This is a genomic window from Gammaproteobacteria bacterium (genome assembly GCA_013151035.1).
Lineage (GTDB): Bacteria > Pseudomonadota > Gammaproteobacteria > JAADJB01 > JAADJB01 > JAADJB01.
The window spans coordinates 852-58,522 of sequence record JAADJB010000030.1 but is presented as its reverse complement, the minus strand read 5'-3'; the positions used below and the strand labels follow the sequence as shown (position 1 = coordinate 58,522).

Below are 57,671 nucleotides of genomic sequence, written 5' to 3'. Positions count from 1 at the left end.
TGGCATCCGCTGCATGTGGCCCCGAGGCCAGGATGCCGGCACCGGCAATATGTTGTAGCCGACTATTAAAACGAACCTCTACACCAAGTTCTTGAGCCTGTTGGAGCAGGGCGCTATCCAACGTGTCAGGACCGGGACCCCGTTCTACCAGATAGAACAGCGGTTCATTGGTCTTGATCTCATAGCGCTTGCCGCTGGCATCAAAGGCGCTGCCCTGGCAGTAAGGTTTGGCGGTAAATGCAGTGGTTAATCCTGCTGTACTCAATGTTGCTAAGGCATCTTCCTCGGTCGTCCAGTTTTCAATGCCCTGGAAGTCTCCATCAAAACGTTGACCGACTTCTTGGTGTGCTTCATGCACAATAACCCGACGACCCGCAGTCGCCAATGTAATGGCGGCGGCTAATCCGGCAGGGCCGGCACCAGCGATCTCAATTGGTGCAGAGGGATCTATTGTATCTTCGTTATGATCCATAAGCTTCCATGTAGGGTGAGCACTGTACATCAGAAACCAGCGCCGATTTTTTAATGGTGCGTGGTACGCACCTTACCTATAATCTCCGGTAGGGTGCGCACTGCGCACCAGAAACGATCTACAATTTAACATTCCTCAATCGCAGTGCATTAGTAATAACAGACACCGAACTGAAGCTCATGGCTGCTGCAGCAATAATAGGTGATAGCAGGATGCCAAATACAGGGTAGAGTATCCCGGCAGCTATCGGCACTCCAGCGGCGTTATAGATGAAGGCGAAGAACAGGTTCTGACGGATGTTGCGCATGGTGGCCTGTGATAAACGCCGCGCCCGCACGATACCCCGTAGATCACCCTTGATTAACGTGACTCCGGCACTTTCCATAGCAACATCAGTACCAGTACCCATAGCAACACCGACATGAGCTTGTGCCAGAGCGGGAGCATCATTGATACCGTCACCGGCCATGGCGACAATGTGACCCTCGTCCTGAAGTTGCTTGACCACGGCAGCCTTTTGATCGGGCAAGACTTCGGCCTGAACCTGATCGATATTTAATTTGGCGGCTACCGCTTCGGCTGTTTTGCGACTGTCACCGGTGAGCATGACAACCTTGATACCCGCTGCATGCAAGTCGCGAATGGCCTCGGGGGTGGTCTCTTTGACCGGATCGGCGACACCGATCAGACCAGCGGCCTTGCCATCAATAGTGAAAAACATCACCGTCTGACCATCAGCGCGTTGTGTGTCGGCCTGTTGTGGCAGATTACCGGCATCGATACCCAGGTCTTCCAGTAACTTGATATTACCCATGGCGACGCTACGCCCATCGACATCACCGGTAACACCTTTGCCGGTGATAGACTGAAAGTTTTCGGCCTTCACCAGTTTCAGTTGACGTTCCTCGGCACCTTGTACAATGGCCTCTGCCAGGGGGTGTTCGCTGGCACGTTCCAGACTGGCAATAAGTTGTAGCGATTCATCTTCGGTGAAACCGTCGACAGGGTTTACGGCGACCAGTTTTGGTTTTCCTTCGGTTAGCGTACCGGTTTTATCTACCACCAGGGTGTCGACTTTTCTCAGTACCTCCAGGGCCTCGGCATTCTTGAACAACACACCCATCATGGCACCCTTGCCGGTACCCACCATGATGGACATGGGGGTTGCCAGCCCTAACGCACAAGGGCAAGCGATGATTAATACCGCAACAGCATTAATGACCGCATAGGCGATAGCGGGTTCGGGCCCCCATAAAGCCCAGACAAAGAAGGTGATGATGGCAACCACGACTACGACAGGTACAAAGTAACCGGCTACAGTATCGACTAATCGCTGAATGGGTGCGCGTGAACGCTGGGCATCAGCTACCATTTTAACGATCTGTGATAACAAAGTATCTGCGCCCACTTTTTCGGCGCGCATTAACAGACCACCGGTACCATTAACGGTTGCCCCAATCAGGCGTTCGCCCGTTGTCTTTGCTACGGGTATGGGCTCGCCAGTGACCATGGACTCATCGACATTACTTTCACCTTCGATGACCGAGCCATCCACTGGAACCTTTTCACCCGGACGAATTCGTAGCGTATCACCGACCTGTACATGTTCCATGGGGATATCTTCTTCGCTACCATCTTCACGTACGATCCGTGCCGTTTTAGGCGCTAGCCCCAATAATAATTTGATGGCGGCATTGGTCTGGCTACGTGCGCGTAGTTCCAGCACCTGTCCCAGTAATATCAATGCAGTGATGACGGCTGCTGCTTCGAAATAAACCGGCACAACGCCAACATCATTAAATACCGCTGGCGGGAATACCTCGGGAAAGATAGTAGCGATAATACTATAGGTGTAGGCCACCGAGACACCAAGCCCGATGAGGGTAAACATATTCAGGTTGCGTGTGATAACCGATTGTACGGCGCGTACATAGAATACCCAGCCACCCCAGATAATTACTGGTGTTGATACAATCATCTCTAGCCATTGGCGCAGGCTGGGGTCGATTATTTCCGCCATGCTCTGCGGCCAGAACTCAGCGGCCATGGCACTGAATAATACCGGGATAGCCAGTGCGGCGCTGATCCAAAAACGTTTACTCATGTAATCCAGTTCGCTGGTGTCTTCTTCAGCTTCGACAGTCATTGCCTCCAGTGCCATGCCGCACTTGGGGCAACTGCCGGGATGATCCTGAATCACTTCGGGATGCATGGGGCAGGTGTATTTTGTTTCTGTATTGGAAAGTGGGATATCCTTTAGCTCCAGTGCCATGCCACACTTGGGACATGCGCCGGGACCTTGTTGTTCAACCTCAGGGTGCATGGGACAGGTATAAGTTGCGCCAGTATCGGCTGGGGTGTCGGTAGATGCGGGGGGAGCATCATGCGAATGCCCATGACAGCAGCTATGTTCGTCATCGCTGGCTGTTTCGGTTGGCGTGTATTGCTGTGGTGCTGCCTTGAACTTGCCTAGGCAACCCTCACTACAAAAATACCAGGTCTTTCCCTCGTATTCGGTGTGGTTTTCCGCGTCTTCGGTAATATCCATGCCGCATACCGGGTCTTTTAGTGAGGCGGTTTTTACATATTCGTCGGGGGCAGCTTCAAATTTATGCTGACAGTGTTCACTACAAAAGTGATAGGTTTTATTCGCATAATCGGTATGGTACTGCTTCTCATCCGTTACCTGCATACCGCACACTGGATCAGTTGACATGTCCTGCCTCCTTAAATTATGGAACCTCTGGGATAATTATAAATTTAATATAGCATACCGAATCAGCTTGCCTGTATGTTTTTGGGAATAAATTTTTATATTGAACTTTTTTGATTTAGCTGTATCCTACATTTTATCATTCACGACAGGTTTTTTAATTAATGTCATTGGGTAGAAGCAGATTTTTAATTGTAATGCTGATGTTGCTGGGCTTTATTAGTCAGGCAATAGCGGCTGCGGTTATTCCTGCCCCGATGATGGAGGCTCCGGCCACTGTTCAGAATGATTCGACCTACGTGGGTATGAGTATGATGAATCATACCTCTCATGGCATGGTTGATATGACAACGGCGACTGCCGATTGTTGTAAACAAGAATGTCATTGTCCAATGAATGGTTGCGTATCAGCGATGTTGCCCAATGTGATTCATTCCAATGATGTTGTTACGGTCTCCTTTCAGATAGTTTCTCCGGCTCGATCATTAACGATTAGCCAATTCCCCATCTCTCTCTACCGTCCTCCGATTACTGCTTGATACAAGATAGTTCTGTCTGCTGTTTGCGCTTATCGCTCAATCCAGGCTGATATTAATCACGTAGTATACTTGTTTTTTTAAACAGGTTAATGAGAGATAATTATGTTCAAGCAATACCTTACCAAGAATCTATTGATAGCTGTTATGGCTTTGTCTACGCTTGCCTGCGCGAGTGAAAATGATGATGGCCGTCAGCAACAACAAGTGATTGCCCCGCAAGCTGATAAGTCACCCGTGCTGGAGGTCTATAAAAGGGCTTCTTGTGGCTGTTGTGGTAAATGGATTACACATATGGAAACGAATGGTTATCAGGTGATTGCACATAATCTGGAGGACCTGTCGGCGTTAAAACGAGAGAAGGGTGTGCCGGCTTACTATCAGTCTTGTCATACCGCTGTTTCAGAGACAGGGTATGTGTTTGAAGGTCATATCCCGGCGCGTATCGTGCAACAATTTCTGGCTGAAAAGCCTGCGGGTGCGATTGGCTTGACGGTACCGGCGATGCCTGTGGGTAGCCCGGGCATGGAAGTCGGGAAAAAGTTTATGCCGTATGATGTGCTGATGTTAAAGGCAGATGGCACGGTTGCCAGATATGCCCATATTGATACTCAAGAGGAGCAATACTAATGATACGAGCAGTGTTACTGTCAGGTGTTCTGGCAATCAGTGTCTCTTCGCTATATGCGGATGAATCGACACAGGGTAATCGTTGGGTGTTAAATCTTGATGCGGCAGTCAACGCTGCACAGTTAAATGACCCTTGGTTGGTCGGCAATCAGCATTCACAGGATGCAGTGGATGCATTGAGTATTTCTGCTGGCACCTTGCCTGATCCAAAGATGTCGATTGGCATGGCTAACCTGCCAATGGATACCTTCAATTTTGATCAGGAGGGAATGACCCAGTTCAAGGTGGGCATTTCCCAGATGTTCCCGCGTGGTGATAGTCTGTCGATCCGTCAGCAACAACTACAGTTAATGGGTACACAATATCCGTATCAACGTGAGAATCGTAAGGCCAGGATAGTGGTTACTGTCAGTCAGCTTTGGCTGGATGCTTACAAGGCACAGGAAAGCATCGCACTGATCGATAAGAACAGGGACTTATTTGAGCAGTTGGCGGATGTTGCCCAGGCCAGTTATTCTTCGGCTCTGGGTCGCACTCGACAGCAGGATATAGTGCGGGCACAACTGGAATTGACGCGTCTGGATGATCGCTTGACCGTGCTGCATCAGCACCAGGAAATGTCATTGCAGCGGCTCTCCGAGTGGCTGAGTGATTCCTTTGTTGATCAATATTCAAAAAACACAGGGATAGGACAATTCTTGTTGTCATCCGGTTTTTCCCTCAGTCGGCAGTTGCCGGATACCGGTTTATTGAACCCTCAGTTGTATACCACCACAACAACGGTTGATCCGTCTGTGTTATTAGGTTATTTCTCCCGCCACCCGGCGGTAATGACCTTGAAGCAGAAGATCAAGGCAAGTCGCGCCGGGATTGAACTGGCTCGACAAAAGTATAAGCCAGCGTGGGGACTTAATGCTGGATATGGTTATCGCTCGGATACCCCGGTCGGGAATAATCGTGCCGATCTTTTCTCGTTAGGCGTGAGTTTTGATCTGCCTGTCTTTACTGCTAAACGTCAGGATAAGCAACTTCAGTCTGCGGTGTCCCGCACCGAGGCAGTGAAGACCGAGGAATGGTTGTTGTTAAGAAAATTAATGGCATCATTTGAAACCAGCAGGGCTAAGTTGCAGCGTTTGAATGAGCGTAAAACTCTTTATCAGGGACGGTTGTTACCACAAATGCATGAGCAAGCCGATGCTTCTCTGACGGCTTATACCAATGATGATGGTGATTTTTCCGAGGTCGTGCGTGCGCGTATTGCCGAGTTGAATGCCGAGATTGATGAGTTGATTATCAATGTGGAAAGGCAAAGGGCGATTATTCAGTTAAATTATTTTTTTGAGACAAGTGTCGATGCGGTTACTGCCGATGATCATCGTATGGGAGATAAATGATGAGTGATAATAAAGGTTCAACAGGTGTGTTGATCACCGGAGTGATTTTGGGTGCGGTTGTTACTGTGGGTATTTTTTCTGTCTGGTTTCAACCTGCTGGAGACTCATCGAGCCAGGGCGCTGCAACGGCTGAGAAAAAACCACTGTATTGGGTTGCCCCGATGGATCCCAACTACAAACGGGATAAACCAGGGAAGTCGCCTATGGGAATGGATCTAATTCCCTTTTATGAAGAGGCGAATACTGGAGTGGATGAAGGGCCGGGCACGATCAGAATCTCTCCTGATGTGGTTAATAATCTGGGTGTGCGCACAGCAGTGGCAAAATACGGTACCTTGCATTCTGAGATCAAAACAGTGGGTTATGTGCAGTATGACGAGGATCAACTGGTTCATATTCATCCCAGGGTGAAGGGCTGGATTGAAAAGCTGTATATTAAGGCATCAGGTGATCCAGTGGAGAAAGGGGAGCCACTTTATGAGATCTATTCACCTGAGTTGGTGAATGCACAGGAAGAATTGGTGTTTGCCATGGATCGAAAAAACCAGCGTCTGATACAGGCGGCGGTTGATCGACTCAAGGCATTACAGATCCCACAGGTGGCCATTAATCAACTCAAGAGGACAAAAAAGGTTAAACAAACGATTACCTTTTTTGCGCCACAAAGTGGGGTGGTGGACAACTTGAATATTCGTGAAGGATTCTTCGTGCAGCCGGGGACGACTATTATGTCGATTGGTGCATTGGATCAGGTCTGGGTAGAGGCTGAGGTGTTTGAACGTCAGGCATTTCTGGTTGCTGAGGGTTCACTGGTTACCATGTCGCTGGGTTTTCTACCGGGAAGAAAGTGGGAAGGCAAGGTGGATTATATCTATCCAACCCTGGATGCCAAAACACGCACACTCAAGGTTCGTTTGCGGTTTGATAATAAAGCCGAAGAGCTGAAACCTAATATGTTTGCACAGGTGGTGATTCACGCGCGTAGTGCGGATGATACCCTGCTAATCCCGCGTGAGGCTGTGATTCGTACGGGTAGTAATGATCGTGTTGTGCTGGCACTTGGTAAAGGACATTTCAAGTCGATCAAGGTTGAAGTGGGTCGGTTTGATGAGGACTCAGCCGAGATTATATCGGGTATCGACGAAGGTGAGAAAGTGGTGTCATCGGCACAATTCCTGCTTGATTCTGAATCCAGCAAGACCTCTGACTTTAAGCGTATGAATAATGATGATGAAGATGCCGGAATGGCAACTTCCGTTTGGGTCGAGGCAACGATTAATAGTCTGATGGCGGGTCATAGAATGTTGAATGTTTCACACCAGGCTATTACGGCATGGGATTGGCCTTCAATGACGATGGATTTTATTGTCTCTGAGGCGGTTGATTTTACGCGCTTGAAAAAAGGCATGACGCTGGATATCAAGATCAGTAAAACAGATGAAGGTAACTTCGAGGTCATCGATGTGCGTAGTGCGGGTGATAACAATACGGCAACAACCAACGGTGTTATCAATAGCATTATGGTGGGACATCGTATGTTGAATATCAGTCGTGGTCCGATTGAAAAATGGAACAAGGGAGCGGCAACGATGAACTTTATCGTTAGTGATGAGGTGGATATGTCAACGCTGAGTGAGGGGATGAAGATCCAGTTTACCTTCCAGATTACAGATGGTGAATTTGTTGTGACTGATATCCAGTCGAATAATCAATAGGGGTTGGCAATATGATTACTTCTATTATTCATTGGTCGGTAAATAATCGCTTCTTTGTCTTGTTGGCAACGGCGATCCTGGTTGGTCTGGGACTGTTTTCATTAAAAAACACCCCGGTTGATGCACTGCCGGATTTATCCGATGTGCAGGTGATTATTAAGACAACCTATCCGGGGCAGGCCCCTCAGGTGGTCGAGGATCAGGTGACCTATCCGTTGACCACAGCAATGTTATCGGTGCCTGGTGCAGTCACAGTGCGTGGTTATTCCTTCTTTGGTGATTCCTATGTCTATATCATCTTCGATGAACAGACTGATCTTTATTGGGCACGAAGTCGTGTGCTGGAATATCTCAGTCAGGTCGCACCGGATTTGCCCGCTAATGCCAGACCGCAACTAGGCCCGGATGCAACGGGTGTCGGTTGGGTGTATCTGTATGCATTGGTTGATAAGACGGGTCAGAATGATATTAGCCAATTGCGTAGTTTGCAGGATTGGTTCCTGAAATATGAGCTACAAACGGTTCCAGGTGTATCCGAGGTATCGGCTCTGGGCGGTATGGTCAAGCAATATCAGGTCAAGATAAACCCGGACAAGCTAAGAGCCTTTGGTATCCCTTTGTCGCATATACAGACGGCAATCAAGCGCGGTAATCAGGAGATTGGTGCCTCAGTGGTTGAAATGGCGGAAGCCGAATATATGGTGCGTGCCAGTGGCTATCTGCAAAATAAGGAGGATTTGGGAAATATCCCTCTGGGTGTGAATCAAAATGGTACCCCTTTATTGTTAAAGGATGTGGCGGATATTGGTATCGGTCCACAGATGCGTCGCGGTGTTGCCGAGCTTAATGGTGAAGGTGAAGTTGTTGGTGGCATTGTGGTGATGCGTTTTGGTGAGAATGCACAAAAAACCATTGATGGTGTCAAGGCCAAGCTGGAACAACTCAAGAAGGGTCTGCCTGATGGGGTTGAAGTGGTGACGGTCTATGATCGTAGTGGTCTGATTGAACGCGCAGTTGAAAACCTGTGGCATAAATTGCTGGAGGAATTTGCTGTTGTTGCCTTAGTCTGTATGGTGTTTTTATTCCATGTGCGTTCATCACTAGTGGCGATTGTCAGTTTGCCGGTGGGTATCCTGACTGCTTTTATGGTCATGCATATGCAGGGTCTGAATGCGAATATCATGTCGTTGGGTGGTATTGCGATTGCTATTGGCGCGATGATCGATGGTGCTATTGTGATGATCGAGAATATGCACAAGCACATGGAACGAACGCCGATCACAAAAGAGAACCGTTGGCAGATTGTGGCTGAATCGGCAAGTGAGGTGGGGCCGGCACTATTCTTTAGTCTGCTTATTATCACTGTTAGTTTTGTGCCCGTGTTTACGCTGGAGGCACAGGAAGGGCGTATGTTTGCACCACTCGCCTTCACCAAGACCTATGCTATGGCGGCTTCGGCTGCATTGGCAATTACCCTGGTGCCGGTATTGATGGGGTATTTTATTCGCGGCAAGGTGTTACCCGAACATAAGAACCCGGTTAACCGCATGCTGACCGCTGTTTATATGCCGGTATTAAAAAAGGTATTGAATTTCCCCAAAGTTACCTTGTTGATAGCCGTGCTGATTCTGGGTGTCGGGATCTGGCCATTGGATAAAATCGGTAGTGAATTTATTCCACCACTGGATGAGGGTGATTTGATGTATATGCCAACGACTTATCCGGGCATCTCGGTGGGTAAGGCGAGGGAGTTACTTCAGCAGACGGATAAATTAATTTATACGGTGCCCGAGGTAAAGACTGTCTTTGGTAAAGTTGGACGGGCAGAAACAGCGACTGACCCTGCCCCTCTAACCATGATCGAGACCTTTATTCAGTTAAAACCGAAGGATCAGTGGCGTGAGGGTGTTACCACCGAGAGCTTGAAGAAAGAGTTTGATCAACTGGTGAAACTGCCGGGTGTCACCAATGCCTGGGTGATGCCGATCAAGACCCGTATTGATATGTTGGCAACGGGTATCAAAACGCCTGTTGGTATCAAGATTTCCGGGCCGGAGTTAATTGAGATCCAGAAGATTGGTGAGCAACTGGAGGTTATTCTCAAGGATGTACCTGGTACTGCCTCGGTTTATTCTGAGCGTGTTGCCGGTGGGCGTTATATTAAGGTGGATATCAAGCGCGAGAAGGCGGCACGTTATGGGCTGAATATTGCCGATGTGCAACAGGTGGTGGCGACCGCGATTGGTGGTGTGAACGTGACGCAAACGGTTGAGGGGCTGGAGCGTTATCCTGTGAATATTCGTTATCCACAGGACTATCGAAGTTCACCTGAGCAGCTGTCTCTGTTACCAGTGGTAACACCGAACGGTCAACGTATCTCGCTGGGCGATGTGGCGAATATCTTTATTGAGGATGGCCCCCCTGGTATTAAGAGTGAGAATGCACGTTTGAATGGCTGGTCATTTATTGATATCGAAGATGTGGATGTCGGTAGCTATGTGGTTAATGCGCAACGGATTGTTGATGAACAGCTTGAGCTGCCTGCCGGTTATTCCATTGGTTGGTCAGGGCAATATGAATATATGTTGCGTGCCAAGGAAAAACTAACCTATGTGGTGCCATTGACCCTGGCGATTATTATCGTGTTGTTGTTTATAAACTTTCGTAATGTTGTTGAGGTCGGAATTATTATGGGTACCTTGCCACTGGCGATGGTGGGTAGTATCTGGTTGATGTATCTACAGGGCTTCAATTTCTCGGTGGCTGTGGGCGTTGGTTTTATTGCGCTGGCCGGGGTGGCAGTGGAGATTGGGGTCATTATGCTGGTCTATCTAAACCAGGCTTATAGTCACATGTTGTATGAGTGTGAGAGCAAGGGTGTGGCTCCACGGGAAGAAACCCTGCGCCATGCCGTGTTACATGGTGCGGGTATGCGTGTGCGTCCGGTGATGATGACGGCAGCGGCCATTATCGTTGGTCTGTTACCTATTTTGTATGGTACCGGAACAGGTTCGGAAGTGATGAGTCGTATTGCTGCACCGATGGTGGGCGGTATGGTAAGTGCTGTGATATTGACCCTGCTGGTGGTGCCGGCAATCTATTTTATCTGGCGCAGACACAGTATTAAACAGGTATGTGAATTGCCGAAGGATTGAGAGTGAAGGTCGCTGCTGCGCTGTTAAGTTCGAGGCATGAATGGCGGTGTGAAAGGTGTAGATGTTAATGCGTTATTTTTTAAATCAGGAGATTGAAGTATGTTAATTAAGAAAATTTTTATAGCAATAGTATTAAGTGGTGCCGTTTCAGGTGTGGTACTGGCAGGTGGTTCGCATGGTCATGATGATCATGGCATGACATCGGGTGGTGGGCATTCAGGGCATGATATGGGCTCAATGGGGCATGGTGATGAAGAGGGTTCGCATGGTCATGAAATTAGTCCTGTTGGTCAGCCTGCGATGGCATCACAGGCAACAAAGACAATTCGGGTTAGCGCAATGGACACCATGCGTTATCATTTTTCGTCAAAGCCGGATCTGCAAGCGGGTGATATTGTGAAGTTTGTGATTACCAATGAAGGTAAAATTAATCATGAGTTTTCTATCGGTGATGAGGAAGAACAAGAGGAACATCGTGCCATGATGCGTAAGATGCCCGGTATGGTTCATGCGGATGGTAATACCGTGACCATCAAGCCCGGTGAGACCAAGGAGTTGACATGGCAGTTCAAGGGTGACGATGAGGTGATATTCGCCTGTAATATCCCCGGTCACTTTGAGGCAGGCATGTTTGCTAAATCGAAGATTGGTGCCCCTGAGGAAGCTGAATCACATCATGGCGGTGAATCGCACGGCCATCATTAAAATGGTTAATTTTTTCGTTCTCACGTAAGCGGAAACACATAAAAAACAAGGGGCTAATTAGCCCCTTGTTTTTTATGCGCCTATAAAAATAATTGACAATAGGCAGTTTTTTTGTTTTAGGGTTACCTTCTACTTTACGGTAAGTTATTGTAATAACTATAAGCAGGAGCTGATTTTTATGCATAAAAGACTCACAACAACCCTCACCATAGCCGTTCTGGCAACAACAAGTATTCAAACTCAAGCCGCTAATTGGACAGATCGTATTGCCTTTAGTGGCTTTGCCAGTGCTAATTATCATCAGACCAATGACTCGGCTCCATTTAATGGAGTGTCAGGGCAAGGTCATGACGATGATGGTAGTTTCTCTGGTACGCGTATGGGGCTTAATGTACGTGCCAAGATCAATGAGCGGTTCCGTTTTGCCGGTCAGTTGTTTGCATCCCAAGAGGAGGATGACTATACCGTTCGTGTTGAGTGGGCTTTTGGTACCATGAATCTGATCGAGGGTTTGGATCTGCGTGTGGGGGCAATGGTCCACAGATAACCCGAGAGGCCTATACCGGTGCTGATCTGTTTAAGGGAGAGATTAGTATGGTCGATGGCAATGTCCGTCAATTAGGTGGTGTTACCCTGAAGGCAGATTGGGATGAACTGGTGTTGTTACAGTTCTCGACCTATCGGGGTACTATGAGAGATGTTGTTGCTATGCCTGTGATGAATGGTCAGAATCATGAGGCTACGACATTTGGTCTCAAGGTAGATATCGATAATTACCTGTTTATGTATGAGATTGCTGATATGAAAATGGGTAATCTGGCTATGATGAAGACGGATAGCTGGTATGTTACATTCGGTTATCGTATTGGTAATTTTATGCCAAATATTACCTTTGAAAATTTTCAACGGGGTACCCCGTTGGTTGATGATCAGGATATTACCACCCTGGGTCTACGTTGGGATGTGCTCAGGGATGTGGCAGTAAAGTTTGAAGTCTCCCGCATAAAATTGAATGCCGGTCGGGGTTTGTTTGACCCTGCGCCTACTCCCGGGCCGAGTAGCAATAGCGTTAATATGTTTGGCATTGGCATTGGCATTGGCATTGGCATTGGCATTGACACTGTATTTTAGGGGATTAATAATGGTTTATCGTAAATTTTTATCATTGGCTTGTCTCCTTTTTGCTGGCCTGTACAGTATTTCTGCACTGGCGGGTGTGGCTGTTATTGTTCATCCATCCAATGCGGATAGTAGTTTGAGTAGTGGTGTTGTGAAGCGAATCTTTCTGGGTAAAAAAAGCAAATTTCCCGGTGGTGGTAAGGTGGTGGCTATCGATCAATCGTATGATAGTGCTGATCGTGGCCAGTTTTATCAGAAAGTGGTGGGTAAGAATAGCGCGCAGATGAAATCTTACTGGTCGAAAATGATCTTTTCCGGTAAGGGTGTGCCGCCAGAATCGGTTGATGATGGTGCTGCCGTCAAGGACTGGGTGGCGGGTCATGCTGAAGGTATTGGTTACATCGATAGTAGTTTGGTTGATGACTCTGTAAAGGTCGTACTGGATATCCAGTAATGATTGTATCTATGACCGTTAACTCAGGTGATTCCTGGAATTATTGCAATGCCGAGGTTGGCTTATGAACTGGCTCCGATCCCTTTCGATACGTTACAAAATATTGTTGATCGTTCTTATCGCTGTACTCGGGTTTAGCGTTAATTTGGTTTTTAATTATAGTGTGACGAGCAGTAATGCGGTCAGGTTGCATCATATTAAGGATGTTTATTTCCCGACCCTTGAGCGTATTGATGCCAATCTGGTGCGTCTGGATCAGATTAAAGAGACCATGAATACAGCGGCGAGTACCGCTGAGCTGGATATGTTGGAGGATACCGACGAGCTTGCGGAGGCTATGCACAATGCCTTTGCTGAAGTCAGTCAGCTTGATGCGGGGTAGTTTGAACAGTTTTAGTAGCACCTTGAATTCTTTCCGTGATGCCAGTTATGAGCGATTCATTAACAGTATACAGACTGTTGATGCATCCTCTCGTGAGGCCTTTGATGTGAGCTTGATCGTCAGTCTATTGGCTGCTCTCGTTGTGGTTGTATCGGGGCTGATTATTAGTAGTCTGGTAACGAAAAATATCCTTAATGTGGTCGATTCACTGGAAGAGATGGCGCGGGGTGAGGGGGATCTGACCAAGCGCTTGATTGCCTCGGGTAATGATGAGATTGGTCGTTTGGTTGATGCCTTTAATACCTTTGTTGCCAAGTTACAAGGTATTGTTCAGAGTATTTCATGCTCTGCCGGTCAGTTGACCTCAGCCGATCGCTTCTATTAATCTATTGGCGAATGATGTTGAAAAGGCCTCCGGGGTAATTAACAAGCTGGAAGCGGATACTGAAAATATTAGTGTGGTACTGGATGTTATTCGTGGTATATCCGAGCAAACCAACCTGCTTGCCTTGAATGCAGCGATTGAGGCAGCACGCGCTGGTGAGCAGGGGCGTGGTACGCACCGGTTATTTAATCGGCGTCCTTGATCCATCCTTGCAGTGCTTCAATAATCTTTTCCGCTTGATCCTTGCTGGAAATATTGAATTTTGACTTTTGGTTGTACTCACCATTGCGTTTCTGATAACGACGTATGGTGTATTTATCCTTGCCATATTCCTCTGTTTTTCGATCCAGATCTTGATAACGAAAGATGATCGTCGACCATGCGCCCTTGGTTAGAACGATCTTGTCCAGTTCTTTAACGGTTAATTGACCGCTATCGGTGTAGTTGACAGTTAGTTCATCGATGGTTTCAGCCATTTTATTGCTTCCTTATTGAGATGTTTCCGCTAGTATATCATTATCAGTGCTATCCCGTTAACTCAAGAGACAGGCAACCCTTAATGATCCATTATTTTCCCTGTTCACCTGACCTTGATGATCTACCTGTATGTTTTCCTGACCCCTTTTCTAATTCCCCCCATCCCTTGGCAAAACAAGCGGCTTTGTTGTTACAACAATCCTTGCGCTCTCCTTCTGACTGGCAGCATGATTTTGATGCCGATGACGGTGGCAAAATGTTGGGTGTTCTGGTGGTGTGTGATGAGGCAAGAAAAATAGGCTTTATCGCGGGGTTTTCAGGTATGTTAGCAGGGCAGTGGCAGTTACCGGGCTTTGTACCCCCGGTGTTTGATATATCCGAACAAGCTGTTTTTTTATCTTCAGGGGAGCAGGGGTTGCAGCAATTGGCATTGGAAATACAATGCCTGGAAGAGTCACAGGAACGGTGTGAACTATTGAATACATTGCTTTGTTTGCAGGGGCAGCGTGATCAGGCACTGGATGATCTGTGTAAGCGAAAACGTCAGGCGAAGGTGGAACGAAAACAACAACGTGTCTTGTTACAGGATATAGCCGATGATGTGGCAAGAGAAAGACGATTAAGTTTATTGTCCTTGGCAAGCTGTCGGGATAAACGTGAGATAAAAGAGACGCGAAAGATGTGGGCTGACAGGGTTCAGTTATTACAGGTCAAACTGGATGTTATTGAACAACAGATCCTGGTTTTAAAGAAACAGCGCACCGATCAATCCCGTATTTTGCATAAAAAGATTCGTGCCACGTACCGTTTGACGAATCGTTTGCTAGAACAGCGTGCCATGACTGATTTTTTTGTGCAGGGTTTGCCACCCGCGGGGGCGGGCGATTGTGCGGGTCCCAAACTGTTGTATTATGCCCATCAACATAAGCTACGACCGATAGCTTTGGCAGAGTTCTGGTGGGGAACTTCACCATCGGGCGGTGTGCGCCATCATGCACATTTTTATCCGGCTTGTCGTGGAAAATGCAGGCCAATATTACCTTTTATGTTGCGTGGTCTGGAGGTTCAAGCAGAGGCGCAGTTCGGGCTGAATGTTGATCTGAATGAGCCGCGTGTAGTCTATGAAGATGACGTTTTACTGGTGTTGAACAAGCCTTCTGGTCTATTGTCGGTGCCGGGTAAAGTGGTGTCTGATTCTGTCTACACGCGTCTGCAACAGCGTTATGCTGATTGTCCTGAACTGACCCTGGTGCATCGATTGGATATGGCAACATCCGGTTTGTTGCTGGTGGCAAAGAATAGACGTACGCATAAGGCCTTGCAAAAGCAGTTTTTACAACGGAGTATAGAGAAACGGTATGTCGCATTACTGGACAGGGTGCTGGCAATAGATCAGCTTGAGGGAGTGATTGATCTACCCTTGCGTGTTGATCTGGATGATCGGCCACGACAACAGGTTTGCTATGAACATGGGAAGCTTGCTAGAACGCGTTGGCGGGTGATTGCTCAGGAAGATGCATTAACCCGTGTCTGGTTTTACCCGGAAACAGGGCGTACTCATCAATTGCGGGTGCATGCCTCACATCGGGATGGATTGAATGCTGCAATTGTGGGTGATGGCCTGTATGGTAAAGATGCGGAGCGTTTGATGTTACATGCTGAGAGATTATGTTTTACTCATCCTTTGAGTTTTGAGCGTTTGGAGATTGAGGTGGAGGCGCCATTTTAGTTAATATACTTGGTAAATTTGAGGTCTGGGTTACTTCTCTTTATCATCGACACGCCGTAAATACATCCATGTAGGCTCGATGGCCGCGTCCATGCGGCCAACGGTCTCTGCTAAAGAGAAGCAACCCAGGCCTCTTGAGTTACGGTAAGGGGGGAGGTATATGAATAAAATGATTCGTATGTTGGTAGTGTTAGTTGTTATTGTGGGTATTTTTCCTTTTATATTACCGTTAAAGGATGGTAAGCCATTATTAAAATGGTCGGATATATCAATGCCGAAACAGCTTAAGGTGCCTGCTTTATCTGATCTTCCTGACATGCCTGATCTACCCGATGTGTCGGATCTTTATAGTGGGTCATCGGATGTCTCTGTTACGGTTTATAAGTGGAGGGATGCCAATGGTAACTGGCATTTTGGTGATGCCCCTCCTGCGGATGTGAGTTATGAACGTATCACGGTTAAATAGGTAGGGTGCGTACCACGCACCAATATCATCTTAGGAATCGTTTGATAACAAAAACAATAAAGGACAGGATGCCGAGTAATAATATCGTTAAGCCGATACGGTGATTCTCTGCGGATACCAGTTCACTACCAAAGTGTGCTAGTAAAAAACTGGCGGGGATAATACCGGCAAGGGTGGCAATAACAAAACGCCAGAAGCTTAATGAAGTCACCCCTGCAGCATAGCTGATCATATCAAAGGATATAAAGGGTAGTAGGCGTGATATGAAAACAATAAACATCAACATATTCTGCGACCCTTTTAATTTATTTCCATAGGTAGAATCCAGCCATTTTTTTGTAATATCAATACCGCTGAGTCGTGCAAGAAGGAAGGCGGTAATGGCACCAAGCACTGAGCCAATGACAATATAGAGGGTGCCAAGAGTATGACCATAAAGTGCGCCGGCAGCCAGGGCGATAGGTGCGCTTGGGATAGGGCTCATAATGATAGCTGCCATCATTAACCCAATAATAAGCAAAGGTCCGTTGGCACCTTGTTGTTTGATCCACGTCTTTAACTGGTCACTATTTTCAAAAAATGCCAGTGCGCCTGTTTGCTCAATGAGCAAGTAACCCGCAATGAGCACAATGATAATGATGCTAAAATAGATTATGGGTCTGAGTGGAATATTATTTTTCACTACGGTCTTCCTCAACAAGACCATATTTTTTTAATTTTCGCCACAGTGAAACACGGTCAATACCGAGGATCTTTGCTGCTTGCGTGCGATTTTGCCTACTTCGATTGAGCACATAACGGATATAATCCGCTTCACGTTCAATCAGAGTCGGTAGCCGTCCAGCCTCTTCACGCACGACATGTACCGCATGCTCTATCAGCGTGACAGGTAAATTGGCTAGGGTGAGTTTGCCTTCTTGAGCCAGTGTTACTGCACGTTCTATAATGTTTTCAAGCTCGCGGATATTTCCCGGATAGTCATAGTCAATCAATATATCTATTACGGCAGGTTCAATATCCTCGACGGCACGCCCCATGCGTGTGGCATGTTTACGCAAAAAGTGGAAGGCAAGAAGAGGGATGTCATCACGGCGTTCTGCTAATGGTGGAAGATGTAATCCTAATACATCAAGACGATAATAAAGATCCTGCCGAAAACGGCCAGCGGTGACCTCGGCAAGTAAATTACGATGTGTTGCAGTAATCAAACGAATGTTGACCGGGATCGAACGGGTTGAACCCAGTCGTTGGACGCTTCTTTCCTGAATGACGCGCAATAATTTCACCTGCATTCCAATCGACATCTCGGCAATCTCATCGAGAAAAAGAGTGCCATTATCAGCGGCCTCGATAATGCCTGCTCGTGCTTCGGTTGCCCCGGTATAAGCCCCTTTTTCGTGACCAAATAATTCATTGGCAAGGAGATCTTCCTGTAGTGCCCCACAGTTGACTGCCTGGAACACCTCTTTCCCCCGAGTGCTGTGATCATGGATGAATTGAGCTAGTAGTTCTTTGCCGGTTCCACTCTCTCCGGTTATCAGTATATTGGTATCGGTAGGCGCGATCTGTCGTGTCATCTCTAACAGCCGTTGCATGAAGGCATCTTGAGTGATGATGGAGACATCATTGTTATTAACGAGTTGTTTTTTTAATCGCCGATTTTCCTGTTTCAACCGAACCAGTTCTATGGCATTGCGAATAACCTCACGTACCTCATTCAGGCGAAAAGGTTTGGCGATATAGTGAAAGGCACCGGCCTTCATAGCCTCTACTGCGGAGTCCAGTGTGGCATAACCTGTGATTAGAATGACTGCGCTTTCCAGTTCCAGTTCTCTGACGCGTTGAAGTATTGCCATACCATCTATTTTTTCCATGCGTAGGTCAGTCAGGATGACATCGAATGGTTGTTTCTCCAATACCTCGATGGCACCCATGCCTGTGGTACGGGTGATAACCTCATAACCTTCCTTGCGACAGACATGGGCAAGATTTTCCACTGCCGTTGCCTCATCATCAACGATCAGGATCTTTCTGCTAGTATCCACTGTTTGAGTCATCTGTTATCTCCAACTGGAAAAAGTAGTGCCACTTGGGTGCCTTTTCCGGGGCGGGAGGTGATGGCAAGACAGCCATCATGTTCATTGACAATCTCTTGCACAATAAATAGCCCCAGTCCGACACCCTGTCCAGGTTCGCTGGTAGTAAAAAATGGATCAAAGACCTTTGATAATGTTTCTTTGCTCATGCCTGGCCCATCATCGGTGACTAATATCTCGATGAATTGCTCCTCGTTGTCGGTGAGGCATTTTAGATTGCCAGCAACCTCAGCACCATCAGGGACAATGTTAACTCCGGGGTCATACATGAGGGCGCTGATGTGCAAGTGCATTTTTTCCCCTCCGGCATTTAATGCATTTTGGATCAGGTTGATAAAGAGTTGTTGAATACGTTGTTTATCGACCTGCAATACTAGTTCATCCGGTATGTTGATGGTGAGTATTGTGGAATGTTCCACTAATGTCTTGCGAATGATGGTTTGGATCTCATTAATCAGATCCAGCAATTTTAGGGGGGTTCTTTGAAAGACCCGTTGACTGCCGAAATCGAGCAGGCTTCTGACTATATTTCGTCCGCGTTCGGTCTCATTATTAATCTGTTTCAGCCAGATGTTCAGTTGTTTTTGATCAGCGCTATTGAGTTCTTCCATAAGTAACTGGCAGGATGATGAAATGTTGGAAAGTGGGTTATTTAGCTCATGGGCAACACCTGCGGAGAGTATGCCCAGGGCTGCCAGTTTTTCAGATTGCAAGGTGCGTTTCTGATGGATCTCCAGTTCCTTTAACATCTGATTGAAGACATTGGTGAAGGTGATGAACTCACGATCATCTGATGGTGATTCGATATGATTGAGTTCTCCTCGGGCAATGGCTGTTAAGCGTGATTCCAACAGTTTGAGAGGGGTTAATGCTACACGTCTGAGTTGATGGCCAACGATGTAAATAGCCAATCCAATTATAAACAAGGATATGAATAAGAACCATTGGGATTCCTGTACGGCCACTTTAAGCCGTTGGCGTTCCTGCCTTGATATTGATTCTACGGATAGATTAATCTGATGACCAATATCTCTTATCTCCTCATTGAGGCGTTGTTGCTCTATGCCGGATGACTGCTGCCAGTTGTCTAATTGGCTACGATAATGTTGTAGATTTGCTACCATTGTTGCCAAGTTCGATTCTTGCATAATTGAACTCAAGGTTGCCTTGTTTTGTTTCAAGATACTTAGTGATATGGCTGCATTTTCATTGATGCTGGACAAGGTCTTTCTATTTGAGTAGAGAAATAGATTTTTTTCTTCGCGCCGCATTTCCAGGATGGCGTCCCGCAGATTAGAAACCACTTCTCCTTCAATGACCTGTCGTTCAAGAAATAACAGATCCAGTAAGGCGATGATGCCCAGTATGACAATACCGCTAACGAGTACGATATACGCACGGGTGATTTTCCCACGTAAACTGCCTGTATTAACAATATTGACCATAACAAAACGCAACATACTGTTTCAATTTGAAACAATACTAGCAGTTTTTGCTATTCGGTGCATTTTCTAGTGTTCCAGCGGTTTTCCCTGTAAATGATGATTCATATTGCAACGCCTGTTGTGAGTTATATTATATTATTTGTATTTAAATCAATTGCTTGTGATTTATTGGTTCTGGCATATACTTTGCAATAACATAGTGGAGTAAGGCGAATGTATGAGTTAAAGGCACCTCTATTATGGAGTTAACATGATGAAAAAATCAGCGGGTTATTGGAAAAATTTGTTGTCTGGTTTAGGTTCTCAATATGCCGGTGAGTTTCTCTCTATGGATGAGAAAATGAAGACGTTGGGGGCTGTCATAGAAAAGCAGGATCAACCTTCTTCTCCATCTTTGCATCTGGTAAAAAAACCGGGGGCTCAACGTATTGCTTTAATCAGCGATGGCAGGGGGCTAGGAGCACCGCTTAATTATGTCATTGAGACCTGCTTACGGCAAAATGCCAGGATTGAGCTGCTTATTCACGGACCGGTTGACATGATCAATATCTCAGTATTGGAAAATCATATTTATGAGGCTGGTATTGATTGTCAACGGACTCAATTCGGGGTAAATGCTGTTGAGGATATTACCGACTATATCAGTAATCAGTCAGCACTGATCTTTGTGGTCGCAATGCCTGACGATTCTGTTGCGAAGGCACTTATAGAAGATGTGATTCCAAAACGGTATAATCGTCTGCTTGTGCCTATGGTGCTGATTGAGGATAGCACTTCGGCGTTGTCAGTGAAAAGGCCTACTCGTCATTTAAGGTGATGTGATCAGGTCAGGTAGCCAGCTGTACCGGTCCAATATAAATAACCAAATTCTAAAATAGTTAAGAAGAGTGAAATAATGAATAAACTTGCTGATGAAGAGCAAACAATTGTAACGCCAGGGGTTTTTAGTCCAAAACAGATTATTGCAGCCATAATATTTACAGCATTTGCATTCTTTCTTGCTACCGTGGTGCCCACGATTGAAATAGCCTGGGTGAGTGCTGTGCTGGTTCTTACTATTTATCTTTTTGCTTTTGAAATTGTTAGTGTGGATGTTGCGGCAGCAACTGTTATGGTGCTGTTGGGACTGACCTCGCTATTGGCACCTTTTATGGGGTTGGAACAGGGTTTAGTAGACAATAAACACTTGTTTGATGGCTTTTCATCCAATGCGGTGATGTCAATTATTGCTGTTATGATTATCGGTGCAGGTCTTGATAAGACGGGCATTATGAGTAAGGTGGCGGCCTTTATCCTGAAGGCAGGTGGTACCACCGAAAAACGAATAATCCCGATCATCTCCGCAACCGTTGGTTTCATATCTTCATTTATGCAGAATGTGGGTGCTGCGGCACTCTTTTTGCCCGTGGTTTCTCGTATATCAGCGCGTTCCGGTATTCCATTATCCCGCCTGTTGATGCCTATGGGTTTCACTGCCATTCTGGGTGGCACCATGACTATGGTGGGATCAAGTCCACTAATTTTGTTGAATGACCTGATTTTAACCTCGAATAAGGCTCTGCCTGCGGATCAGCAGATGGATACCTGGGGTTTGTTCTCTGTGACTCCGGTGGGTGCTGCCCTGATTGTTACCGGTATTATTTATTTTGTTCTGGCGGGTCGTTTTGTGTTGCCAAAGACTAAAAGTGAGAGCAGTACCAGTGGTAGTGATCCGATGCGCTATTTTCACGATGTTTATGGTGTGGACTACGCATTATCTGAATTGGTGGTGACTGATGGCAGTGCAATCATTGGTATGCATCTTGATGATGTTGAAACGGTTTATCGTGTGCGTATAATTGCTAGTAAGCATGCGGGTGGGGCATCTCGCCTGGGGCCGGGAACCATCGCCAGGGATACAGAGATTGAGTCTGGTATGGTGCTGGGCGTTATCGCTGATCCCCAGGTGCTTTCTCATTTTGTTGAAAAGTATGCACTTAAAAAGCGCAGTGAGCTACGTTCATTTTCTGATGCACTTTCGAGCATAAAGGCCGGTATTGCCGAGGTGGTTATACCGCCAGGTTCAAGATTGATTGGAAAAACAGCGCGTGATGTCTGGATGCGTAAGGCCTATGGTCTCGCTATGATTGGTCTGCATCGTAATGGCAAAACCATGCGTGAGGGTGATGATATACGCAATAATCCCTTTCAGGCAGGTGATACGCTGGTGGTTCATACGGCATGGACAGCGTTGGAGCGTATCGAAAAGGATAATGATTTTGTTGTCGTGACGACCGAATACCCGCATGAGGAGGAAGTCCGACCCAACAAGATTCTACCGGCAATGATCTTCTTTGGTATTGCGTTATTTATGGTGTTGTTTACTGATATTCGTTTGTCGGTAGCGCTATTGACGGGTGCTATGGGTATGGTGCTTTCAGGTGTGTTGAAGATAGAAGAGGCCTACGAAGCGGTTTCATGGAAAACGGTATTCCTGTTGGCCTCCCTGATTCCTCTTGGGCTGGCAGTGGAGACCACGGGTACCGCTAAATGGATTGCTGACCAGGTTTTGTATGTTGTGGGTGATCAGGAAATATGGGTGATTCAGACAGCGATTGCTGTATTGGCAACCTTCTTTACATTAGTGATGTCGAATGTGGGTGCCACTGTATTGTTGGTGCCGCTCGCGGTTAATATTGCAATTGGTGCGGGGGCGAATCCTGCGGTGTTTGCCTTGACTGTTGCTATTGCTACTTCTAACTCTTTCTTAATTCCCACCCATCAGGTCAATGCCTTGATTATGGGGCCAGCGGGCTATCGTGTGGCCGATTTCTTGAAGGCTGGCGGAATCATGACTGTGCTGTTTTTAGTTGTGATGATGGTTATGATGAATATCGTTTTCTAGGAAATAAAAATGAATAATAAATCAAGCTCGTTGGTGGCTCTGTGTGTTACAACCATCCTCTCTTTACTTGTGCCCATTAATGCAATGGCTAATGAGGCCGGGGGACAACTCCTGAATCTGACGGATAGCTGGGTCGGTTATACCTCAATCATGATTTTTGCCATCGCCTATATTCTTGTTGTGGCAGAGGAATTTACCCATCTGCGTAAATCCAAGCCGGTTATTCTTGCGGCAGGTATTATCTGGGGTTTGATAGGTTGGGTTTATACCAGCCATGGTATGTCCCATGCTGCTGAGGCAGCGGTGCGCCATAACCTGCTGGAGTATTCGGAATTAATGCTCTTCTTGCTGGTGGCGATGACCTATATTAACTCGATGGAAGAACGTCAGGTCTTTGATGCCCTGCGGTCATGGTTAATCAAGAAAGGCTTTGGTTTTCGTCAGCTCTTTTGGCTCACGGGTTTCCTTGCCTTCTTTATCTCCCCGGTAGCGGATAACCTTACCACGGCATTATTAATGTGTGCCGTCGTATTGGCAGTGGGTGCATCAAGCCCTAAATTTGTTACCTTGTCCTGTATTAATATTGTGGTGGCATCCAATGCCGGTGGGGCATTCAGTCCCTTTGGTGATATCACCACATTGATGGTCTGGCAAAAAGGCATGGTCGACTTCTGGGGTTTCTTTGCTTTGTTTGTTCCATCAATGGTTAATTTTATTGTTCCTGCGGCAATCATGCATTTTTCTATCCCTGATGAAAGACCCGCGACGACAGAAGATACTGTGATGATGAAGCGCGGTGCCAAACGTATTGTTATATTTTTTCTGTTGACTATTGTTACCGCAGTCAGTTTCCATAATTTCCTTGGTCTACCACCCGTAATAGGTATGCTCACCGGTTTAGGTTATCTACAATTACTTGGTTTTTACCTAAAAAAGACCAATTACAAGTGTGTAAATGCCATGAGTCAGGTGGTGGATGCTGAGGGACACAAGGCCAGTGCCGTCCCATTTGATATTTTCAATAAGATCGCGCGTGCGGAGTGGGATACTCTATTCTTTTTCTATGGTGTTGTTCTTTGTGTGGGTGGGCTGGGTTTCCTTGGCTACCTGGCACTGATCTCGGATGTGATGTATAACCAATGGGGTGCCACCAGTGCGAATATTGCCGTCGGTGTGATCTCGGCAATTGTTGATAATATTCCAGTGATGTTTGCCGTGCTGACGATGAATCCGGATATGTCGACAGGTCAGTGGTTACTGGTTACCCTGACCGCCGGTGTTGGCGGTTCATTGTTATCCATTGGTTCAGCCGCAGGCGTGGCATTGATGGGGCAGGCACGTGGTAAATATACCTTCTTTGGTCATCTGAAGTGGTCACCCGTTATTGCACTGGGCTATGCCGCCAGTATCGTAACCCACATGTGGTTGAACAGTAGCCTGTTTTAAAGTGGCCATTGTTTCCAACGTATCTGCCATTTCTTTTTGAAAGGTAAATACTTGCCATATTCATAAATCGCTAGTCCGCTTAAAATCAGGGCGGTACCAAACCATACTTGAGAACCAATTTCCTCATTATTGATCGCAGCCCCCAGTAATAATGCCATGACAGGTGTAATCAGGGTGATCAACGCGACTCGCTCCACATTAATGTTTTTTAGCAGATAATAGTAGAGAGGAAAGCCGAGTGCAGTACCCAAAATGGCCAGGTAAACAATGGCCATGACAGATTGCTGTGGCCAGGTTTGTGGCCAGTTAGAATTATAAAAGGCATTAGCAAAAAATAATGGCGTAGCAACAATCAGACTCCCAATAGTAATAGAAATAGCGGGTATATCGGGCTTCAACTTACGGATAATAACCGCACCAAGAGATTGTGCCGATGCAGCAAACGTTACTGCGGCAACGCCTGCCAGGGCGGCGGTTGAAATGCTCAGGCCTTCTATAAACACGACTATCAGCCCACTTAATCCGAGTAACATACCAAAGATACGTCCAGGGGTGAAGGTGCTTTCATGCAGAATTAACATAGCGAAGATGCTGGTTAAAACAGGTGAAAGACCAAATATAACTGAAATCCATCCAGACGGAATATATTGTGCTGCCCAGTAGACAGAAGCCATGGTCAGGAATAATGATAAACCACTGACGATGTAAAGGTATCTTGCCTGTCTGTTCCAGGGTAGCGGTAGACGCTGTAGACGAGCAATCATTATCAATGCAAACAAACCAATGATCATACGCAGGGCAACACCATACTCATAGCCAATTCCAGCGCTACTCCATTTAATGCCAAGTGGTGTTGTACTCCATACAAGTATGACAATGATATAAGCAGCAGGGACAGACACGTCTTTTCTCCAGTGAGTGAAAGATTAACAATAAAAAAGGCCACTATCTTTTAGGTAGTGGCCTGATGAAAAACTATTTTCTGTATGGGTTTTAAAACACAACAGAAGGCCACTGCGGGGACTGCCATAGAGGTAGCACGCACATGCATCGAATTACGGAGTGGCGGGTAAATGTATTCATGTCTCGATGGTCGATGTTTCTGTGTGTTTTGTCAACAGAAAGTTTTACCTTTATTTTTCTACTGAGGTTTGCAAATACATCGACGCTGGCTAAACAGGATTTCTGCCAGGAAAATACCGATATAAAAACCCCCGATCCATATCAGACTATCTTTATCTGATTGCCATAAATAAATAATTAAAGCTAGCCATGAAGAGACAGTGAGTAATAGACCGATTAAGGGGATGGCTGGATGTATGTTAATTATTTTTCTGAGCCGAAATGCAGATAGATGAATGCTGGCAAAGATCAACAAAAAAGTTGCGCTGGCGAAAGAGGAAATAATATTAAGATTACTTAGGTTGACAAAGACCAGTGTGGTGGCTGTGATAATAGTTAAACTTACCCATGGAATATTATTTTGCTGGCGGCGAAAACCAAAAACAGCTGGCAGGGCTTTTTCACGGGCCATTACCATACCTAATCGGGCTGTACCAAAAAGTGTTGCATTAATCGCTGATGCCGTTGAAAACAGGGCTGCGACACCAATCAAAACAAAACCCGCATGACCGAGGAAGGGTCTGGCTGCTTCTGCCAGTGCATATTCCTGATATTTTATGATTTCTTCAGGTAATAAATTCCCTACTGCAACAAGAGAGACCAAGACATAAATAAAGATAGTAATAATAATTGAAATCATAATCCCCTTTTGTAAGTTATTTTCGGGATCTTCCATTTCATTAATGGCATTGGGGATTAGCTCAAAACCTTCATAGGCAACAAAAATAAGTGCGGCAGCCATAATGACCCCCGAGTAACCCTGATTAAAAACAGGTAGCAGATGGTCTGCTCTGGCATAGAATAATCCGATAGTGGCAAATAGCGAAAGGATTAATACCTTGATGGTGACAATAATTAGTTCACTATTTCCACTGGCCTTTACACCGTATAGATTGATACCTAAAAAACTCAGTAATACCAGTGATTCCAGCAAGTGATGCATGGCTGAATTGTCACCGTTGCTACCCAGCATGGCTGATCCATAAACAGCAAAGGTATAGGCATAGAGTGCCATGGTGCCTACATAGCCAGTGAGTAGTAGCCAGCCACCTATTCCAGCAACAAAGGGTGAAGAAAAGGCCTTTTCAAGAAAAGTAAAACTGCCACCACCTGATTGAAATGTGATGCCTAGTCTGACGTAGCAGAGCCCGGTTAATAGCGCAATAATGCCACCCAGTAAGAAGGCGATGGGTGCTGCATGACCTGCCTGAACAATAGCGAGCCCCAGCACTGAAAATATTCCACCGCCTACCATACCTCCCACGCCCATTGATATAACCTGAATCAGGCTGAGTTTTTCAGTTGTATTATTTTGAGTCATGTGCTTTGTGCAATGCTCCATATCTGTTATTTCTGGTTATGACTACCATCACAGAATGGTGCGGTTCCGGTTTTTTTACAACCACACAAATGTATGGTTTCTGTTTTTTCTGCACTAAAGGACTTGGGTTGAAAATCTGTACCTTTGTGTAAACCATCGCAATAGGGCTGACTCTTACTGCGGCCACAGGAACACCAGTAATAAGTTTTTCCCTGCTCAACATTAACGGTGTAGGGTGCGTTTTGTGGGTTTAGTGCTTTTGACATAATGTTCTCCTTTGTTTTGTTAAGATAGGTTTTCCCGCTTATGGGGCTGTAAAAAGTCAATGTCCGGTCCCTTTGGGATAATCCCGGTCGGATTAATTAAGTGATGACTAGCAAAGTAGTGGTGTTTGATGTGATCCATGTTGACTGTCTCTGCTACGCCGGGTACCTGATAAAGTTCGCGCGTGTAGGGCCATAGGTTCGGGTAATCCATTAGTCGTTTTTTGTTGGTCTTGAAGTGGCTGTAATAGACGGCATCAAAACGTACCAGAGTGGTGAATAAACGCCAGTCTGCCTCTGTGATTTGATCACCAACAAGATAGCGTTGTTTTGACAATCGTTCTTCCAGTTCATCCATAGTGTTAAACAAGCGATCAAAGGCCTTGTTATAGGCGTTTTGCGTGGTTGAAAATCCAGCACGGTATACGCCATTATTTATGTTGTTATATATGAGGTTATTGATTTCATCAATCTCTTTACGTAATGGTTCAGGATAAAAATCCACCTCAACCCTTGCGTAATTATCAAAGGCAGAGTTGAACATACGAATGATTTCTGAAGACTCATTATTCACAATGGTCTGACGTTCTTTATCCCACAATACAGGGACGGTAACCTGGCCATCAAAGTTGGCGTCGGCTATCAGGTAGTTTTGATATAAATAATCAGTATTGTTGACATGATCCTCTGTCGCGCCGGGATACTCACCGAATACCCAGCTCTTTTCTGGCATCAGGGGGTGAACGATGGATACCGAGATCACATCTTTTAGCCCTTTCAATGCACGAAAAATCAGAGTTCTATGTGCCCAGGGGCAAGCGTATGAAACATAAAGATGATAACGCCCCGGTTCAGCAATGAAACCACTGTCTCCACTCGGGCCTGCACGACCATCCTGAGTAATCCAGTTTCTGAACCCTGATTCTACGCGGACAAATTCGTCCTTAACGGTTTTAAATTTTACAGTCATTTTTTTAACCCATGATTATGTACAAGATTATTCGACTTAAAGTCACGCATTGCCTGGTCAACCTCTGCGCGAGTATTCATTACAAACGGGCCATATTGAACAATGGGTTCATTGATGGGTTTGCCACTAATCAAAACAAATCGTGCCCCCTGTTTCCCGGCTAAAAAATCAGCTCTGTTATCATCTGTTCCGAGTGCAATCAGTGTATGTAATGCTATCTTCTGCCCATTGACTTGTCCATCACCCTCAAACACATACAGAAAACTATTGTTCTCTTCCGGTAGTGCATGCTGAAAATTTTTACCTGCTTTTACCTGCACATCGAAATACGATACCTGGGTAATATTATCCAGGATGGGTGCCTGCATATCACCAAATTGACCGATGAGTAATTTGAGATTGAAGTCTATTGTCTCTATCACAGGGAAGTCAGTCGAAGGGAATTCCTGATATTCAGGCATATCCATCTTGTTTATTGCTGGCAGGTTAATCCACAATTGAAAGCCACGCATTAAACCATCCTTCTGTTTGGGCATCTCTGAGTGTATAACGCCACTGCCTGCTTTCATCCACTGTGCATCACCGGAGCCAAGATTGCCCGTATTGCCCATACTATCCTGATGTTCCATCTGACCATCAATCATATAGGTGAAGGTGCTGAAGCCACGATGCGGATGTGACGGAAAACCCGCAATGTATTCATCCGGGTCATCACTATTAAAATGATCCAGCAACATGAAGGGGTCATAATTACGCAGGGCAGGGGTACCGATAGTGCGGTGTACGGTGACACCTGCACCTTCAGTAATCTCCATCGCAGGTATCAGTCGAGTAGGACTCGCTTGTGTATTCATAATGTTCTCCTTGTGTTGGGAGCATTATCAGTGTTGTTAAATAAAGAATAAACATTGATAATGTGAATTAATTGTTCTTTTTATGGCAACAATAAGGAGGAGAGTAATGAATCGTTTTGATAATATGGATACCTTCATTCGGGTGGTTGAGGCAGGTAGCATCAGCGGTGCCGCCGACCGCCTGGGGGTGGCAAAATCAGCGGTGAGCCGACGACTGAAAGAGCTGGAAGGGCATCTGGGTGTTGAGCTTTTTCACCGCACCACTCGACGCATGAACCTGACGGATAGCGGCCGTGCTTTTTATCATCAGTCTGTACGCATACTGGAAGACTTACTGGAAGCTGAGCTTGCAACATCACAGGCGCATTGTGAATTAAAGGGCCGCCTGAAGGTTGCCATCCCCTCCAGTTTTGGTCTTATGCACATGGGCCCCGCTATTAACGAGTTTTTACAGGCGCATCCACAGATTGAATTTGATCTTGATTTTAATGACCGTGAAGTGGACTTAATGCAGGAAGGATTTGATCTTGCCATTCGTATCGCTAATCTGCCTGACTCAAGTTTTATCGCACGTCGTCTGACTTCTATTAAAACCGTTATGTGCGCTAGTCCATCTTACCTTGATAGCCAGGGTATACCACAAACAGTGGATGAATTGACAGAACATCAATGTCTTGTTTACAACCTGTTACATGATTTCGAACACTGGCATTTATCTGATAGCGCAGGCGATGTACATAAGATAAGGATACATCCATATCTGAAATCAAGTACAGGTGAGTTTCTCAGGGATGCCGCAGTAGAAGGCAAGGGTATCATTCTGGTGCCTTCTTTTATCGTATATAAAGAGATTGAAAGTGGTGCTCTGATTCCAATACTCAAGGATTACAAACCCTTTGAATTAGAGGCCTATGCTATTTATCCACAAACACGTCATTTGTCCAGACGTGTTAGAGCCTTTGTTGATTTTCTGGTAAAACGATTTCAGGGTATGCCTTATTGGGATGAATGTATTCAGGGGATTTGATTATAAAATGAATATCGATCAATCTTTTTTTGCGCTTAGCCTTACTTATCGTCTGAGTGCTTTGGCTAAAAAATCATTCTTCAGTGTTAATTCACTGATTTTAGCATGCAGATCCTTTAGTTGGCTTTCCTCAGCTTTGCTTAGTAATGTGTCTAGTGTTTCAGTTATCTGCTTAGAAGCCCATGAATATGATGATAAAAAGAGTCATAAAGTCTGATAATTAAGATTGAAATAGAAAAGTTGATGATTGTGAGTGGATCTTTTAGGGGCCTATACTCGCATGAACACAAACCCATGAGCGGAGTCTGGTTGAAAAATAGGCAAGGCAGTGTACCATTCATGCTCGTAAAACAATTTTGAGATAACTATGTCCCCGGATGATGTGAAAAAACTGATTGAAGATGGTATTGAAGGCGCTGAGGCCATTATTTCTGGAGAAGGCTGTAACCTTGAATGTACGGTTATTAGTGATATTTTTGAGGGTAAAAGCATGCTGAATGAACAGAAGATGGTGTATGCCACGGTGAACAATTTGATTCAAACTGGTGAGTTACATGCAATAGGTATTAAGGCCTTTACCAAGGCAGAGTGGGCAAATAAGCAGGGTTAAATCCCTGCTGAATTAAAGGGGGATAGTACCCTTGATCCATTGTAGGCTATTCAATAAAAAGGCTATCACATTGGCGGCCTTTTATGTTTTTTGTGAGACAGCTGCAATCGAACATATATCGTAATCTATTGATTTGTAAAGAGTTTTTACATTCTATCTCAGACTGTGTTACTGCCCGTGTTACTTCATAATATACGATTTACATAAGTAATCCGGTGTCTGTTTCAGGTTGATTGGCTTCATGGTTTAATATTAGGGTAAGCTTAGTAATCGTTCGCTTCGCCACACTCGTATAATATGAATTGAGTTCTTTTCTCTCAGGTAAACAATTCGAAAGGGAACATGAATAAGCTCCCTGATTTTTACATCATCAAACTCGGGTACAACCCTTCCTATATCAGGGTGATCGGCTAATGTCTGGATGTGCTCAATAATAGACGTTAAGAATTGTGTACCAACGGTAAGGGCATCTTCATTCTCGTAATATTCTTTAATGCCATCCAGATCACTGTATGCAGAATTGGCTATGAATATTTTCACTTATTCAATACCTAATTTTCTCTTTACATCATCCAGTTCCAGTTCTTTGCCTTCCCTGACTTCCATTAGGCCTTCAGCAACCGCCTTCATGAATGCTCTTTCTTCCTGATTTTTTTCATATTCTTCAAGACCCTGTACAACAGCGACACCTCGGCCACGACTGGTAAGCAAAATTGGGCGGTGAGAATTGTTGGCATGATTTACTACTTTTCCAGGATTGACCTTGAGGTCTGAGAGGGAGATAACATCTTCAGAGAATTTGGTTTGCATTGAATTGACCTCGGGGTGGCAATAAATGTATAGACCTGATTATAGCACCTGTTAACAGGGCTTGTGGCAGTCAGGGCTATAAATGCCATTATCTATTGATTATTAATATAATTTAACAATATTACTTGCTATATGTATTGATATAGCTATACTTTTTGATATATATTGTATCAATATGTTAAATCATTATGGCTAATGCATATAAACAACTTGCTAGAGAACAGTACACTACGCTGGTTAATACAGCTGCGCTATCACTATCTAGGTTGGTGTTTCCCAAAGAAGGCTGGATCAGATCGGTCAGAAAAGCACTGGGAATGTCAGGTAGTGACCTGAGTAAGCATCTTAATAGTAGCCGTACGGGCGCTGCTTATCTGGAAAAAGCAGAGGTAGATGGACGCATTACTATCAATAAGCTTAAAGAGGCTGCTGAGGCATTGGATTGTCACCTGGTCTATGGTTTTGTTCCTAATACATCTATTGATGAATCGATTAGCAAACAGGCAGAGCTTAAAGCCAGACATCTTTCTCAGTATGTCGATACTCAGATGGTGTTAGAGGCTCAATCTTTATCCCCAAAGGAGCTGAAAGCAGAGATCCTGCGTTTAAAAGAGAAGCTCATACGGGAAATGCCTAATGATCTATGGAAGCTATAGGTAGCGATGATGGGCTATCCAGATGGTGCAACACCACTTGATCCAGATGAAATGAATGGAATCAAGTTCCCTCATATCACGACCAGGGGGCAACTGGATCAGATGGAGCATGTTAATATACAGGAAGGTCTACGTTGGCTTAACCGTATTCAGCATACCGATATGTTTACAAATCAGTTTGTACGAAAGCTTCATGAGAAATTATTTGGCAATGTATGGAACTGGGCAGGTACATTTCGTCAAACAGAGAAAAATATTGGTATCAATCCTGTTCAAATATCTCAGCAACTGAGGGTATTGCTCGAAGATGCCCAGTACTGGATTAAAAATAAGACTTATCCACCTTATGAGTTAGCGTTGCGTCTACATCATCGTATTATGGCAGATGCTGTCTTGATGCAACTTCTAGCAAAGAAATCGATTGACTGGAAAGGTGATTCCCTAAATAGTGATTCTAAAATTAGAAATGATTATATAGCAGCATTGAGATATGCTGATCAGGGAGATTATGGTCCGTTGTTAGCGTTGTATTCAAAGGATTAAATCTGAGTGAATATATTATTCACTGATGTACGATCTAAAAGGAACGGGCAGCCAGGCGAGGTAAGTTATGACTAAGAAACGTAAATTATTTGATGAGTTAATGGATGGTGTTGATTCCATACAACAACATCGAAAATAAATATTTTTTTGAAATTAGAGTAATATCTATGAATGATGAATTCGAGGTAAAAATGTCGTCACTAAGCCAAGCCATATCAAGTGGAGGTAAGGCTGTACAGGTTGATATTTATGGAGATGGAAAAGGTAGATGGCTACTGGAAGTAATTGATGAATTTAATAACTCTACGGTCAAAAAATGCTAAACAACAGATTGAGCAACATAAGGCTGTTGCCGAGGCAGCATTCAAAAAAGATGCTCGCATCAATATTCGTTTATCATCCAGAGATCTTCGATCATTACAGGCAAGGGCATTATGAAATATTTTATGCTACCTCAAATAATCCTGCTGTTGTGTGACGGCTATGTGTGAACGGATACGACTGGACAAGCGACTGGTTGAGTTGATTGCATGCTCTCGTGGTGAGGCCCAGAAATATATTGAGGGTGGCTGGGTGCGGGTAGATGGTGAGGTTGTGGAACAGCCACAGTTTAAGGTGATGGAGCAGAAGGTGGAGTTGCATGCCGATGCAACGTTAGAGCAAGCTGTTCCGGTAACGCTATTGCTACATATGCCAACGGGTTTTGATGTGTGTGATCCCGCTGCACCGTTGCAGTTGATCGGCCCTGATACCCATGCCAAGGAAGATGACTCGGGTATTCGCGTGCTTAAACGCCACTTTGGTCGGCTCAATGTCACCGCGCCACTTGAATTGGGGGCTACGGGTCTATTGGTGTTTACTAACGATAGGCGAGTGGTACGTCGACTGGTGGATGATGCGACAAAAAACGAGCAGGAGTATATTGTTGAAGTGAGTAGCGAGATTGATCCTGAGCAGCTAGCCAAGTTGAATGGCCCAATGATGCTTAATAACTGGACTATTCCTAAAACCAAGGTTAGTCGACAAAGTGAGATTCGTCTGCGCTTTGCCCTTAAATCGGCACGCGCTGAGCAGATTGCGTTTATGTGTAAGAGTGTTGGCTTAACGGTGGTAGCTATGAAGCGTATTCGTATTGGAAGTATATCAATGGGTAAGTTGCCGCCGGGTCAGTGGCGTTATCTGCCGACGGGTAAGTTGTTTTAACTATGGATGCCTCCCATACTTGAATACGTTCTGTTCGATGAAAAGCCGCTCCAGATATTTACTGCTGAATCAAGGGATAAAATCACTTGAAAGTAGCCGTTAAATTGAATTAGTAATGCCTTAACGCGAGCAATAAAAAAGCCACCATAACGGTGACATTTTGTGCTTTTGGTGGAGACGGCGGGAATCGAACCCGCGTCCGCAGATCCTCTGCTGTTGGCTCTACATGCTTATCCGCGCCTTTAAGTTTAACGGTTTGCTACCCGACGGGCAGGGAAGACAAACAGCGAGTTCAGTTAAGTTTTAGCGAATCCACCCTGAACGTGCTTCATCGCGATTCTGTATGGGATGACTCCGGTGATCTGAGCGTACAGACACACATCAGGCCGAAGGCACTACACTGGTTTTTAAGCAGCTAGTGCGTAGTTGTCGTCGTTGGCAACTATAAGTTTACAGACTGGATTTACGAGGTAATTCTGTCCCTCGGCATGCACCTCAAGTTTCGCAACCCGCGTCGAAGCCAAGTCGTCCCCTATTGGTAACAAGTATATTTTAGCACAAATCGGTAGGGTGTGCATTGCGCACCAGGATCAATGCTGCTTGCCTTTCATAATGCGTTGTTTCTCACGTTTCCAGTCCTGATCTTTCTTGGTTGCGCGTTTATCGTGTTCTTGTTTACCCTTGGCGAGGCCTACATCCAGTTTGGCGCGTCCATGTTTCCAGTACAGGGCGAGGGGGATCAGGGTGTAACCTTTGCGTTCGACGGCACCAATTAATTTATCCAGTTCCTTGCGGTGTAGCAGTAACTTGCGATTGCGGGTGGCGATAGGGTTGACGTGGGTCGATGCACTACTTAATGCGGAGAGGTGGCAGCCATGCAGGTAGGCCTCACCCCGGTGGATGATGACGTAGGCTTCTTTAAGCTGTACCCGTCCGGCACGCATGCTCTTGACCTCCCAGCCATTCAGCACCAGACCGGCCTCGTAGTTTTCTTCGATATGGTAGTCGTGCCTTGCCTTGCGGTTGAGTGCAATGGTGTTGGAGGGTGCGCCGGTCTTTTTGTTCTTTTTCGCCATGCTGTGATTATATCAGTACAGTGGATTTAAGGGAGAGTAAATTTACTTGGAGGCACTGGGCACTTACAATAGACTTTATTATATCTTTGTTGGGTTACGCTATGCTAACCCAACCTATCTGGTTACGGATTATTTTTTTGTGTGTAGGTCGGGTTAGGCGTAGCCGTAACCCGATAATTTTAATATTAAGGGTTTTTATATGTCGGATCAGCAACAAGCGGGACAACGCACATCCATTCATGGTGAATGGTCTTCGCGTTTAGCCTTTATTATGGCGGCAACCGGTTCGGCGGTGGGGCTGGGTAATATCTGGAAGTTCCCTTATATCACCGGGGAGAATGGTGGTGGTGCCTTTGTCCTGGTCTACCTGCTTTGTATTGCGGCGATTGGTATCCCGACTATGATGGCGGAGATCATGATTGGTCGTCGTGGTCGTCGTAGCCCGATTAACAGTATGCGTTATCTGGCGAAGGAGGCGGCTGCGAACCCTTTCTGGCGTTATGTCGGTTGGTCGGGTATGTTGGCGGGGTTTTTGATTCTGTCTTATTACAGTGTGATTGCGGGCTGGGCACTGGCCTATGTGTTTCGTACGGCGGCTGGGGTGTTTGATGGTGCCAGTGCGGAATTTGTCGGGGATGTCTTTAATGGTCTGACCACAGATCCGGAACGGTTGATTGCCTGGCACACTATCTTTATGGTGATGACGATGGTGATTGTGGCGCGTGGTGTGCGGGGTGGTCTGGAAGCGGCGGTGCGTTATTTGATGCCGGCCTTGTTTGTGTTAATGATTGTCCTGTTGGGTTATTCGATGCAGACGGATGCCTTTCAACAGGGGTTGGCCTTTCTATTTAACCCGGATTTTAGCAAGATATCTGCTCACGGGGTATTGATCGCGATGGGGCATGCCTTCTTTACCCTGAGTCTGGGTATGGGTGCTATTATGGTCTATGGTTCCTATCTGCCGCAGGGGATCTCGATTGCCAAGACCTCGATTATTGTAGCGGGGGCGGATACCCTGGTGGCATTACTCGCCGGTATGATTATCTTCCCTATTGTCTTTACCTATGGTCTGGAACCGGGTGCAGGGCCGGGGCTGATCTTCCAGACCTTGCCTATTGCCTTTGGTCAAATGCCGGGTGGTGCCTTCTTTGGTGCCTTGTTCTTCCTACTGCTGGTCTTTGCGGCTTGGTCTTCATCTATCTCCTTGATTGAACCTGTGGTCTCCTGGTTGGTTGAAAACAAGGGAATGAGTCGGGTAATGGCAGCCTCTTTATCGGGGCTAGTGACCTGGTTTGTTGGGTTGCTGACGGTGTTTTCCTTTAATCTGTGGTCGGAGGTAACACCACTGGGCGGGATTACGATTTTTGCAGAAAGTACCTTCTTTGATTTACTGGATTATCTAACCTCGAACATCATGTTACCGTTGGGTGGTTTGCTGATTGCGATCTTTAGTGCCTGGGTGATGATGCGTAAGGATAGCTGTGAGGAATTGGCAATGGAGGATGGTCTGGCCTATCAGGTTTGGCGTTTTCTGGTGCGTTATATCACCCCGGCAGCGGTATTAATGGTGTTTTTGAATGTGACAGGCGTGTTGGAATTATGACGATTGTTGAGAAATCAGCTCTGGTACCTTATAGCGCAAGCCAGATGTTTGCATTGGTCAGCGATGTTGCCAGCTATCCGCAATTCCTGCCCTGGTGCAAGGCCTCTGAGGTTTTGTCGCAAGATAAAGAAGGGATACAGGCCAGTGTGACATTATCCTGGGCAGGGGTTGAAAAGACCTTTGTTACGCGTAACCTGCATCAGCAGGGGCTGGTGATTGATATCCAGTTAGTCGAGGGGCCTTTCAAACAGCTGGAGGGGATCTGGCGTTTTGAACAACTGGGTGATCTGGGTTCCAAGGTGACGTTGGATCTGGAATTTTCATTTTCCAGTCGAATATTGGATAAGATGGTGGGCCCGGTATTTACCCAAATTGCTAATTCGTTAGTGGAGTCTTTTCATAAACGGGCGCAGGAGGTCTATGATGACGGGTAACAAGATCGCAATCGAGTTGGTTTATGCGTTACTGGATCAACAACTACTGCTGGATCTGGAAGTAAAAGAAGGCACCACCATTGAACAGGCTATTCTGCAATCTGGCATCCTTGATCGTTTTCCGGAGATTGAATTAGACAAAAATAAGGTGGGTATCTTTGGTAAGTTGAATAAACTGGATTATGTGTTACGCGCCGGAGACCGGGTCGAGATCCACCGCCCGCTGATCGCTGATCCTAAAGAGGTGCGTAAACAGCGCGCGGCAGAGGGTAAACGGATGAAGAAAGGGGGTGGCGTTACGGCCAGCACCTAATGGGTGTGCCCGCCACCACCACCGCCACCCGTGCTACTGGATGGGCCAGCCGTTACTGAATCCATAACTCGATCGAAGAAGCTTTTTTCTTTCTTTTCTCGATGAGGTACGTTGACACTACTAGAAGGTTTTGTGATACGGGGTGTTGCGTTGGGATTCGGATGCACGTCACCGAAGATGCGGGCGAGGCGACCGTCCACAAATTCTACGCTCATACGTTTTTTCTCATATTCACCGCTGCCCTTTTTCTGGGTGTAGACGTAGTCCCAGCGATCAGTATGAAAAGGGTCCTGTATCAGAGCTGTGCCCATAATAAAGCGTACCTGATTCTTGTTCATACCGGGTCTTAATTGATCGACATCTTCCTGGGCGATGATATTTCCTTGTTGAATATCAATACGATGGGTCCAGGACAGGAGATCTATGCTACAACCGGATAATAATAAGGTTGCATAACAGGCAATATAAATGAGAAGCTTTTGCATTATGATGAGGTTCTTCCGATTTTCAGTGAGCCAATGATAGCTTGAAAAAGGGGTCGGAGTCATTTTTTCTTTTGAGGAACAGGTTGATGGAATCACAAGATATTCGTAAGGCGGGGCTCAAAGTGACTCTGCCGCGTATGAAGATATTAGAGATGTTGGAAAAAAATGTCGGCAGGCATCTGAGTGCAGAGGATGTGTACAAGGATTTACTGGAAGCCGAGGAAGAGATTGGTCTGGCTACGGTCTATCGAGTATTAACCCAGTTTGAGAGCGCCGGTTTGGTAAGTCGTCTGCATTTTGAGGGCGGACACTCGGTGTTTGAGTTGAATCAGGGGCATCATCACGATCATATCCTGTGTGTGAAGTGTGGGCGTGTGGATGAATTTGTCGATGAAACCATTGAACAACGTCAACGTATTATTGCCGGGGAGAAGGGGTATCAGATAACCGATCATTCTCTGCATATTTATGGTGTCTGTGGAGACTGTCAGAAGGAATAATAAGGGACAGACCACGGTTAATTATAATTAACCGAATTAACCGTGGTCTGTCCCCTATTTTAAAACCGTGTCCCCTATTTTACCTGTCCCTGACTTAACATCTCGCTGGCATGTTTGCGCGTTGATGCGGTGATCTTGATGCCGCCTAACATGCGTGCCAGTTCTTCAATGCGTTCATCCTTGAGCAGTGTCTGTATGTTGACCTCGGTATGTTTCTTATGCGCCTGTTTGTGTACTTGCAGATGTTGATGTGCCTGGCTGGCAACCTGGGGCAGGTGGGTGATACAAAGTACCTGACGGGTCTCTCCTAACTGACGCAGTTGTTTGCCGACAACCTCGGCAATGCCTCCACCAATACCGCTATCAACCTCATCATAGATTAGTGTCGGCACCAGTTTGCTATGGGCGGCGATGACCTGAATCGCCAGGCTGATACGTGACAGTTCACCGCCCGATGCGACCTTGTTGAGTGGCATTGGGGATTGTCCCGGATTCATATTGACCAGGAAGTTGATCTGATCCTGTCCCTGTGCCGATAGTGCCTGCCCCGCCTTAACCTCAATCTCAAAACAGGCATTGGGCATACCCAGTTGTTGTAGTTCAGCAATAATCTTTTTGCCCAGTTTTTTAGCCGCCTTGCTGCGTTGTTGATGGATCTTGTCAGCGAGCAGTTGGTATTCTTCATACAGGCTATCAATTGCCTGTTGCAGGTTGTCCTGTTGCTGGCTAGAACCTTGCAGTTGTTCCAGTTCTTGTTGCAGCTCGTGCCAATGTTGATGCAGTTGTTCGGGCATGCGCTGATGTTTGCGTGCAATCTGGTGGATGTCGGCGAGACGTTGTTCCAGCCATTGCAGGCGTTTTGGGTCGGTATCCAGCTGATCGCGATAATGACGCAGGCTGGAGATCGCTTCTTCAATTTGTATCATGCCCTGGCTGAGTAATTCGTTGGCCTCACTCAGGCGTGGATCAATAGCAGTGAGTTCACTGATGTCTCGATTGATATTGCCCAGACGGGTGTGAATAGTCTGATCTTCGGCATCGTACAAGGTCTGTAGTGATTGTTCGCAACTATCAAGTAAGCGGTCACTGTTGGCAAGGCGGCTATGTTCCTGATCAATGCTATCCAGTTCATCTTCGCCCAGGCCTAATTCTTCCAGTTCACGGGTCTGGAAACGGAGTAGCTGGATGTGATCCTCACGTTCATGGCTTTTGCGTTGTAGTTGATCCTGTTGATCCTGTTTTTCGCGCCATTGATGATAGATCTTGCTAAGTTTGCCAAGAGTTTTGCCGAGACCGGCAAAGTCATCCAGGATCTGACGTTGGGTATGACGTTGTAACAGCGCCTGATGTTCGTGTTGGCCATGAATGTTGACAAATAATTCACCCAGTTCGCGTAATTGTTGCAGGGTAACGGGGCGACCATTAATGAAGGCGCGTGATCGACCTTCGCGTGGGATGGTGCGGCGTAACTGACACTCATTATCCTCATCAAGATCATGTGCGACCAGCCAGTCGTTCGCCTCGGGTACAGATTTTAAGTGGAAGCTGGCAGTGATCTCGGCACGTTTGGCATCCTGGTAGATGACCTTGCTATCGGCACGATCACCCAGCACCAGACTTAGTGCGTCGACCAGGATAGATTTACCCGCACCGGTCTCACCCGTGAGGGTGGTCATGCCGGTGGTAAACTCTAGTTCGAGTTGTTGCACGATAACAAAATTGCGGATATGGATATGACTTAGCATAATTGATTAGAGGTTCCTTGAGGAACCTTAAGGGTGTGTGCCCCAATGCAGTTTGGCGCGCAGGGTCTCGAAACAATCATGACCGGGCGGATGAATCAGGCGCAGGGCGTGTTCTTTCTTTTTGATCAGGATGTGATCATTGGCCTCAAGTTCATAGTTGATCTGTCCATCGCAGGTGAGCTGTGCCTTATTATCGGCACGAATAATAATCTCAATGGTGGAATCATTACCGATAACAATCGGACGATTACTCAAGGTATGTGGACAGATAGGCACCAGAACCATAGCGGCCAGTGTTGGGTGCAGGATGGGGCCACCACCGGATAGAGCATAGGCAGTAGAACCCGTTGGGGTGGAAACGACCAGGCCATCGGAGCGTTGGTTATAGAGATAGTGGCCATCAATACTGACTTCCAGTTCCACCATGCGGGCAATATTCAGCTTGTGGGTGACAATATCATTGAGGGCAGTGCTGTGGTGAACGATCGTGCCCCCACGTAATACCTGTGTTTGTAACAGGCTGCGTTGTTCCTCGGCGTAGTTACCGGCAAGAATTTCATCCAGACGTTCTTCGATCTCATCGGGTGAGATATCCACTAAAAAGCCCAGTCGACCCAGGTTGATGCCCAGGATCGCGGTATCGGGATTACTCAGGTTGCGTGCCGCACTGAGCAGACTACCATCGCCACCAACAACAATAACGAGATCACAGTTGTTGGATAGTTGGGCATAGTCCTGGTGTGAACAGGATGCACAATTCATGGTGCTGGCGGTACCGCTCTCCAATAGAACCTCTTTGCCCTGATCCTGTAGATACTGGATCAGGCGTTCTAGCGTGGGGTTGATGTTGTGATCGCCGTATTTACCGATCACCCCGATTTTGTTGAAGAGCTTGTTCATGTGCTCATGATTAAACGAAACGGGGCATACTGCAAATGTTTTGTGTGTGATTCTGGGATATAATCAGCACTATGAATGACATCATGCAAGGAACAGAGCTGAATGAACGTGCCCAGCACATGCTGAAGGTATTGATTCAGCGTTATTTACTGGAAGGGCAGCCGGTGGGTTCACGCGCCTTATCGCGTGATAGCGGACTAAAATTGAGTCCGGCAACGATTCGTAATGTGATGTCGGATCTTGAAGATGCCGGCTTTGTTGCGTCGCCCCATACCTCGGCTGGCCGTGTGCCAACCGTGCAGGGTTATCGCTTTTTTGTGGATAGTTTATTGTCTGTCACCTCAATGGAATGTGCTGAGTTGGGGGCGTTGCAACAGCAGTTGTCGGGGGAAAAGGATCGGGCGATATTGCTGGAATCAGCCTCCAGTATACTCTCCGGGGTGACACAGATGGCTGGGATCGTGACCTTGCCACGAGCGGATCACCTGTTGATTGATCGAGTTGAGTTCCTGTCTTTGGGACGGTCCCGGGTTCTGGTGGTGCTGGAGGCCGGTGATACCGATGTGCAAAATCGGATTATGCATACCGAGCGTGATTTTTCTCCATCCGAACTGGAATATGCCAGTAATTATCTGAGTGCCTTACTGGCGGGTAAGAATCTGAGTGTGGTGCGTCGCTTGTTGCTTAATGAATTGCGTTCGGTGCAGGAGGATGTGAGTCAGATGATGGTGGCGGCAGTCGATATGGCGAGTCAGGGTATTGATTTGGCACCGCTCAAAAATGATTATTTGCTGGCGGGTGAGACCAACCTGATGGGTAATAGTGGCCTGAATAATGTCGATAAGCTGCGTGGCTTGTTTGAGGCCTTTAACCAGAAGCAGGATATCCTGCACTTGCTGGATCAATGTATTGATGCAGATGGTGTACAGATTTTTATTGGTGAGGAATCCGGTTATCAGGCATTGGATGAATGCAGTGTAGTGAGTGCGCCTTATTCCATTGATAATCAAGTGGTTGGTGTTCTTGGTGTGATTGGTCCAACGCGTATGGCCTATGATCGGGTGATTCCGATTGTCGATGCCACGGCACGTCTTTTAGGCGCAGCCTTGAATCTCAAAAAGTAGACCCCATATCGTTTCGTAATAGCCCATTTATTGTGGCATTTGGTGCGTAATGCGCACCCTATGGTTGGGTATTGTTACGGTAGGGTGCGTATTACGCACCATCGAATATTTAATTGATGTGTAGGAGAGATTTTGATGTCCGAAGAAGGTAAGAACCCTGTTTCCGAAGAACAAGAAGAGGTATTGGAGGGAGAATTAGAGCAGGCTCCGAAGGGGCATAGTGAAGAATCCGAGCAGGATGCAACCGTTTTGCTTGAAGATGCCCGTGCCAAGGCGGATGAACACTGGAATCAGTGTCTGCGTCTACAGGCTGATCTGGATAATCTACATAAACGCTCTCGGCGTGATGTTGAGAATGCCCATAAATTTGCATTGGAAAAATTCGCTGTGGAGTTGTTGCCGGTTAAGGATAGCCTGGAGATGGGGATTACCGCTGCCAGTGAATCAGCCGATGCGGAAAAACTGCTTGAAGGTAGTGAGATGACCTTGAAAGTGCTTTCCTCTGCATTGGAGAAGTTTGGTATCACTATGCTTGATCCGACTAATGAACGCTTTAACCCGGAATTCCATGAGGCAGTCACCATGCAGGAACGGGATGATCTGGATTCGAATACCGTCATTACAGTAATACAGAAGGGTTATCTCTTGAATGAACGCCTGATTCGCCCGGCGATGGTGATTGTGTCAAAGACACCCGCGTAGCTGATAGATTAAATAAAAAGGGTCGAGGCCTTGATTTAATTTAACCCGCCCTTATATAAGGATACAGCGAGTAATAACTTTTTAGTGGAGATTGATTGAAATGGGTAAGATTATCGGAATTGACTTAGGTACCACGAATTCCTGTGTGGCAGTGATGGAAGGTGGTAAGGCGCGTGTGATTGAAAATAGTGAAGGTGATCGCACAACGCCATCAATTGTGGCCTTTGCCGAGGATAATGAGGTATTGGTTGGTCAGTCAGCCAAACGTCAGGCAGTGACTAATCCTGAGAATACCCTGTTTGCGGTGAAACGTCTGATTGGTCGTCGTTTTGACGAAGATGTGGTGCAACGTGATATTAATCTGGTGCCTTACAAAATTGTTAAGGCTGATAATGGTGATGCTTGGGTTGAAGCGCGTGGTAATAAGATGGCGGCTCCTGAGATCTCTGCCCGTGTGTTGCAGAAGATGAAGAAGACCGCAGAGGATTACCTGGGTGAAGAAGTCACCGAGGCTGTGGTAACAGTGCCGGCTTATTTCAATGATTCCCAGCGTCAGGCAACCAAGGATGCGGGCAAGATTGCCGGTCTGGATGTAAAACGTATTATTAACGAGCCAACCGCAGCAGCCCTTGCCTATGGTATGGACAAGAAGCGCGGTGATGTGAAGATTGCCGTCTATGATCTGGGTGGTGGTACCTTTGATGTCTCCATTATTGAAATCATGGAGATTGATGGTGAACATCAGTTTGAGGTGTTGGCAACCAATGGTGATACTTTCCTTGGCGGTGAAGATTTTGACAAGCGTGTTATTGATTACATGGCTGATGAGTTCAAGAAAGATCAAGGTATGGATCTGCGTGGTGACCCATTGGCAATGCAGCGTCTGAAAGAGGCGGCAGAAAAGGCCAAGATCGAGTTGTCACATAGTCAGCAGACCGAGATTAACCTGCCTTATGTCACCGCCGATGCCAGTGGTCCTAAGCATCTTAATCTGAAAATTACCCGTGCCAAGCTGGAGTCTCTGGTTGAAGATCTGATTGAACGTACCATTGCTCCTTGTAAGACAGCCTTGAAAGATTCTGGTCTCTCGGTGAGTGAGATCGATGATGTCATCCTGGTCGGTGGTCAGACCCGTATGCCCAAGGTTGGCGAGATGATGCAGGATTTCTTCGGTAAGGAACTGCGCCGTGATGTTAATCCTGACGAAGCGGTAGCGATTGGTGCCTCGATTCAGGGCGGTGTGCTGGGCGGTGATGTGAAGGATGTATTATTGCTGGATGTGACACCATTGTCTCTGGGTATTGAGACTATGGGTGGTGTGATGACCAAGTTGATCGAAAAGAATACCACGATTCCTACCAAGGCGAATCAGGTGTTCTCAACGGCGGATGATAATCAGACCGCAGTGACAGTGCATGTGTTACAGGGTGAACGCGATCAGGCATCGGCGAATAAATCACTGGGTCGTTTTGATCTGAGTGATATTCCTCCGGCTGCACGCGGTGTACCACAGATTGAAGTGTCACTGGATATTGATGCCAATGGTATCTTGAATGTGTCGGCTAAGGATAAGGCAACGGGTAAGGAACAGTCGATTATCATTAAGGCATCCAGTGGTCTGTCAGATGATGAAGTCGAACGCATGGTACAGGATGCCGAAGCGCATGCTGATGAAGATAAGAAATTCCATGAGCTAGTGGATGTGCGCAATCAGGCCGATGCTATGATTCATGCTACAGTGAAGTCATTGGCTGATCTGGCGGATGAAACCGAAGCGGATGAGAAGGAAAAGATTGAGGCTGCAATCACTGCTTTACGTGAAGCCATGAAGGCTGATGATAAGGATGATATTGAGGCAAAGACCAAAGAGTTAACCGATGTTGCAGGCAAATTGGCAGAACGTGCCTATGCCAAGAAGCAGGGTGATGCCGGTGCTGCTACGGCTGCCGATGCGGGTGAACAGTCTGCCGGTGGTGAAGATGTCGTGGATGCCGAATTTGAAGAGGTTAAAGACGACAAGTAAGCCGTAAAGGGTGATTGTGGTGCGTGGTACGCACCCTACCAGGTTGTGGTGGGGTGCGTATTGCGTATGAAGGTTTTTTTGTTCGGTAGGGTGCGTACTACGCACCAATGGTTGATTTATGGCTAAAAAAGATTTTTACGAGATTCTCGGTGTTGCCAAGAATGCTAGTGAGGCAGAGATAAAGAAGGCCTTTAAGCGCAAAGCAATGAAACTTCATCCGGATCGCAACCCGGATGACAAGAGTGCCGAGGACAAATTCAAGGAGGCTAAAGAGGCCTACGAGATCCTTAGTGATGAACGTAAACGTGCCGCCTATGACCAGTTTGGTCATGCCGGTATCGACCCTTCGATGGGCGGTGGTGGCCCGGGTGCGGGTGCCGGTGGTGGCAGTTTTAGCGACATCTTTGGTGATGTCTTTGGCGATATGTTTAATGGTGGTGGCGGAGGTAATCGTGCTTTTCGCGGCGCGGATCTGAGCTACAACCTGGAGCTGAGTCTGGAGGATGCTGTTCAGGGCACTACCGTTAAGGTGCGTATTCCGACCATGGTGAAATGTGACCCCTGTGGTGGCAGTGGTGCTAAAAAAGGTTCTAAACCTGAGCCTTGTACCACCTGTGGTGGTCACGGTCAGGTGCGTATGCAACAAGGCTTTTTCTCGGTGCAGCAGACCTGTCCTAAGTGTCAGGGCAAAGGGACTGTTATCAGTGATCCTTGCCCGTCCTGTCATGGTCAGGGACGCGTGCAGGAACACAAGACCTTATCCGTGAAGGTACCCGCCGGGGTTGATAATGGCGATCGTATCCGTTTAGGTGGTGAGGGTGAAGCGGGTGAGAATGGTGGGCCAGCCGGTGATTTGTATGTGCAGATTCGCGTCAAGAAGCATAATATCTTCCAGCGTGAGGATAGCCATTTGCATTGTGAAGTCCCTATCAGTTTTGTAGCCGCAGCCTTAGGCGGCGAACTGGAGGTGCCAACTCTGAGTGGTCGGGTGAAACTCAAGATTCCTGCCGAGACCCAGTCCGGCAAGGTATTCCGTATGCGTGGCAAAGGTGTGAAGCCAGTGCGTGGTGGTGCAGTGGGTGATCTGATGTGTCGGGTGCATGTTGAGACCCCGGTCAATCTGAATAGTGAACAAAAGGATATGTTGCAAGCCTTTGCTGATAGTATGGATAAACGCAGTAGTCATCATAATCCACAGTCACACAGTTGGTTAGGTGGCGTGAAGAAATTCTTTGAAGGCATGAAATTATAGGTGAATGTGGTGCGTGGTACGCACCCTACAGGGCAATAATTATGCAAACAACACGATTGGCCATCATGGGTGCTGCCGGGCGAATGGGGCGTACGCTTCTAGAAGCAGGCTCCAATGCTGAAGGTGTAAGTATCGGTGCCGCACTGGAGCGTGAAGGTCATGCCGTTATCGGTATTGATGCCGGTGAGATGGCGGGTCTGGGTGCGTTGGATATTAATGTGGTTACCGATCTTGCGGCAGTGACGGATCAATTCGATGTATTGGTTGATTTCACCGTGCCATTTGCCACACTGGCGAATATCGAGGTCTGTCGTCAGGCAGGTAAGGCGATTGTGATCGGAACGACCGGTTTCACGGATGAGCAAAAGGCACAAATTGCAGCTGCGGCGCAGGATATCCCTATTGTCTTTGCACCAAATATGAGTGTTGGCGTGAATCTGTGCTTGAAACTACTGGATATGGCTGCCCGGGTGTTGGGTGATGAGGTTGATATCGAGATTATTGAGGCACATCATCGTCATAAGGTGGATGCGCCCTCCGGTACCGCTCTGCGTATGGGTGAGGTGGTGGCTGATGCACTGGGTCGTGACCTAACAGAATGTGCGGTCTATGGTCGCGAGGGTATCTCGGGTGAACGTGATCGCAAGACTATTGGTTTTGAGACCATTCGTGCCGGTGATATCGTCGGTGATCATACGGTGATGTTCGCTGGTGTCGGAGAGCGTGTCGAGATTACCCATAAGGCCTCATCGCGTATGACCTTTGCCAGTGGTGCGGTACGTGCTGCGGGTTGGTTGGCGGGTAAGGATGCCGGGTTATTCGATATGCAGGATGTGTTGGGATTGTGATTAGGTAATAATGGTGCGCAGTGCGCACCCTACCCAGGTGTGCTGTTTTTGTAGGGTGCGTACCACGCACCGAATAAAAAAGTGTGATGAAAGTCCTTGATGCCACCCATTCAATGTGAGACTTTATGGTTTCTGGATAGGCGAAACATTATATTTTCGACTATACTCGGCTCAGGGTAGTTAACTTACACATACCACGCGAGTGGTTCGAGGTGATGATGACTTTTGTACGATGCGTTGCTCAATCTTTGAGCGATATAGGGACGATTGCAATCAACAAACGTTTTTTTGCGATATTACTGTTTTTACTCCCCCTCACAAACCCCGCTTATGCCGCTACAACTAGTCTGGTCGAATATCAAAATAATCAATTAACCGTCCTGATGAAGGATGTCCCCATCAAGACTGCCCTGGAGCAATTGGCGCACAAGCTGAATATCCGCGTCTTGTTTGATAAGGCGCTTACCGGCACAGTCAGTGCCAAATTTACCCATCTTAGTGCCGAAGAAGGTCTGCGGCGTATTCTCAAGCATCAAAGTCATGCCCTGTTCTTCAAGCAGGTTGGCAAGGATCAGTTTGTTGTCGAGCAGGTGCGGATCTTCCGCGAGGGTATGCAGGCTCAGGCGGAATACGAGGTGATTGAGGCCGAAGGGAGTTCAGTCGCAGCGCATTCATCCGCGACGCGTTCCGCGAATAGTTTAGCGACTCGATCAGGTGCTGTTGCGCAACCCCGTTCAACCTCAGCCAATGAAACGGCTAAAAACACCCGTGTGACTAGCCCAAGCCAGGTCATCAAGGCACTCAATGAGAGTCAACGCACTATCGCTATGTTAAACCACAAGGCGCAAGTGGAAAGTGATATTTTGCAAGGAAAGATTGCAGAACAGCGCCGACTTGCCGCTATGGGGGAAGGGGATGTCAAAGAACGCCTGGATGAGGCTAAGTTCTTGACCGGTCAAAAGGCCAAGAGCGCACAGAATAATCGAGATATGTTGTTGAATGAACAAAAGAATATGCTGGTTTTGCAAAAAGAACTGGTAACACTCAAGAACCCGGCTGAGGAGCGGCAAGCATTGCTGACACGGCTAGATCAACAACAAAGAACACAGTCTGGTAAGACCCGCAGCAGTGGTCAACAGGCGCAAATGCAACAACGGCGTAATAAATACACCGATCGTTTTTAAGACTTTTGATTAATTTAATCTGGATGACAGGTGTCATGATGAACACACAAACAATGAAATCACTCTTTACTTCATTCTGGTCTCTCTTTATCGGGCTGTTTCTACTCTCGGGTATGGCCAATGCGGTAACGACCTATCAGACCAGTGATTATTTCCCGAATATTACCGAACGGGTGTATGCATATAATCAGGTCTCCTCATGGGGGTATGAAGAAAGTGATATCTTCTGGGTGCGCGCCGAGGTTGATAGCCCTATTACACCACCAGGCACGAGTGAAACCGTGGTTAGCAGTTATCAAACAGCCCTCGCCGAACGTCATTATTTTACCCAGGATAGTAGTGCGGGTCGTACACGCCATGCCAAGAGTGTGGATAATGACTTTGATGGTCACAAAATTCGTTACTGGTATGACTTTGTTGGTGATCCTGCTAATCTTTCTGCTGGTTTTTTTGTTAGTGATCCAGCCAGTTATATTACTTCAGGAACATTCAGTAGCAGCAATCTCGATACACCAACCCCTTTTCTTCCGGGGTTGCTAGAACCCGGTGTGGTTTATGAGAAGACCTATGCCAGTGTTGTTCATGATTATTACCCGGATGATCTGGCTAAACATAATCTGAATAAACGCAGTAAACGTATCGATAATCTGACGGTAACCATTGATGATAATGGCGGTGTTTTGCATGATCTAACCAATTTGGCTCATCCAGCCTATGATAACCCATTAGCGGATGGTGCTATGTTTATTGATGTCTGGCAGACCGCTGCGCCCGGTTTTTTGAACGGTCTGCTTAAGGTTACCTATGAGAGGGAGCGCACCTGGAAGGACACTGGAGATACCGATCATGTGGTAAAGACCGAATACCGTAAGTCGGGTGTTGGTGTCGTCTTTAGTGTAAGAGAATCAAGCAATGCCCAGGGGGTATTGACGAGGACTACCTTTCAGTGGATGTTATCCAATACCGTAGACGGTGTAGTGACTGAGCCTTCGCTCATCCAAAGAGCCCTGGTTGATATTCAGGATGCCGGTGGTAGCAGTAATATTGCCGGTGCCTGGGTGAGTGCCGAGGTCTATGCGGTGGATGATAATGGTAATGTTGATCTGGATTCCGATAACAATCCTATAGTTGATTATGCCTCATCGAGTGCTGTGCCGGATGATGCCGGGCTGCATACCCTGTTTTTAATTGATGGGAGCAATGATCTCACGCTGTTCTATTCTGCCAGCGTGTATTTTGAGCAATCGGCTGCCCATACAGCCAGTGATATGTTTAATACCACAACCGTGCTTTCTCTGGGATCGACAACGGCGGATACGGTGACGGTGTTTGTCACCAATGAAGCGGGTACGCCGATCTCGAATGTTAATGTTGAGGCATACTCTGAGTCGAGTTCTTCCTATGCCGAGGGTGTCACTGATGCTGACGGCAATGCTCTTTTGTCACTGGATCCGACGGTCAGTGATTTCGATCTCCATCTATGGCCACAGGGTGATGAACTATTTGGTGGTGTATGGACGGGTGATGGTATGGATACCCCACCTGCCAGTTATCCAGCCAGTGCCAATGTGGGTGATGAAGGGAATCCCCTGGTTATTCCGGCGATAGCCGACTTCAATGATGGCGGCACCTTGTACATCGTGTTGCAAGGTGGCGTAGAGGTATCGGGTACGGTACGAGATAGCAATGGTGCGCCGGTTGAAGGTGTGCGTGTCATTATTGAGCCTATCTACATTATTGAACCCATTTATACTCCAGGAAATGAACCTGGGCTTGGAATACAGTCATCGGATATAGATCCGGGTTTAGGTCTGCCAACAGGTGATCTGGGACGTTTCTCCTCGACCATTACCGGGCCGACGGGTGCCTATTCCGCCTATGTAACGGCGGGTGATTACAAGATTCGCTTTGAAACGGCTTATACCGATGATAATACTGGCGACCCCGTTAATGTGCCGGGTGTATCGGGTGGTTATGCCGATGATCAGGGTGGGGTGACGGGTTGGGAAACTGCCAATGTCTTTACTATAGGGAGTACACCACAGGTCGTGGATGCCACCTTGCAGGCGGGTATTACCCTCTCGGGTGTGGTTGTCGATGGTAGTATGAATCCCATCGCTATTGCTATGGATGTCTTTGTCTATAACCAGGATTATAGCTTTACCTACAATACGACAGTTAATGTGCTGGATGGTAGCTTCTCGGTCTCGGTTGCCCCGGGTCAGGATTATTCTATTGAGTTTAATGCCCCTTGGGACATCCAGACCGGGGTGCAGGATATAACCTACACCAGTGGTCGCTATGTGGTGCATCCAGAGTTTGGTAATACCGCAGGTTTGTTTGAATCTCCGTACATTATGGGTGACCCGTCTACAGTACCGTTAGTGATTGCCAGTAAGCTGACGCAACAGGCGATTACTGACTATATGCTATTGCTTGATCCGGGTGGTGCGCTAGGTATGGCGACGGATATGGCGGCTCTGGGTGTCAGTGATTATCTGCTGGGTATTGTTGTGGGTATATTCGATGACAATATCGTGACGCGCCTGCGGGTTGATCAGGATATGGCTATCCTGGCGCAGGTGGATGGTGGCACAGCAATTCAGGGTCGTTTGGTTGATGCGGATGGCAATGGTATTGCCAATGCCTGGGTCAATACGGATACCAGTGGTACTGAGACCGATGATAACGGTTGCTTTACCCTGAATATGACCAATTCAGCCCTGGTGCAAGTTGCGGTTCCGACCTTCCAGTTAAATATTTGGCCGGGGCCAGGACAGAGCTTCCTTGGCGGTCTGGTGGCAGGTGATGCTGGTAATGGCTACGACCTGGTTTCCGATTGGGACCTGGCAAGCGGGTTTAATAGTGATGTTGAGAATGATTCAAATTGGCCGGGTGATGAGCTTGATTCATTAGCCGATGTCTGTGGTGCGGGTGCTGTGGGTATGCTGATTAGCGCGGGTGGTGGTGTTGCGATCACGGGTCTTGTGACCGATGGAACCAACCCCTTGTCCGGGATCTGGGTCAATGCTCAATCACCGGATACCGGTGAGAATGGCGGTGCGCTAACCGGTATTGATGGTACTTATAACTTGTTGGTTGCGGGTGCTCCCGGTATTAGTGAGGTGGATTACGAGGTTGGGATCTGGGATCCGGCTTATCTATCACCAGAGCCACTGATTGCGGTAGTTAATAGTACGGGTGTGACTGCTGTTGAGCAAATGGATGGAACCCCTGTTACTGGAACGTCTGTTGATTTTGTCCTCGGTGGCGGTAATGCCATCTCGGGCTTTGTGCGCGATGAAGCGGGTAGTGGTATCAGTGGTCTCTGGGTTGATATCTACACGACAGATGATTACGCCTTAGGTCAATCAGGGCAGGTGTTGGCGAATACCTGGTTTGGTGGCAATACCAATGAGGATGGTGCCTTTAATGTGAATGTGCCAGCGGCTGATAGCTATGTGGCTGTGGTACGAGGTGAGTCTTCGTGTTATCGCACGGTTTATTATAACGCTCAGTCCTCAGAGGATGATGCGGATCGTATTGATACCAGTGCAGGTTCAGTTGATGGTGTTGATTTCCGTATGACCTCGGGTCTGACGATTAATGGCAACATTATACTTAATCCGGCATTACCTGATGGTGAAACCTTGTGGCTGAATGTCTGGTCAGAGCAGGCTGACAGTGGGAGCTATGCCGAACTAACTGGTGATGGTACCACCACAAGTTTTGATTTTACGATGTGTGGTCTATCCGAGGCGGGTGATTATCGCCTGGGTTGGTACTCGGATAACTATATGAATGGTCAGTACGGTGGCACACCCGGAACGCCTGATTCAGGGCCGGTAGACTGGAGTCAGGCAACTGAACTGGATACGCGTGGCGGTAATGTGGATGGTGTGCAGATATCATTGAGTGCCGGTAGCACCTTGACCGTTGTGGTTAATGGTCTACGAGATGGTGAGCAGGTAGAAGCCAATCTATGGTCTGAGGGTCTGATGATGGGTGGCTGGGGTAACGGCACGGCCGATGCCTCGGGTGCAGCAACGGTTGAGTTATTGGGTGTTAATCCTACAGGAACCGATTATCGTTTGTCGGTTAATGTCTGGAATGGTGCTTATATGAACGGGCACTATCAGGGTGATCTGACAGACAGTAATGCAGGTACCCTGGTGGGTTGGGATCAGGCGACTCTGATTGATATGAGTATTGATGAGGCGTTGCTTGTCACTATGGCAACAGGTGGCTCAATCTCGGGTACTATTCGTGATCTACCTATTGGTGAGCGGGTGTGGATTAATGCCTGGTCGGATACCACCTGGGTGGGTAATAGTGTTGAGGTTACAGGTGTAGACAGTGATGGTGATGGTGCAGCAGATGATGTGGCATATAGTATTAAGGGTCTGGCACTGGTGGGTGGCTATCGCCTCGATATCTGGGGTGATGATGTGCCCTCGGGTTTCTGGGATGGAGCCACGTCGGTGTATCGCCCACTGGTCGGTTGGGAACGTGCTGGGGTGATTGATATTAGCTCAGGCAATAGTGCCGATTATCCCAATGCCAATATATTGGTACCGGCAGGCTGGAGTATCAGTGGTACGGTGACCGGGATGCAAACGGGTGATTGGGGCTGGATTGATAGCTGGTCAGATAGTACCTATGCCTGGGGTGGCACACAACTGGAAGGGGCTGCCTCGGTTGCTTACGAGATCAAGGGCTTGATTGATGCCACTGATTATCGAGTCAGTCTGTCGGCTGATGGTTATGTCAATCAGGCGATTGATCCTGTCGTAGTGAGTGGTGCCGATGTCACGGGTAAGGACTTTGCCCTCGGTGCGGGTGGCAGTATTGCGGGTAGTATCTCGGGTCTGGTTGCTAACACCTGGGTCTGGGTCGATGTCTGGTCACCCGGCACGGATGCCTGGGGTGGTGTCAGTTTGATGACTAATGCCACTGGTGCAGTAGATTATCAGGTTAAAGGCCTGGCAGATGCGAGCGATTATGTCGTGTCCATTTCGCCCTCTGTCGGCTGGTTTGCCTACGCTGTTGGCGGTGCAACGCCAGTGTGGAGTGATCATACGCCAGTTGCGGTTGCCAGTGCTGCGGATGTGACAGGTAAGGACTTTATTATTAATCTCGGTAGTCTGCATACCCTGTCGGGTACGATTGCCGGTGTCGATAATGGTAATATTGTGGATATCTCGGCATGGTCAAATAATGGTGGTTGGGCCTATGTCAGTCGTAGTGGTAATGGTAGCTATGAGCTCACAGGACTACTAACGGCTAATTACAATGTTGAAATTCGTAGTCAGGGTCGTGTCAATATGCGCACCTCGAATGCCGTAGTGGTGGATTCGGGCGGTGCAGTGACCAGTAGTAGTGCGGGTAACTGGGTCTCGGGTGTAAATACTACGGGTGATGTTGACGTTAATCAGGATGTCACCGGTCTGGATGTGACCTTGTTGGCAGGTCGAAGTATTGCGGGTTATGTGAGCAATGGTGGTAACCCGATTGTTTTCACCCAGGTCAATGCCTGGTCTGCCAGCACCGGTTCGGGCGGTAGCACCAGTACCAATAGTGCGGGTGAATATACAATCACCGGTCTGTTGCCAGCCAATGACTATGTGGTTGAGGTCTGGACTCAGTTGGGTTCCAAGTCACAGTCGCCTGTTGATGTTAGTGCTGCTGATGCAGCAGGTGTTAATCTTGTGATTACCACACGAACAGGTTCGATCTCGGGTACTGTCACACAAGGAGGGGCTAATGTGAGTTCCGCTTTGATCTATATCTATGATGAGTCGACGAGTAAATTTACTGCAACGGCTGCAACGGGCACAAATGGTGGGTACAGTATTGGTAATCTGGATCCAGCCAAGACCTATCGTGTGGATGTCTTTTTACCACCGACCAATTTTACCAGTGCGGATGGCACAGCCTCAGGTGTTACCGGTAATAATAGTACGCAGGATTTCACTTTGTAGGATATTAGTGCGCAATGCGCACCCTATGGCTTGGATGTTTTAAGGTAGGGTGCGTACCACGCACCAAGGCAATGTTTGATTACCAGAATAGATCTGTGACATAGTCACGGTTAATCGAAGAAGAAAAGTGTCGAGGAGCGATGCATGAAGATTGAAGTAATAAAGAGCCTGATGGGCAAGGCGTTGTTGTGTGTACTATTAGGTTCAATTTTACCCGCACAGGCGGTGATTACCACCGATCCATCGAATATCACCAGTTCAACCCATGCTGTTAATATCTCATCAACAAAGAGTGATATTACAATATCGTGGGATGCAGCAATAAGCGATGCCAGTGGTCTGACCTATGATTATGTGCTGGATCAGAATGCAATACTGGATCAGGCAGGTATGACGGTAGCGGTTGGTAGTGAAAATACCTCGGTAAAAATAGGTGGTACTCTGAGCAATGGTTCAATAACGGCGGATTTTAATGCCGTAGTGGATGGTACATTTTATTTTCATCTGCAGGCCTACGATAGTGATATTCCTATTGGAACCAGTGCAATCCTGCATTTTGGCCCACTGATTCTGGATACTGCACCGACCCTGGCAGCAACACCGATTGCCCCGGCAACAGGCAGTCATACCAGTGCTATATCGGTAACGATTACCGGTAGCAAATTTATCACTGGGGCAACGTTACAGTTGCTTGAGGATGTCAATAATGCAACCAGTCATCCATCAGTAAGTCTGACCTCGGTTAATGTTACCGGTTCCAATACGATTAGTGCCGTTATTCCAGCAAATACCGCGCCGGGTACCTACGACCTGAGCGTGACCAATGGTGGTGTACATGGGCAGGGTATTGTTGGTCGAGCGGCCTATATTTCAACCAATGTCCTGCCAGTTGCCAATGCCGGTAGTGACCAGAACCTATCCCTGAGTAGTGGTACCGTTGCCATTAATCTATCCGCCTCAGCCTCAGCCGATAGCGATAGCGATCCATTAACCTATCTGTGGACGGCAACAGCGGCACTTGCCAGTTCCGGTGTTACCGTAAACTCAACCTATCCGGTTGAGAACAAGACCCTGAATGTGACCGCTACGGGTGATTATACCTTTAGTTTGGTGGTGAATGATGGGTTTGCCAATAGTAGTGTCGATACGGTCACATATACCGTGACTTCATCAACCTCGAATAATCCGCCAGTTGCCAATGCCGGGCTCAATGATTATGTTGACCCTGGTGATCTGGTGGCATTGTCAGGCTCTGCTACAGATATTGACAGCACGGATACCTTGACCTATAGCTGGACGATGACCGATAAGCCCACCGGTTCCAGTGCCAGTCTGGCAAATGCAACTACCCAGACCCCTGGTTTTACTGCTGATTTGTGGGGTGTTTACACCATTAGCTTGATAGTGAATGATGGTACTACGGATTCAGTGGTTGCTGATACTGTGCTGGTGACTGCTGATACCCCGCCGGTACCCAATGCCGCCTTAAAGGCAGGTTCAGGCGTGGTTATTGATAGCCCGGTAACTCTGACAGCCGCAGGTTCCAGTGATGCCGATGGGGATAGTATAAATTTCTTCTGGACACTCTCGGCACAACCCGTGGGGTCGAGCATAAGCTTTACCGATCTGGCAAGAGCGGTAGAGGATCTGGTGTTTACACCGTTAATAGCCGGTGATTATACGTTTTATGTGACAGCGAATGATGGTATTCGTGGTAGTAATAATCCGACATCTTCTGAGGTAACGGTGACCATTGGTAGCGTTAGCCTGGATGTGGATGGTGACGGTGATGCTGATGCCAATGATGGTTTGATGATCCAGCGGCGTTTAACCGGTGCGGGTTCAGTGGCATCCGGTGTGGTGCTGCCCACAGGCGTAGGTGGTTTAGGCACCAATGGTGCACGTACCGATGCTGAAGTGGTTGCTGTGATTGATGGTTATGCGACCGGCCTGGATGTGGATGGTGATGCTGATGCTGATGCTAATGATGGTTTGATGCTACAGCGGCGCTTGACCGGTGCGGGTTCTGTTGCCTCCGGTGTGGTGTTGCCAACAGGCGTTGGTGGCTTGGGCACCAGTGGTGCACGTACCGATGCTGAGGTGGTTGCGGTTATCGATGCCATGAAACCTGCAGTCTCACCATAATAATGGTGGCAACAATAATTATTGTTGCATAGAATACAACTCATCGTTTGAGTAATTAGAAGTTAAAGGGATTAGTTTAATGCGAATCAACACAATGAATTCAGGATATAACACCATGCATAGAATCAAGAACATGTTGGGAGCTGGCCTGCTTCTTATGATCAGTATGTTGGGATTCGCGACGACCGCTCATGCGGTTGGTGGTTCGGTGACATTGACAGCAAGTACAATAGTGCAAGTGGTGGCGGGTGATTTGGTGACTTACACCGTTGAGCTGGATTCAACAGCAACTAAGTTAAATGCTGTAGGAGTGACCCTGGATTGGGATGCCTCAGTCTTTGCGCTGGATGCCTCTAACAGCCTGGGTGTGGCGGGTGATAATGATCCGCATGGAACGCACTATGCGGATGGTGAGTTTGGTATTGAACAAAATGATGATAACGGGAGCGTTAATCTGGTGTTTTCCAGTGCTGAGGATCTATTGCAGTTGCGCTACAGTGATAGTGATGGTGAGAATGAGGCCATGTTCGGTATCTCGGGCAGAGCCTACGTTAATAATACACGTACAGGATCACGTCTTGAGGGTGGTAGCCCGATTTCGAAATATGAGCTCTTCTCTATTATATTGAAGGTTAAGGCAGGTGCATCAGCAGGTGTATCAACAGTGACGGCACGCGTGATTGCTGTTTCTGATAATGCAGCTTCAGTTACTTCCAATTACACTGTCGGCACAGTTAATAGCACAGTCTTTGTCGATACCGATGGTGATGGTATCGGTGATTCGGTGGATAATTGTCCTACTGTTAATGATGTTGATCAGACCGATACCGATAGTGATGGTCAGGGTGATCCTTGTGATACGGACGATGATGGCGATGGTCTGAGCGATGTGGCTGAAGGCAATCTGGGGACTGATCCACTACTGGTTGATACGGATTCAGATGGTACCAATGATAATACCGATAACTGTCCTGTTGATACCAATACGAATCAGTTGAATACCGATGGTTTGAATGATGGTGGTGATGTCTGTGATTTGGATGATGATGAGGATGGAACACCTGATGTCAGTGATGCCTTCCCGTTAGATGCCACAGAAACAACCGACACCGATAGTGATGGTGTGGGTGATAATACCGATAATTGTTTGGTTAATGCGAATGCGGACCAACTGAATACCGATGGTATGAATGATGGTGGTGATGCCTGTGATCTGGATGATGATAATGATGGTTTAAGTGATGTAGATGAGGCGGCCGCTGGTACTAATCCATTGTTGATGGATAGTGATCTAGATGGTGCCTATGATGGCGCGGATAATTGTCCGGCTGATGCCAATGCGAATCAGACAAATACCGATGGTCTGAATGATGGTGGTGATGTCTGTGATCTGGATGATGATGAAGATGGAATACCTGATACCAGTGATGCCTTCCCGTTAGATGCCACAGAGACAGCCGATACCGATAGTGATGGTGTGGGTGATAATGCGGATAACTGTCCGACTGATGCGAATACGAATCAGTTGAATACTGATGGTTTGAATGATGGTGGTGATGTCTGTGATCTGGATGATGATGAGGATGGAACACCTGATGTCAGCGATGCCTTCCCGTTAGACGCCACGGAAACAACCGATACCGATAGTGATACCGTGGGTGATAATGCGGATAACTGTCCGGCTGATGCGAATACAAATCAGTTGAATACCGATGGGTTGAATGACGGTGGTGATGTCTGTGATCTGGATGACGATAATGATGGTTTGACGGAT

At 47.0% G+C, this 57,671-nt stretch carries 52 protein-coding genes, 1 other RNA gene and 2 pseudogenes (2 of these 55 cut by a window edge); 37 read left to right on the top strand and 18 right to left on the bottom strand.

What is annotated here, in order from left to right:
• Nucleotides 1-472 carry the start of an FAD-binding protein gene (locus tag GXP22_07155; protein NOX09248.1) on the bottom strand. 680 nt of this gene lie to the left of the window's left edge, so the window shows 472 of its 1,152 coding nt (coding positions 1-472); its start codon is at nt 470-472; its stop codon lies off the left edge, out of view.
• A 118-nt stretch (nt 473-590) separates the two neighbouring features.
• Nucleotides 591-3,188, bottom strand: a complete 2,598-nt coding sequence (locus GXP22_07150; protein NOX09247.1) for a heavy metal translocating P-type ATPase — start codon at nt 3,186-3,188, stop codon at nt 591-593.
• 194 nt (nt 3,189-3,382) lie between these two features.
• On the opposite strand from GXP22_07150, the gene GXP22_07145 reads away from it, so the two are divergent.
• The 12 genes from GXP22_07145 (at nt 3,383) to GXP22_07090 (ending at nt 13,862) form a co-directional block, all read left to right on the top strand.
• Nucleotides 3,383-3,724, top strand: coding sequence for a hypothetical protein (locus tag GXP22_07145; protein ID NOX09246.1), 342 nt, complete (start codon nt 3,383-3,385; stop codon nt 3,722-3,724).
• A gap of 144 nt (nt 3,725-3,868) precedes the next feature.
• The gene (locus GXP22_07140; protein ID NOX09245.1) at nt 3,869-4,351 is read left to right on the top strand and encodes a DUF411 domain-containing protein; all 483 of its coding nucleotides are present in this window, start codon (nt 3,869-3,871) and stop codon (nt 4,349-4,351) included.
• Nucleotides 4,351-5,745: a TolC family protein gene (locus GXP22_07135; protein ID NOX09244.1), complete on the top strand. Its 1,395-nt coding sequence runs from the start codon at nt 4,351-4,353 to the stop codon at nt 5,743-5,745. Before GXP22_07140 ends, GXP22_07135 begins: the two co-directional genes overlap by 1 nt.
• Entirely contained in the window at nt 5,745-7,460 is a 1,716-nt protein-coding gene (locus GXP22_07130; GenBank protein NOX09243.1) for an efflux RND transporter periplasmic adaptor subunit, read from the top strand. Before GXP22_07135 ends, GXP22_07130 begins: the two co-directional genes overlap by 1 nt.
• Nucleotides 7,461-7,471: 11 nt before the next feature.
• On the top strand, nt 7,472-10,615 hold the full coding sequence (locus GXP22_07125; GenBank protein NOX09242.1) for an efflux RND transporter permease subunit: 3,144 nt from the start codon (nt 7,472-7,474) through the stop codon (nt 10,613-10,615).
• Between the two features lie 99 nt (nt 10,616-10,714).
• Nucleotides 10,715-11,320, top strand: coding sequence for a cupredoxin family protein (locus GXP22_07120; protein ID NOX09241.1), 606 nt, complete (start codon nt 10,715-10,717; stop codon nt 11,318-11,320).
• Between the two features lie 178 nt (nt 11,321-11,498).
• Nucleotides 11,499-11,867: a hypothetical protein gene (locus GXP22_07115; GenBank protein ID NOX09240.1), complete on the top strand. Its 369-nt coding sequence runs from the start codon at nt 11,499-11,501 to the stop codon at nt 11,865-11,867.
• Between the two features lie 47 nt (nt 11,868-11,914).
• A complete protein-coding gene (locus GXP22_07110) occupies nt 11,915-12,451 on the top strand; it encodes a hypothetical protein (protein ID NOX09239.1) in 537 nt (178 codons plus the stop codon).
• A 10-nt stretch (nt 12,452-12,461) separates the two neighbouring features.
• Nucleotides 12,462-12,893: a phosphate ABC transporter substrate-binding protein gene (locus tag GXP22_07105; protein NOX09238.1), complete on the top strand. Its 432-nt coding sequence runs from the start codon at nt 12,462-12,464 to the stop codon at nt 12,891-12,893.
• Nucleotides 12,894-12,957: 64 nt separating this feature from the next.
• Nucleotides 12,958-13,275, top strand: a complete 318-nt coding sequence (locus GXP22_07100) for a hypothetical protein (protein ID NOX09237.1) — start codon at nt 12,958-12,960, stop codon at nt 13,273-13,275.
• Nucleotides 13,238-13,660 carry a methyl-accepting chemotaxis protein gene (locus tag GXP22_07095; protein NOX09236.1) on the top strand — a complete coding sequence of 141 codons (423 nt, stop codon included), beginning with the start codon at nt 13,238-13,240 and terminating at the stop codon, nt 13,658-13,660. Before GXP22_07100 ends, GXP22_07095 begins: the two co-directional genes overlap by 38 nt.
• Nucleotides 13,647-13,862 (top strand): hypothetical protein, encoded by a 216-nt coding sequence (locus GXP22_07090; GenBank protein NOX09235.1) that lies wholly within the window; start codon nt 13,647-13,649, stop codon nt 13,860-13,862. Before GXP22_07095 ends, GXP22_07090 begins: the two co-directional genes overlap by 14 nt.
• Here GXP22_07090 and GXP22_07085 read toward each other — a convergent pair.
• Nucleotides 13,846-14,136: a hypothetical protein gene (locus GXP22_07085; protein NOX09234.1), complete on the bottom strand. Its 291-nt coding sequence runs from the start codon at nt 14,134-14,136 to the stop codon at nt 13,846-13,848. The genes GXP22_07090 and GXP22_07085 overlap by 17 nt on opposite strands.
• Nucleotides 14,137-14,219: 83 nt before the next feature.
• Here GXP22_07085 and GXP22_07080 point away from each other — a divergent pair, with 83 nt between their 5' ends.
• Both GXP22_07080 and GXP22_07075 read left to right on the top strand, forming a co-directional pair.
• The gene (locus GXP22_07080; GenBank protein NOX09233.1) at nt 14,220-15,866 is read left to right on the top strand and encodes an RluA family pseudouridine synthase; all 1,647 of its coding nucleotides are present in this window, start codon (nt 14,220-14,222) and stop codon (nt 15,864-15,866) included.
• Nucleotides 15,867-16,026: 160 nt separating this feature from the next.
• Entirely contained in the window at nt 16,027-16,332 is a 306-nt protein-coding gene (locus GXP22_07075; protein ID NOX09232.1) for a DUF4124 domain-containing protein, read from the top strand.
• Between the two features lie 25 nt (nt 16,333-16,357).
• Here GXP22_07075 and GXP22_07070 read toward each other — a convergent pair whose 3' ends face one another.
• Genes GXP22_07070 through GXP22_07060 form a run of 3 tightly spaced genes read right to left on the bottom strand, consistent with a single transcriptional unit; the run spans nt 16,358 to nt 19,888 of the window.
• The gene (locus GXP22_07070) at nt 16,358-17,038 is read right to left on the bottom strand and encodes a TVP38/TMEM64 family protein (protein ID NOX09231.1); all 681 of its coding nucleotides are present in this window, start codon (nt 17,036-17,038) and stop codon (nt 16,358-16,360) included.
• Nucleotides 17,004-18,377, bottom strand: a complete 1,374-nt coding sequence (locus GXP22_07065; GenBank protein ID NOX09230.1) for a sigma-54-dependent Fis family transcriptional regulator — start codon at nt 18,375-18,377, stop codon at nt 17,004-17,006. Before GXP22_07065 ends, GXP22_07070 begins: the two co-directional genes overlap by 35 nt.
• Nucleotides 18,378-18,385: 8 nt before the next feature.
• Entirely contained in the window at nt 18,386-19,888 is a 1,503-nt protein-coding gene (locus GXP22_07060; protein NOX09229.1) for a hypothetical protein, read from the bottom strand.
• Nucleotides 19,889-20,123: 235 nt separating this feature from the next.
• On the opposite strand from GXP22_07060, the gene GXP22_07055 reads away from it, so the two are divergent.
• The 3 genes from GXP22_07055 to GXP22_07045 all read left to right on the top strand — a co-directional run bounded on the left by GXP22_07055 (nt 20,124) and on the right by GXP22_07045 (nt 24,203).
• Nucleotides 20,124-20,690, top strand: coding sequence for a hypothetical protein (locus tag GXP22_07055; protein ID NOX09228.1), 567 nt, complete (start codon nt 20,124-20,126; stop codon nt 20,688-20,690).
• A 78-nt stretch (nt 20,691-20,768) separates the two neighbouring features.
• Nucleotides 20,769-22,757 carry an SLC13 family permease gene (locus GXP22_07050; protein NOX09227.1) on the top strand — a complete coding sequence of 663 codons (1,989 nt, stop codon included), beginning with the start codon at nt 20,769-20,771 and terminating at the stop codon, nt 22,755-22,757.
• A 9-nt stretch (nt 22,758-22,766) separates the two neighbouring features.
• Nucleotides 22,767-24,203 carry a sodium:proton antiporter gene (locus GXP22_07045; protein ID NOX09226.1) on the top strand — a complete coding sequence of 479 codons (1,437 nt, stop codon included), beginning with the start codon at nt 22,767-22,769 and terminating at the stop codon, nt 24,201-24,203.
• Here GXP22_07045 and GXP22_07040 read toward each other — a convergent pair.
• From GXP22_07040 to GXP22_07020, 5 genes are all read right to left on the bottom strand, one after another.
• Nucleotides 24,200-25,105 carry a DMT family transporter gene (locus GXP22_07040; GenBank protein ID NOX09225.1) on the bottom strand — a complete coding sequence of 302 codons (906 nt, stop codon included), beginning with the start codon at nt 25,103-25,105 and terminating at the stop codon, nt 24,200-24,202. The two genes, GXP22_07045 and GXP22_07040, sit on opposite strands and share 4 nt — an antisense overlap.
• Before the next feature lie 239 nt (nt 25,106-25,344).
• A complete protein-coding gene (locus GXP22_07035; GenBank protein NOX09224.1) occupies nt 25,345-26,646 on the bottom strand; it encodes an amino acid permease in 1,302 nt (433 codons plus the stop codon).
• Nucleotides 26,647-26,672: 26 nt separating this feature from the next.
• A complete protein-coding gene (locus GXP22_07030; protein ID NOX09223.1) occupies nt 26,673-26,912 on the bottom strand; it encodes a CDGSH iron-sulfur domain-containing protein in 240 nt (79 codons plus the stop codon).
• A gap of 19 nt (nt 26,913-26,931) precedes the next feature.
• Complete coding sequence (locus GXP22_07025) at nt 26,932-27,879, bottom strand: glutathione S-transferase family protein (protein ID NOX09222.1); 948 nt, start codon at nt 27,877-27,879, stop codon at nt 26,932-26,934.
• Nucleotides 27,876-28,733, bottom strand: coding sequence for a pirin family protein (locus tag GXP22_07020; GenBank protein ID NOX09221.1), 858 nt, complete (start codon nt 28,731-28,733; stop codon nt 27,876-27,878). The genes GXP22_07025 and GXP22_07020 overlap by 4 nt, the downstream gene beginning before the upstream one ends.
• 106 nt (nt 28,734-28,839) lie before the next feature.
• On the opposite strand from GXP22_07020, the gene GXP22_07015 reads away from it, so the two are divergent.
• The 3 genes from GXP22_07015 to GXP22_07005 all read left to right on the top strand — a co-directional run bounded on the left by GXP22_07015 (nt 28,840) and on the right by GXP22_07005 (nt 30,370).
• Complete coding sequence (locus tag GXP22_07015; protein ID NOX09220.1) at nt 28,840-29,760, top strand: LysR family transcriptional regulator; 921 nt, start codon at nt 28,840-28,842, stop codon at nt 29,758-29,760.
• Nucleotides 29,761-29,767: 7 nt separating this feature from the next.
• Nucleotides 29,768-29,977, top strand: a complete 210-nt coding sequence (locus GXP22_07010) for a hypothetical protein (protein NOX09219.1) — start codon at nt 29,768-29,770, stop codon at nt 29,975-29,977.
• A gap of 150 nt (nt 29,978-30,127) precedes the next feature.
• Nucleotides 30,128-30,370: a BolA/IbaG family iron-sulfur metabolism protein gene (locus GXP22_07005; GenBank protein ID NOX09218.1), complete on the top strand. Its 243-nt coding sequence runs from the start codon at nt 30,128-30,130 to the stop codon at nt 30,368-30,370.
• Nucleotides 30,371-30,622: 252 nt separating this feature from the next.
• Here GXP22_07005 and GXP22_07000 read toward each other — a convergent pair whose 3' ends face one another.
• Together GXP22_07000 and GXP22_06995 are read right to left on the bottom strand one after the other, a co-directional pair.
• The gene (locus GXP22_07000; GenBank protein NOX09217.1) at nt 30,623-30,910 is read right to left on the bottom strand and encodes a type II toxin-antitoxin system RelE/ParE family toxin; all 288 of its coding nucleotides are present in this window, start codon (nt 30,908-30,910) and stop codon (nt 30,623-30,625) included.
• Entirely contained in the window at nt 30,911-31,180 is a 270-nt protein-coding gene (locus GXP22_06995) for a type II toxin-antitoxin system Phd/YefM family antitoxin (GenBank protein ID NOX09216.1), read from the bottom strand.
• 188 nt (nt 31,181-31,368) lie between these two features.
• Between GXP22_06995 and GXP22_06990 the strand changes: the two genes are divergently transcribed.
• The 4 genes and pseudogenes from GXP22_06990 to GXP22_06975 all read left to right on the top strand — a co-directional run bounded on the left by GXP22_06990 (nt 31,369) and on the right by GXP22_06975 (nt 33,582).
• A complete protein-coding gene (locus GXP22_06990) occupies nt 31,369-31,836 on the top strand; it encodes a mobile mystery protein A (protein NOX09215.1) in 468 nt (155 codons plus the stop codon).
• A gap of 9 nt (nt 31,837-31,845) precedes the next feature.
• A complete protein-coding gene (locus tag GXP22_06985) occupies nt 31,846-32,379 on the top strand; it encodes a mobile mystery protein B (protein NOX09214.1) in 534 nt (177 codons plus the stop codon).
• 336 nt (nt 32,380-32,715) lie between these two features.
• Nucleotides 32,716-32,814 (top strand): annotated as a pseudogene (locus GXP22_06980) (antitoxin).
• 48 nt (nt 32,815-32,862) lie between these two features.
• Nucleotides 32,863-33,582 carry an RNA-binding protein gene (locus tag GXP22_06975; protein ID NOX09213.1) on the top strand — a complete coding sequence of 240 codons (720 nt, stop codon included), beginning with the start codon at nt 32,863-32,865 and terminating at the stop codon, nt 33,580-33,582.
• A 169-nt stretch (nt 33,583-33,751) separates the two neighbouring features.
• On the opposite strand, the gene ssrA is transcribed toward GXP22_06975, so the two are convergent.
• Nucleotides 33,752-34,115, bottom strand: a transfer-messenger RNA (tmRNA) gene (ssrA, locus tag GXP22_06970).
• A 57-nt stretch (nt 34,116-34,172) separates the two neighbouring features.
• On the bottom strand, nt 34,173-34,658 hold the full coding sequence (smpB, locus tag GXP22_06965; GenBank protein ID NOX09212.1) for an SsrA-binding protein SmpB: 486 nt from the start codon (nt 34,656-34,658) through the stop codon (nt 34,173-34,175).
• Between the two features lie 199 nt (nt 34,659-34,857).
• On the opposite strand from smpB, the gene GXP22_06960 reads away from it, so the two are divergent.
• Genes GXP22_06960 through GXP22_06950 form a run of 3 tightly spaced genes read left to right on the top strand, consistent with a single transcriptional unit; the run spans nt 34,858 to nt 37,008 of the window.
• Complete coding sequence (locus GXP22_06960) at nt 34,858-36,261, top strand: sodium-dependent transporter (GenBank protein NOX09211.1); 1,404 nt, start codon at nt 34,858-34,860, stop codon at nt 36,259-36,261.
• A complete protein-coding gene (locus GXP22_06955; GenBank protein ID NOX09210.1) occupies nt 36,258-36,695 on the top strand; it encodes a type II toxin-antitoxin system RatA family toxin in 438 nt (145 codons plus the stop codon). The genes GXP22_06960 and GXP22_06955 overlap by 4 nt, the downstream gene beginning before the upstream one ends.
• Nucleotides 36,685-37,008 carry an RnfH family protein gene (locus GXP22_06950; GenBank protein ID NOX09209.1) on the top strand — a complete coding sequence of 108 codons (324 nt, stop codon included), beginning with the start codon at nt 36,685-36,687 and terminating at the stop codon, nt 37,006-37,008. The genes GXP22_06955 and GXP22_06950 overlap by 11 nt, the downstream gene beginning before the upstream one ends.
• Here GXP22_06950 and GXP22_06945 read toward each other — a convergent pair.
• On the bottom strand, nt 37,005-37,493 hold the full coding sequence (locus GXP22_06945) for an outer membrane protein assembly factor BamE (protein ID NOX09208.1): 489 nt from the start codon (nt 37,491-37,493) through the stop codon (nt 37,005-37,007). The genes GXP22_06950 and GXP22_06945 overlap by 4 nt on opposite strands.
• An 86-nt stretch (nt 37,494-37,579) precedes the next feature.
• Between GXP22_06945 and fur the strand changes: the two genes are divergently transcribed.
• Nucleotides 37,580-37,993, top strand: coding sequence for a ferric iron uptake transcriptional regulator (gene fur, locus GXP22_06940; GenBank protein ID NOX09207.1), 414 nt, complete (start codon nt 37,580-37,582; stop codon nt 37,991-37,993).
• Nucleotides 37,994-38,067: 74 nt separating this feature from the next.
• Here fur and recN read toward each other — a convergent pair whose 3' ends face one another.
• Entirely contained in the window at nt 38,068-39,738 is a 1,671-nt protein-coding gene (recN, locus tag GXP22_06935; GenBank protein NOX09206.1) for a DNA repair protein RecN, read from the bottom strand.
• A gap of 27 nt (nt 39,739-39,765) precedes the next feature.
• The gene (locus GXP22_06930; protein ID NOX09205.1) at nt 39,766-40,638 is read right to left on the bottom strand and encodes an NAD(+) kinase; all 873 of its coding nucleotides are present in this window, start codon (nt 40,636-40,638) and stop codon (nt 39,766-39,768) included.
• Between the two features lie 83 nt (nt 40,639-40,721).
• Between GXP22_06930 and hrcA the strand changes: the two genes are divergently transcribed.
• From hrcA to GXP22_06885, 9 genes and pseudogenes are all read left to right on the top strand, one after another.
• Nucleotides 40,722-41,762: a heat-inducible transcription repressor HrcA gene (gene hrcA / locus GXP22_06925; protein NOX09204.1), complete on the top strand. Its 1,041-nt coding sequence runs from the start codon at nt 40,722-40,724 to the stop codon at nt 41,760-41,762.
• Nucleotides 41,763-41,897: 135 nt separating this feature from the next.
• Nucleotides 41,898-42,464, top strand: a complete 567-nt coding sequence (grpE, locus tag GXP22_06920; protein NOX09203.1) for a nucleotide exchange factor GrpE — start codon at nt 41,898-41,900, stop codon at nt 42,462-42,464.
• Nucleotides 42,465-42,564: 100 nt separating this feature from the next.
• Nucleotides 42,565-44,487 (top strand): molecular chaperone DnaK, encoded by a 1,923-nt coding sequence (gene dnaK, locus GXP22_06915; protein NOX09202.1) that lies wholly within the window; start codon nt 42,565-42,567, stop codon nt 44,485-44,487.
• 118 nt (nt 44,488-44,605) lie between these two features.
• Complete coding sequence (gene dnaJ, locus GXP22_06910; GenBank protein ID NOX09201.1) at nt 44,606-45,739, top strand: molecular chaperone DnaJ; 1,134 nt, start codon at nt 44,606-44,608, stop codon at nt 45,737-45,739.
• A gap of 41 nt (nt 45,740-45,780) precedes the next feature.
• Entirely contained in the window at nt 45,781-46,587 is an 807-nt protein-coding gene (gene dapB / locus GXP22_06905) for a 4-hydroxy-tetrahydrodipicolinate reductase (protein ID NOX09200.1), read from the top strand.
• A 215-nt stretch (nt 46,588-46,802) separates the two neighbouring features.
• A complete protein-coding gene (locus tag GXP22_06900) occupies nt 46,803-47,771 on the top strand; it encodes a hypothetical protein (GenBank protein ID NOX09199.1) in 969 nt (322 codons plus the stop codon).
• A gap of 35 nt (nt 47,772-47,806) precedes the next feature.
• On the top strand, nt 47,807-53,752 hold the full coding sequence (locus tag GXP22_06895) for a carboxypeptidase regulatory-like domain-containing protein (GenBank protein NOX09198.1): 5,946 nt from the start codon (nt 47,807-47,809) through the stop codon (nt 53,750-53,752).
• Nucleotides 53,753-53,896: 144 nt separating this feature from the next.
• On the top strand, nt 53,897-55,897 hold the full coding sequence (locus tag GXP22_06890; GenBank protein NOX09197.1) for a hypothetical protein: 2,001 nt from the start codon (nt 53,897-53,899) through the stop codon (nt 55,895-55,897).
• 772 nt (nt 55,898-56,669) lie between these two features.
• Nucleotides 56,670-57,671 (top strand): annotated as a pseudogene (locus GXP22_06885) (hypothetical protein) (it continues 306 nt past the right edge of the window).

Bases quoted from the DNA above. Each gene is read 5' to 3' on its own strand.
- GXP22_07055 (NOX09228.1), top strand. From the start codon at position 20,124: ATGATGAAAAAATCAGCGGGTTATTGGAAAAATTTGTTGTCTGGTTTA.
- GXP22_07010 (NOX09219.1), top strand. From the start codon at position 29,768: ATGAATATCGATCAATCTTTTTTTGCGCTTAGCCTTACTTATCGTCTG.
- GXP22_07030 (NOX09223.1), bottom strand. From the start codon at position 26,912: ATGTCAAAAGCACTAAACCCACAAAACGCACCCTACACCGTTAATGTT.
- GXP22_07135 (NOX09244.1), top strand. From the start codon at position 4,351: ATGATACGAGCAGTGTTACTGTCAGGTGTTCTGGCAATCAGTGTCTCT.
- GXP22_07060 (NOX09229.1), bottom strand. From the start codon at position 19,888: ATGTTGCGTTTTGTTATGGTCAATATTGTTAATACAGGCAGTTTACGT.
- GXP22_06900 (NOX09199.1), top strand. From the start codon at position 46,803: ATGATGACTTTTGTACGATGCGTTGCTCAATCTTTGAGCGATATAGGG.
- GXP22_07110 (NOX09239.1), top strand. From the start codon at position 11,915: ATGGTCGATGGCAATGTCCGTCAATTAGGTGGTGTTACCCTGAAGGCA.
- GXP22_07005 (NOX09218.1), top strand. From the start codon at position 30,128: ATGTCCCCGGATGATGTGAAAAAACTGATTGAAGATGGTATTGAAGGC.
- fur (NOX09207.1), top strand. From the start codon at position 37,580: ATGGAATCACAAGATATTCGTAAGGCGGGGCTCAAAGTGACTCTGCCG.
- GXP22_07095 (NOX09236.1), top strand. From the start codon at position 13,238: ATGCCTTTGCTGAAGTCAGTCAGCTTGATGCGGGGTAGTTTGAACAGT.
- GXP22_07020 (NOX09221.1), bottom strand. From the start codon at position 28,733: ATGAATACACAAGCGAGTCCTACTCGACTGATACCTGCGATGGAGATT.
- GXP22_06985 (NOX09214.1), top strand. From the start codon at position 31,846: ATGGGCTATCCAGATGGTGCAACACCACTTGATCCAGATGAAATGAAT.
- GXP22_07145 (NOX09246.1), top strand. From the start codon at position 3,383: ATGCTGATGTTGCTGGGCTTTATTAGTCAGGCAATAGCGGCTGCGGTT.
- GXP22_06890 (NOX09197.1), top strand. From the start codon at position 53,897: ATGAAGATTGAAGTAATAAAGAGCCTGATGGGCAAGGCGTTGTTGTGT.
- GXP22_07125 (NOX09242.1), top strand. From the start codon at position 7,472: ATGATTACTTCTATTATTCATTGGTCGGTAAATAATCGCTTCTTTGTC.
- GXP22_07140 (NOX09245.1), top strand. From the start codon at position 3,869: ATGGCTTTGTCTACGCTTGCCTGCGCGAGTGAAAATGATGATGGCCGT.
- GXP22_06955 (NOX09210.1), top strand. From the start codon at position 36,258: ATGACGATTGTTGAGAAATCAGCTCTGGTACCTTATAGCGCAAGCCAG.
- GXP22_06895 (NOX09198.1), top strand. From the start codon at position 47,807: ATGATGAACACACAAACAATGAAATCACTCTTTACTTCATTCTGGTCT.
- hrcA (NOX09204.1), top strand. From the start codon at position 40,722: ATGCAAGGAACAGAGCTGAATGAACGTGCCCAGCACATGCTGAAGGTA.
- GXP22_06975 (NOX09213.1), top strand. From the start codon at position 32,863: ATGTGTGAACGGATACGACTGGACAAGCGACTGGTTGAGTTGATTGCA.
- GXP22_06930 (NOX09205.1), bottom strand. From the start codon at position 40,638: ATGAACAAGCTCTTCAACAAAATCGGGGTGATCGGTAAATACGGCGAT.
- GXP22_07085 (NOX09234.1), bottom strand. From the start codon at position 14,136: ATGGCTGAAACCATCGATGAACTAACTGTCAACTACACCGATAGCGGT.
- GXP22_07035 (NOX09224.1), bottom strand. From the start codon at position 26,646: ATGACTCAAAATAATACAACTGAAAAACTCAGCCTGATTCAGGTTATA.
- dnaJ (NOX09201.1), top strand. From the start codon at position 44,606: ATGGCTAAAAAAGATTTTTACGAGATTCTCGGTGTTGCCAAGAATGCT.
- GXP22_07080 (NOX09233.1), top strand. From the start codon at position 14,220: ATGATCCATTATTTTCCCTGTTCACCTGACCTTGATGATCTACCTGTA.
- GXP22_07070 (NOX09231.1), bottom strand. From the start codon at position 17,038: ATGGTCTTGTTGAGGAAGACCGTAGTGAAAAATAATATTCCACTCAGA.
- GXP22_07130 (NOX09243.1), top strand. From the start codon at position 5,745: ATGAGTGATAATAAAGGTTCAACAGGTGTGTTGATCACCGGAGTGATT.
- GXP22_07100 (NOX09237.1), top strand. From the start codon at position 12,958: ATGAACTGGCTCCGATCCCTTTCGATACGTTACAAAATATTGTTGATC.
- GXP22_07025 (NOX09222.1), bottom strand. From the start codon at position 27,879: ATGACTGTAAAATTTAAAACCGTTAAGGACGAATTTGTCCGCGTAGAA.
- dnaK (NOX09202.1), top strand. From the start codon at position 42,565: ATGGGTAAGATTATCGGAATTGACTTAGGTACCACGAATTCCTGTGTG.
- GXP22_07150 (NOX09247.1), bottom strand. From the start codon at position 3,188: ATGTCAACTGATCCAGTGTGCGGTATGCAGGTAACGGATGAGAAGCAG.
- GXP22_06995 (NOX09216.1), bottom strand. From the start codon at position 31,180: ATGCAAACCAAATTCTCTGAAGATGTTATCTCCCTCTCAGACCTCAAG.
- GXP22_07015 (NOX09220.1), top strand. From the start codon at position 28,840: ATGAATCGTTTTGATAATATGGATACCTTCATTCGGGTGGTTGAGGCA.
- GXP22_07105 (NOX09238.1), top strand. From the start codon at position 12,462: ATGGTTTATCGTAAATTTTTATCATTGGCTTGTCTCCTTTTTGCTGGC.
- smpB (NOX09212.1), bottom strand. From the start codon at position 34,658: ATGGCGAAAAAGAACAAAAAGACCGGCGCACCCTCCAACACCATTGCA.
- GXP22_06990 (NOX09215.1), top strand. From the start codon at position 31,369: ATGGCTAATGCATATAAACAACTTGCTAGAGAACAGTACACTACGCTG.
- recN (NOX09206.1), bottom strand. From the start codon at position 39,738: ATGCTAAGTCATATCCATATCCGCAATTTTGTTATCGTGCAACAACTC.
- GXP22_07050 (NOX09227.1), top strand. From the start codon at position 20,769: ATGAATAAACTTGCTGATGAAGAGCAAACAATTGTAACGCCAGGGGTT.
- GXP22_07120 (NOX09241.1), top strand. From the start codon at position 10,715: ATGTTAATTAAGAAAATTTTTATAGCAATAGTATTAAGTGGTGCCGTT.
- GXP22_06945 (NOX09208.1), bottom strand. From the start codon at position 37,493: ATGCAAAAGCTTCTCATTTATATTGCCTGTTATGCAACCTTATTATTA.
- GXP22_06960 (NOX09211.1), top strand. From the start codon at position 34,858: ATGTCGGATCAGCAACAAGCGGGACAACGCACATCCATTCATGGTGAA.
- GXP22_07045 (NOX09226.1), top strand. From the start codon at position 22,767: ATGAATAATAAATCAAGCTCGTTGGTGGCTCTGTGTGTTACAACCATC.
- grpE (NOX09203.1), top strand. From the start codon at position 41,898: ATGTCCGAAGAAGGTAAGAACCCTGTTTCCGAAGAACAAGAAGAGGTA.
- GXP22_07115 (NOX09240.1), top strand. From the start codon at position 11,499: ATGCATAAAAGACTCACAACAACCCTCACCATAGCCGTTCTGGCAACA.
- GXP22_07075 (NOX09232.1), top strand. From the start codon at position 16,027: ATGAATAAAATGATTCGTATGTTGGTAGTGTTAGTTGTTATTGTGGGT.
- GXP22_06950 (NOX09209.1), top strand. From the start codon at position 36,685: ATGACGGGTAACAAGATCGCAATCGAGTTGGTTTATGCGTTACTGGAT.
- dapB (NOX09200.1), top strand. From the start codon at position 45,781: ATGCAAACAACACGATTGGCCATCATGGGTGCTGCCGGGCGAATGGGG.